General features: G+C 70.9%; 51 protein-coding genes and 3 tRNA genes (2 of these 54 cut by a window edge). 19 read left to right on the top strand and 35 right to left on the bottom strand.

The window, feature by feature from the left end:
• From ABZ840_RS05160 to pdhA, 5 genes are all read right to left on the bottom strand, one after another.
• Nucleotides 1–1,178: the 5' portion of a molybdopterin-binding protein gene (locus tag ABZ840_RS05160; protein ID WP_361553486.1), read on the bottom strand. 910 nt of this gene lie to the left of the window's left edge; the window shows 1,178 of its 2,088 coding nt (coding positions 1–1,178); its start codon is at nt 1,176–1,178; its stop codon lies beyond the left edge, outside the window.
• The gene (locus ABZ840_RS05155; RefSeq protein ID WP_361553483.1) at nt 1,178–2,035 is read right to left on the bottom strand and encodes a DUF6457 domain-containing protein; all 858 of its coding nucleotides are present in this window, start codon (nt 2,033–2,035) and stop codon (nt 1,178–1,180) included. Before ABZ840_RS05155 ends, ABZ840_RS05160 begins: the two co-directional genes overlap by 1 nt.
• Nucleotides 2,036–2,106: 71 nt before the next feature.
• A complete protein-coding gene (locus ABZ840_RS05150) occupies nt 2,107–3,564 on the bottom strand; it encodes a dihydrolipoamide acetyltransferase family protein (protein ID WP_361553480.1) in 1,458 nt (485 codons plus the stop codon).
• Entirely contained in the window at nt 3,564–4,646 is a 1,083-nt protein-coding gene (locus ABZ840_RS05145) for an alpha-ketoacid dehydrogenase subunit beta (protein WP_361553477.1), read from the bottom strand. The genes ABZ840_RS05150 and ABZ840_RS05145 overlap by 1 nt, the downstream gene beginning before the upstream one ends.
• Nucleotides 4,646–5,800, bottom strand: a complete 1,155-nt coding sequence (gene pdhA / locus ABZ840_RS05140; protein WP_361553474.1) for a pyruvate dehydrogenase (acetyl-transferring) E1 component subunit alpha — start codon at nt 5,798–5,800, stop codon at nt 4,646–4,648. The genes ABZ840_RS05145 and pdhA overlap by 1 nt, the downstream gene beginning before the upstream one ends.
• Before the next feature lie 231 nt (nt 5,801–6,031).
• On the opposite strand from pdhA, the gene ABZ840_RS05135 reads away from it, so the two are divergent.
• A complete protein-coding gene (locus ABZ840_RS05135) occupies nt 6,032–6,520 on the top strand; it encodes an Lrp/AsnC family transcriptional regulator (protein WP_361553471.1) in 489 nt (162 codons plus the stop codon).
• A 42-nt stretch (nt 6,521–6,562) separates the two neighbouring features.
• On the opposite strand, the gene ABZ840_RS05130 is transcribed toward ABZ840_RS05135, so the two are convergent.
• Complete coding sequence (locus ABZ840_RS05130) at nt 6,563–7,156, bottom strand: TetR/AcrR family transcriptional regulator (RefSeq protein WP_361553468.1); 594 nt, start codon at nt 7,154–7,156, stop codon at nt 6,563–6,565.
• 231 nt (nt 7,157–7,387) lie between these two features.
• On the opposite strand from ABZ840_RS05130, the gene paaN reads away from it, so the two are divergent.
• Nucleotides 7,388–9,085 carry a phenylacetic acid degradation protein PaaN gene (gene paaN, locus ABZ840_RS05125; RefSeq protein ID WP_361553465.1) on the top strand — a complete coding sequence of 566 codons (1,698 nt, stop codon included), beginning with the start codon at nt 7,388–7,390 and terminating at the stop codon, nt 9,083–9,085.
• A gap of 10 nt (nt 9,086–9,095) precedes the next feature.
• Here the strand turns inward: paaN and ABZ840_RS05120 are convergent, their stop codons facing one another.
• The 3 genes from ABZ840_RS05120 to ABZ840_RS05110 all read right to left on the bottom strand — a co-directional run bounded on the left by ABZ840_RS05120 (nt 9,096) and on the right by ABZ840_RS05110 (nt 11,868).
• Complete coding sequence (locus tag ABZ840_RS05120; RefSeq protein WP_361553924.1) at nt 9,096–9,767, bottom strand: TrmH family RNA methyltransferase; 672 nt, start codon at nt 9,765–9,767, stop codon at nt 9,096–9,098.
• 89 nt (nt 9,768–9,856) lie between these two features.
• Nucleotides 9,857–11,116, bottom strand: coding sequence for an HTTM domain-containing protein (locus ABZ840_RS05115; protein WP_361553921.1), 1,260 nt, complete (start codon nt 11,114–11,116; stop codon nt 9,857–9,859).
• 62 nt (nt 11,117–11,178) lie between these two features.
• Nucleotides 11,179–11,868: a DUF5819 family protein gene (locus ABZ840_RS05110; protein WP_361553462.1), complete on the bottom strand. Its 690-nt coding sequence runs from the start codon at nt 11,866–11,868 to the stop codon at nt 11,179–11,181.
• Nucleotides 11,869–12,099: 231 nt separating this feature from the next.
• Here ABZ840_RS05110 and ABZ840_RS05105 point away from each other — a divergent pair, with 231 nt between their 5' ends.
• Nucleotides 12,100–13,233 (top strand): acyl-CoA dehydrogenase family protein, encoded by a 1,134-nt coding sequence (locus ABZ840_RS05105; protein ID WP_361553459.1) that lies wholly within the window; start codon nt 12,100–12,102, stop codon nt 13,231–13,233.
• Between the two features lie 99 nt (nt 13,234–13,332).
• Here the strand turns inward: ABZ840_RS05105 and ABZ840_RS05100 are convergent, their stop codons facing one another.
• From ABZ840_RS05100 to ABZ840_RS05090, 3 genes are read right to left on the bottom strand one after another with little or no spacing between them, the layout of a single operon-like run.
• Entirely contained in the window at nt 13,333–13,677 is a 345-nt protein-coding gene (locus tag ABZ840_RS05100; RefSeq protein WP_361553456.1) for a rhodanese-like domain-containing protein, read from the bottom strand.
• Nucleotides 13,678–13,718: 41 nt separating this feature from the next.
• Nucleotides 13,719–14,588 carry a hypothetical protein gene (locus ABZ840_RS05095; RefSeq protein ID WP_361553453.1) on the bottom strand — a complete coding sequence of 290 codons (870 nt, stop codon included), beginning with the start codon at nt 14,586–14,588 and terminating at the stop codon, nt 13,719–13,721.
• A gap of 21 nt (nt 14,589–14,609) precedes the next feature.
• Nucleotides 14,610–16,091 carry a DUF2252 domain-containing protein gene (locus ABZ840_RS05090; RefSeq protein WP_361553450.1) on the bottom strand — a complete coding sequence of 494 codons (1,482 nt, stop codon included), beginning with the start codon at nt 16,089–16,091 and terminating at the stop codon, nt 14,610–14,612.
• Between the two features lie 547 nt (nt 16,092–16,638).
• On the opposite strand from ABZ840_RS05090, the gene ABZ840_RS05085 reads away from it, so the two are divergent.
• Complete coding sequence (locus ABZ840_RS05085) at nt 16,639–17,073, top strand: MarR family winged helix-turn-helix transcriptional regulator (RefSeq protein WP_361553447.1); 435 nt, start codon at nt 16,639–16,641, stop codon at nt 17,071–17,073.
• Nucleotides 17,074–17,100: 27 nt separating this feature from the next.
• On the opposite strand, the gene ABZ840_RS05080 is transcribed toward ABZ840_RS05085, so the two are convergent.
• Complete coding sequence (locus ABZ840_RS05080) at nt 17,101–17,463, bottom strand: helix-turn-helix domain-containing protein (RefSeq protein ID WP_361553444.1); 363 nt, start codon at nt 17,461–17,463, stop codon at nt 17,101–17,103.
• Between the two features lie 152 nt (nt 17,464–17,615).
• On the opposite strand from ABZ840_RS05080, the gene ABZ840_RS05075 reads away from it, so the two are divergent.
• Entirely contained in the window at nt 17,616–18,266 is a 651-nt protein-coding gene (locus ABZ840_RS05075) for an NAD(P)H-dependent oxidoreductase (RefSeq protein WP_361553441.1), read from the top strand.
• 237 nt (nt 18,267–18,503) lie between these two features.
• Here ABZ840_RS05075 and ABZ840_RS05070 read toward each other — a convergent pair.
• Nucleotides 18,504–18,587: transfer RNA gene (locus tag ABZ840_RS05070), tRNA-Leu, on the bottom strand.
• Between the two features lie 555 nt (nt 18,588–19,142).
• On the opposite strand from ABZ840_RS05070, the gene ABZ840_RS05065 reads away from it, so the two are divergent.
• The 6 genes from ABZ840_RS05065 (at nt 19,143) to pknB (ending at nt 27,152) form a co-directional block, all read left to right on the top strand.
• Nucleotides 19,143–19,955, top strand: coding sequence for a DUF3662 and FHA domain-containing protein (locus ABZ840_RS05065; RefSeq protein WP_361553437.1), 813 nt, complete (start codon nt 19,143–19,145; stop codon nt 19,953–19,955).
• 10 nt (nt 19,956–19,965) lie between these two features.
• A complete protein-coding gene (locus ABZ840_RS05060; protein WP_361553434.1) occupies nt 19,966–20,499 on the top strand; it encodes an FHA domain-containing protein in 534 nt (177 codons plus the stop codon).
• Nucleotides 20,500–20,628: 129 nt separating this feature from the next.
• The gene (locus tag ABZ840_RS05055; protein ID WP_361553431.1) at nt 20,629–22,140 is read left to right on the top strand and encodes a PP2C family serine/threonine-protein phosphatase; all 1,512 of its coding nucleotides are present in this window, start codon (nt 20,629–20,631) and stop codon (nt 22,138–22,140) included.
• A gap of 23 nt (nt 22,141–22,163) precedes the next feature.
• Nucleotides 22,164–23,561, top strand: a complete 1,398-nt coding sequence (locus ABZ840_RS05050) for an FtsW/RodA/SpoVE family cell cycle protein (protein ID WP_361553428.1) — start codon at nt 22,164–22,166, stop codon at nt 23,559–23,561.
• Nucleotides 23,558–25,024, top strand: a complete 1,467-nt coding sequence (locus tag ABZ840_RS05045) for a penicillin-binding transpeptidase domain-containing protein (protein ID WP_361553425.1) — start codon at nt 23,558–23,560, stop codon at nt 25,022–25,024. The genes ABZ840_RS05050 and ABZ840_RS05045 overlap by 4 nt, the downstream gene beginning before the upstream one ends.
• Before the next feature lie 145 nt (nt 25,025–25,169).
• Nucleotides 25,170–27,152 (top strand): Stk1 family PASTA domain-containing Ser/Thr kinase, encoded by a 1,983-nt coding sequence (gene pknB, locus ABZ840_RS05040; protein WP_361553422.1) that lies wholly within the window; start codon nt 25,170–25,172, stop codon nt 27,150–27,152.
• Nucleotides 27,153–27,266: 114 nt separating this feature from the next.
• On the opposite strand, the gene ABZ840_RS05035 is transcribed toward pknB, so the two are convergent.
• The 6 genes from ABZ840_RS05035 to ABZ840_RS05010 all read right to left on the bottom strand — a co-directional run bounded on the left by ABZ840_RS05035 (nt 27,267) and on the right by ABZ840_RS05010 (nt 31,991).
• Nucleotides 27,267–27,950 carry a class E sortase gene (locus tag ABZ840_RS05035; RefSeq protein WP_361553918.1) on the bottom strand — a complete coding sequence of 228 codons (684 nt, stop codon included), beginning with the start codon at nt 27,948–27,950 and terminating at the stop codon, nt 27,267–27,269.
• Nucleotides 27,951–28,099: 149 nt separating this feature from the next.
• Complete coding sequence (locus tag ABZ840_RS05030; RefSeq protein ID WP_361553419.1) at nt 28,100–29,521, bottom strand: class E sortase; 1,422 nt, start codon at nt 29,519–29,521, stop codon at nt 28,100–28,102.
• Nucleotides 29,518–30,156: an aminodeoxychorismate/anthranilate synthase component II gene (locus ABZ840_RS05025; RefSeq protein ID WP_361553416.1), complete on the bottom strand. Its 639-nt coding sequence runs from the start codon at nt 30,154–30,156 to the stop codon at nt 29,518–29,520. Before ABZ840_RS05025 ends, ABZ840_RS05030 begins: the two co-directional genes overlap by 4 nt.
• Nucleotides 30,153–30,329, bottom strand: a complete 177-nt coding sequence (locus tag ABZ840_RS05020; RefSeq protein WP_361553413.1) for a hypothetical protein — start codon at nt 30,327–30,329, stop codon at nt 30,153–30,155. The genes ABZ840_RS05025 and ABZ840_RS05020 overlap by 4 nt, the downstream gene beginning before the upstream one ends.
• 71 nt (nt 30,330–30,400) lie before the next feature.
• Nucleotides 30,401–31,141 carry a class E sortase gene (locus ABZ840_RS05015; RefSeq protein WP_361553410.1) on the bottom strand — a complete coding sequence of 247 codons (741 nt, stop codon included), beginning with the start codon at nt 31,139–31,141 and terminating at the stop codon, nt 30,401–30,403.
• A gap of 79 nt (nt 31,142–31,220) precedes the next feature.
• A complete protein-coding gene (locus ABZ840_RS05010; RefSeq protein WP_361553407.1) occupies nt 31,221–31,991 on the bottom strand; it encodes a DUF881 domain-containing protein in 771 nt (256 codons plus the stop codon).
• Between the two features lie 141 nt (nt 31,992–32,132).
• Between ABZ840_RS05010 and crgA the strand changes: the two genes are divergently transcribed.
• On the top strand, nt 32,133–32,390 hold the full coding sequence (gene crgA, locus ABZ840_RS05005) for a cell division protein CrgA (protein ID WP_030615198.1): 258 nt from the start codon (nt 32,133–32,135) through the stop codon (nt 32,388–32,390).
• Between the two features lie 657 nt (nt 32,391–33,047).
• On the opposite strand, the gene ABZ840_RS05000 is transcribed toward crgA, so the two are convergent.
• Together ABZ840_RS05000 and ABZ840_RS04995 are read right to left on the bottom strand one after the other, a co-directional pair.
• Entirely contained in the window at nt 33,048–33,977 is a 930-nt protein-coding gene (locus ABZ840_RS05000) for a rhomboid family intramembrane serine protease (RefSeq protein WP_361553404.1), read from the bottom strand.
• A 186-nt stretch (nt 33,978–34,163) separates the two neighbouring features.
• Nucleotides 34,164–34,691: a peptidylprolyl isomerase gene (locus ABZ840_RS04995; RefSeq protein ID WP_361553401.1), complete on the bottom strand. Its 528-nt coding sequence runs from the start codon at nt 34,689–34,691 to the stop codon at nt 34,164–34,166.
• Nucleotides 34,692–35,138: 447 nt separating this feature from the next.
• Between ABZ840_RS04995 and ABZ840_RS04990 the strand changes: the two genes are divergently transcribed.
• Nucleotides 35,139–35,852 carry a DUF5324 family protein gene (locus ABZ840_RS04990; RefSeq protein WP_361553398.1) on the top strand — a complete coding sequence of 238 codons (714 nt, stop codon included), beginning with the start codon at nt 35,139–35,141 and terminating at the stop codon, nt 35,850–35,852.
• A gap of 78 nt (nt 35,853–35,930) precedes the next feature.
• Here the strand turns inward: ABZ840_RS04990 and ABZ840_RS04985 are convergent.
• Nucleotides 35,931–36,003, bottom strand: a tRNA-Ala gene (locus ABZ840_RS04985).
• A 117-nt stretch (nt 36,004–36,120) separates the two neighbouring features.
• On the opposite strand from ABZ840_RS04985, the gene ABZ840_RS04980 reads away from it, so the two are divergent.
• The gene (locus ABZ840_RS04980) at nt 36,121–36,666 is read left to right on the top strand and encodes a DNA-binding protein (RefSeq protein ID WP_361553396.1); all 546 of its coding nucleotides are present in this window, start codon (nt 36,121–36,123) and stop codon (nt 36,664–36,666) included.
• Between the two features lie 33 nt (nt 36,667–36,699).
• Nucleotides 36,700–38,067, top strand: coding sequence for a serine/threonine-protein kinase (locus tag ABZ840_RS04975; protein WP_361553394.1), 1,368 nt, complete (start codon nt 36,700–36,702; stop codon nt 38,065–38,067).
• A gap of 64 nt (nt 38,068–38,131) precedes the next feature.
• Here the strand turns inward: ABZ840_RS04975 and ABZ840_RS04970 are convergent, their stop codons facing one another.
• The 12 genes from ABZ840_RS04970 to dnaA form a co-directional block, all read right to left on the bottom strand.
• Nucleotides 38,132–39,565, bottom strand: a complete 1,434-nt coding sequence (locus tag ABZ840_RS04970; RefSeq protein ID WP_361553391.1) for a hypothetical protein — start codon at nt 39,563–39,565, stop codon at nt 38,132–38,134.
• Nucleotides 39,559–41,436, bottom strand: coding sequence for a VWA domain-containing protein (locus ABZ840_RS04965; protein ID WP_361553388.1), 1,878 nt, complete (start codon nt 41,434–41,436; stop codon nt 39,559–39,561). Before ABZ840_RS04965 ends, ABZ840_RS04970 begins: the two co-directional genes overlap by 7 nt.
• 167 nt (nt 41,437–41,603) lie before the next feature.
• Nucleotides 41,604–41,738, bottom strand: a complete 135-nt coding sequence (locus tag ABZ840_RS04960) for a DLW-39 family protein (protein ID WP_003958712.1) — start codon at nt 41,736–41,738, stop codon at nt 41,604–41,606.
• Nucleotides 41,739–41,895: 157 nt separating this feature from the next.
• Nucleotides 41,896–41,969, bottom strand: a tRNA-Ile gene (locus ABZ840_RS04955).
• A 113-nt stretch (nt 41,970–42,082) separates the two neighbouring features.
• The gene (locus ABZ840_RS04950; protein ID WP_361553385.1) at nt 42,083–42,757 is read right to left on the bottom strand and encodes a DUF3566 domain-containing protein; all 675 of its coding nucleotides are present in this window, start codon (nt 42,755–42,757) and stop codon (nt 42,083–42,085) included.
• A gap of 15 nt (nt 42,758–42,772) precedes the next feature.
• Nucleotides 42,773–45,397 carry a DNA gyrase subunit A gene (gene gyrA / locus ABZ840_RS04945; RefSeq protein ID WP_361553382.1) on the bottom strand — a complete coding sequence of 875 codons (2,625 nt, stop codon included), beginning with the start codon at nt 45,395–45,397 and terminating at the stop codon, nt 42,773–42,775.
• 49 nt (nt 45,398–45,446) lie between these two features.
• Nucleotides 45,447–47,480, bottom strand: coding sequence for a DNA topoisomerase (ATP-hydrolyzing) subunit B (gene gyrB, locus ABZ840_RS04940; protein WP_361553379.1), 2,034 nt, complete (start codon nt 47,478–47,480; stop codon nt 45,447–45,449).
• A gap of 388 nt (nt 47,481–47,868) precedes the next feature.
• Complete coding sequence (locus ABZ840_RS04935) at nt 47,869–48,426, bottom strand: DciA family protein (protein ID WP_361553377.1); 558 nt, start codon at nt 48,424–48,426, stop codon at nt 47,869–47,871.
• Nucleotides 48,427–49,560 carry a DNA replication/repair protein RecF gene (recF, locus tag ABZ840_RS04930; protein WP_361553374.1) on the bottom strand — a complete coding sequence of 378 codons (1,134 nt, stop codon included), beginning with the start codon at nt 49,558–49,560 and terminating at the stop codon, nt 48,427–48,429.
• Nucleotides 49,561–49,634: 74 nt separating this feature from the next.
• Entirely contained in the window at nt 49,635–50,513 is an 879-nt protein-coding gene (gnd, locus tag ABZ840_RS04925; RefSeq protein ID WP_361553371.1) for a phosphogluconate dehydrogenase (NAD(+)-dependent, decarboxylating), read from the bottom strand.
• Between the two features lie 187 nt (nt 50,514–50,700).
• Nucleotides 50,701–51,831, bottom strand: coding sequence for a DNA polymerase III subunit beta (dnaN, locus tag ABZ840_RS04920; RefSeq protein WP_361553368.1), 1,131 nt, complete (start codon nt 51,829–51,831; stop codon nt 50,701–50,703).
• A 986-nt stretch (nt 51,832–52,817) separates the two neighbouring features.
• A complete protein-coding gene (gene dnaA, locus ABZ840_RS04915) occupies nt 52,818–54,824 on the bottom strand; it encodes a chromosomal replication initiator protein DnaA (RefSeq protein ID WP_361553365.1) in 2,007 nt (668 codons plus the stop codon).
• Nucleotides 54,825–55,182: 358 nt separating this feature from the next.
• Here dnaA and rpmH point away from each other — a divergent pair, with 358 nt between their 5' ends.
• The 4 genes in view from rpmH to yidC are tightly spaced (at most 24 nt apart) and all read left to right on the top strand, a layout consistent with a single transcriptional unit that may run on beyond the window.
• Nucleotides 55,183–55,320, top strand: a complete 138-nt coding sequence (gene rpmH / locus ABZ840_RS04910; protein ID WP_003949374.1) for a 50S ribosomal protein L34 — start codon at nt 55,183–55,185, stop codon at nt 55,318–55,320.
• A gap of 24 nt (nt 55,321–55,344) precedes the next feature.
• Nucleotides 55,345–55,737, top strand: a complete 393-nt coding sequence (rnpA, locus tag ABZ840_RS04905) for a ribonuclease P protein component (protein WP_361553362.1) — start codon at nt 55,345–55,347, stop codon at nt 55,735–55,737.
• Nucleotides 55,734–56,054, top strand: coding sequence for a membrane protein insertion efficiency factor YidD (gene yidD / locus ABZ840_RS04900; RefSeq protein ID WP_361553359.1), 321 nt, complete (start codon nt 55,734–55,736; stop codon nt 56,052–56,054). Before rnpA ends, yidD begins: the two co-directional genes overlap by 4 nt.
• 3 nt (nt 56,055–56,057) lie before the next feature.
• Nucleotides 56,058–56,948, top strand: the 5' portion of a protein-coding gene (yidC, locus tag ABZ840_RS04895; protein ID WP_361553356.1) for a membrane protein insertase YidC. Its footprint extends 300 nt past the window's final position; the window shows 891 of its 1,191 coding nt (coding positions 1–891); the start codon lies at nt 56,058–56,060; its stop codon lies off the right edge, out of view.

Here is a 56,948-nt window from a genome sequence, read left to right as displayed (position 1 = left end):
TACGTCCACAGCTCGTCGTAGCCCGCGGCGGCGGCCAGACCGAGCACGGCCGGGGTGACCGGGGTGCCGGGCGGCAGGAGCGGGTCGCCGTTACGGCACTCCTGGCCGCGCGGCCGGATGTCCTGGCCCGGCGGCGCACCGCGGGGCGCGCTCAACAGCAGGCTGCCGTCGGGCTGTTCCGCGGTCTCGCCGTGCTCGGAGCGGAGCACGGCCGAGGCGCCCGGTGGTATCCGCGCCCCGGTGGCGATCGGTACCGCGTGCCCGTCGGGCAGCGGCCGGGCGGGGCCTTGACCGGCGAGGATGCCGGCGGACGCGGCGGGGGCGACGGTACGGGGAGCGGTGAGGCGCCAGGGGCCGGGGCCGGAGACGGCCCAGCCGTCCATCGCCGAGGTGTCGAACGAGGGCAGGTCCGTGAGCGCGGTGAGCGCCCCGGCGAGCGCTCGCCCCAGCGCCTCGGGCCCGAGCGGCACGCCCCCGGGCGCCAGCGGCTCGCCCACGGCATCCGCGGCGACAGCGCGCGCAACGGACCAGGGGGAGTGGGGGCGGGGGTGGCTGTGGGAGCGGGAGTGGGCCGCCTCGGGGCGAGGAGTGCCGGAGGCGGGGGCGCCCGGCCGGGAAGCCCGCGCGGGGGAGGGCTCGGTGGGCGCGATGGGCTCGCCGGCCCCGGTGGGTTCCGTGGGCTCGGAGCCGTTCGGGAAGTGGTCGGAGCCGTTCGGGGAGTGGGCGGAGGCGGTCGGCGCGGTCCAGGATTCGGGGAGGAGCGGCCGCGGTTCGGAGCCGGCGGGCTGCGTCGCGGGGTCGGACGGCTGCGATCCGGGGGTCGCCGCTCCGGCTTCAGGTCGGGGCTCGTGGCGGCTGTTGCCCCACGGGGCGTGCCACGGGTCGAACCAGGGACGTTCGGGGGGCCGCTCGTCGGCCTGCTCACCCGAGTACGGCTCGGCGCCACGCGACCCGGCACCACGCGACTCCGTGTCGCGGGTTGCCGCGCTGCGGGACGCCGCACCGCGGGACGCCGCGCCCTCTTGCGCGGCGTCCGTCTTCCGGGGCTCGGCGCCCCGTTCTCGGCCGGGCCCCGCGCCCGAGGAACGGGCTGCCGGGTCCGCCGACCTCGCCCGCCCCGCGTTGGCGATGGCGAGCGCGTCGTCGAATTCGCCGGGGTCTCCGGTCGGACCCGGCATCATTCCCCCGCTTCCGCGGCCCAACGATTCGCCAGCGCCGCCGCGCGCCTGCTGACCTCCGCCACGTCCAGACCCTGCTGGGCGGCGGCGTACCCGACGAGGAAGGTCGTCAGCGGGGCGGCCGGCCGGGCCACGCCGTGTGCCGCGTCCCGCGCCAGGTCGAGAAGGACGGCCGTGTCGACATCGAGTTCGATGCCCAGTTCGGCCTTGACTGCGGTGATCCATTCGTCCAACACGTGTCCATGCTCCCTGATGCGGGCGCGCGCCGCGCTGAGGGCCTCCCAGGTGTCGCAGTCGTACGAGGCCGTGGCCGTGTCGTCCCGTACCCGGCGCACCGTCAGTTCCGCGAGCAACGCCCGCAGCGGCAACCCGGCGAGCCCGCCGTGCGCGGTCCGCAGCGTCTCCAGGGCCCGGCGCAGCGCCCCGGCCCGGTACGCCGCCACGAGCGGCTGGTCCCGCCCGTCCGCGTCGACCAGCAGGGCACCGTCGGCCCCGGCCGGCCCGCCCTGTGAGCCCTCCGTGTCCGCCACCGCCGCCAGCAGGGCGTCCACCGTCGTGGTGGTGAGGAAGGGCAGGTCGGCGGAGAGGACCAGCACCGTGCCGGCCGTGGTGTGCCGCAGGCCCGCGTCGAGCGCCGCGACCGGCCCGGCGCCCGGCGGGTCCTCCCGAGTCGTCACCACGGGGCGAATGGTCGGCCGCTCCGGCCCGACCACCACGGTGCGCGCCGCGCCGGGGCAGGCGGCGAGCACCCTGTCCAGCAGGGACCGGCCGCCGACCGCGAGGGCGGGCTTGTCGGCGCCGCCGAGCCGGCGCGCCGCGCCCCCGGCCGGGACGATGGTGTCGTAGTCGGTCGTCACCCTCCGAGTATCACCGGGCCCCGGCGATCAACACCCCACCCGTACCCCGGGTTCGTCCCTGCGGCCGCCCGTCACAGCCCCCGCAGCAGCACCGCCGGCTGTTCCACGCAGTCCGCCACGAAGCGCAGGAAGCCGCCCGCGACGCCGCCGTCGCACACCCGGTGGTCGAAGGTGAGCGAGAGCTGTACGACGCTTCGTACGGCCAACTCCCCTTCGTGCACCCACGGCTTGGCGGCTATGCGCCCGACGCCCAGCATCGCGGCCTCGGGGTGGTTGATGATCGGCGTGGAGCCGTCGACCCCGAAGACGCCGTAGTTGTTCAGGGTGAACGTGCCGTGCATCAGCTCCGAGGGCGCGAGCCGGCCCGCCCGCGCGGTCTCGGTGAGCCGGGCCATCTCCGCGGAGAGTCCCTCCGCCGTGCGGACGTGCGCGTCCCGTACGACCGGCACGACCAGGCCGCGGTCGGTCTGCGCCGCGAAGCCCAGGTGCACCTCGCGGAGCCGGACGATCTCCTGGGTCGCGGTGTCGACGGTGGAGTTCAGCTCCGGGAAGCGCGCGAGGGCGGCCGTGCAGATCCGGGCCAGCAGCGCGAGCAGCGAGACCTTCGGGCCGCCGGCCGCGTTCATGGCGCGGCGCACGGCCAGCAGCTCCGTGGCGTCCGCGTCCACCCAGCAGGTCGCGTCCGGTATCTCCCGCCGGCTGCGGCTGAACTTCTCGGCCGCGGCACCGCGCATCCCCTTCAGGGGCAGCCGCTCGTCGCCCTCCGTCGCGATCGGACCGGGACCTGCGGCAACGGCGCCCATGGCCTCGGCCTGCTCCGGTACGCGCAGCTCACGCTCCACGTCGGACCGCAGGATCAGCCCTTCGGGGCCGCTCCCCCGCACCGTGCGCAGGTCCACACCGTGCTCCCGCGCCAGCCGCCGCACCAGCGGCGATATCACCGGCACGGGCCCGGCCGCACCGGACTCACCGGACTGACCGGCCACCGCCCGGGACGAGCCGGCCTCCGCGGCCTCCTCACGCGCCCCGTCGGCCCCACCGGGCCCAAAGACCCCAGTGCCCCTACCGGCACCCGCCCCACGATCACCGCTCACCGACGCCCCGGCCTCCCGGACCCCCGTACCGGCCGTCGGCCGTACCCGTCGCCGCCGCCCGGCCGGGGCGCTCGTCCCGTATCCCACCAGGACGTTCCCCGAGCCTTCGGACTTCTCGGAGGTGTCGGACGACTCGGCGGCCTTCCGCTGCGGCTCGGCCACGGCGGGTCCGCCGCCGCCGCTCTCCGACGCGCCCACCGCGACCGTCACCAGGGGCGCGCCCACGGGCAGTTCGTCGCCCTCCGTGCCCATGCGGGCCGTGACGACGCCGCCGTACGGGCACGGCACCTCGACCATCGCCTTGGCCGTCTCGACCTCCACCACCGGCTGGTCGACGGCGACCACCTCGCCCACCTCGACCAGCCAGCGCACGATCGTCGCCTCGGTCAGCCCCTCGCCCAGGTCGGGCAGCGGGAACTCGCGCACCTCGGCCATCACGCACCACTCCCCTCGGGGCCACCGGCGCCGCGCCCGGTGCTGTCCCCGGTCCAGTCGGACTCCCACTGCAGGCGCGCCACGGCGTCCAGGACGCGGTCGACGCCGGGCAGGTGGTGCCGCTCCAGCATCGGCGGCGGATACGGGATGTCGAAGCCGGCGACCCGCAGGACGGGCGCCTCCAGGTGGTGGAAGCAGCGCTCGGTGATCCGGGCGGCGATCTCCCCTCCGGGACCGCCGAAGCCTGTGGACTCGTGGACGACGACGGCACGCCCCGTGCGCCGCACGGACGCGCACACCGTCTCGTCGTCGAACGGCACGAGGGAGCGCAGGTCCAGCACCTCCAGGTCCCAGCCCTCCTCGCGCGCCGCCTCGGCCGCCTCCAGGCAGACCGGCAGCGAGGGCCCGTACGTGATCAGCGTGGCGCTGCTCCCCGTACGGCGGATCTCCGCGCGGCCTATGGGCGCGACGGGCGTGGGCTCCTCGGGGGACCAGTCGGCCTTGGACCAGTACAGCCGCTTCGGCTCCAGGAAGACCACCGGGTCGTCGGAGGCGATCGCGGCCCGCAGCATGCCGTACGCGTCGGCGACGGTCGCCGGGGCCAGCACCTGGAGGCCGGGCGTGGCCATGTAGTACGCCTCGGAGGAGTCGCTGTGGTGCTCGACGCCGCCGATGCCGCCGCCGTACGGGATGCGGATGGTCAGCGGCATCGGCACCGTGCCCCGCGTGCGGTTGCGCATCCGCGCCACATGGCTGACCAGCTGCTCGAAGGCGGGGTAGGCGAACGCGTCGAACTGCATCTCGACGACGGGCCGCAGGCCGTACATCGCCATGCCGACCGCCGTGCCGAGGATGCCGGCCTCGGCGAGCGCGGTGTCGCTGCAGCGGTCCTCGCCGAATTCGGCGGCGAGGCCGTCGGTGATCCGGAAGACGCCGCCGAGCTGCCCGACGTCCTCCCCCATGATGTGCACGGCCGGGTCCTCGGCCATGGCGTCCCGCAGCGCTCTCGTGAGGGCCTGCGCCATCGTGGCGGGCCTGCGCTCCGTCGCGGTCGTGCCCCCGGCGGCGACTGCCGTGCTCATCAGTGCTCCCCTTCCGCTTCGATCTCGGCCCGCAGCTGGTCCGACTGCTCGCGCAGCTGGCCGGTCGGCGCCGCGTACACATGGGCGAAGAGATCCATCGGGTCCAGCGCCGGGTCGGCGTTCATCCGGGCGCGCAGCGCGCCGGCCATCTCCTCCGCCGCGTCCTTCGTCTCGCTCACGTAGCCGGGCGTCAGCAGGTCGCGCGCGGCCAGCTCGCGCTCCACCAGGGCGATCGGGTCGTGGCCGCGCCACTCCTCGACCTCGGCGTCGCTGCGGTAGCGGGTGGCGTCGTCGGCGTTGGTGTGCGCCTCCATGCGGTACGTCACCGCCTCCACGAGAGTGGGGCCGCCGCCGCGGCGGGCGCGTTCGACGGCCTCACCGAGCACCTCGTGCACCGCGGGCGCGTCGTTGCCGTCCACCAGGCGGCCCGGCATGCCGTACCCCACCGCCTTGTGGGCGAGGGAGGGGGCCGCGGTCTGCTTGGCGAGCGGCACGGAGATCGCGAAGCCGTTGTTCTGCACCAGGAAGACGACCGGCGCCTGCCATACGGCCGCGAAGTTCAGCGCCTCGTGGAAGTCGCCCTCGCTGGTCCCGCCGTCGCCGACCATGGCGAGCGCGACGACGTCGTCGCCCTTGAGGCGGGCGGCGTGCGCGAGGCCCACCGCGTGCGGCAGCTGGGTCGCCAGCGGGGTGCACAGCGGCGCCACGCGGTGCTCGTGCGGGTCGTACCCCGTGTGCCAGTCGCCGCGCAGCAGGGTGAGCGCCTGCACGGGGTCCAGGCCGCGGGCGACGGCGGCGAGGGTGTCGCGGTAGCTGGGGAAGAGCCAGTCCCGCTCTTCCAGGACCAGCGCCGCGGCCACCTCGCAGGCCTCCTGGCCGGTGGAGGAGGGGTAGACGGCGAGCCGGCCCTGGCGGGTGAGGGCGGTGGCCTGGGTGTTGTACCGGCGGCCGCTGACCAGCTGCTCGTACAGCCGCTTCAAAAGGGCGGTGTCCACCTTGCCGGCGGCGTCCGTGCCCAGGACCCGGTAGGGCTCCTCGTCGGGCAGGAGGGGCCCGGGGTCGACGCGGGGGCGCCAGGCGGGCGGCGGGGCAGGGCGGTCGCCGGTCGCGGTGCTGCCGTGCCTGCTGCTGCCGGGCTGCTCGAGGACCGTCATGGGGCACCTCCTCGGTTCGAAGGGGTGGCGCTGTGCGCCTCGTACGGGGTGGGGACGGGCGGCTGAAGGGAAAACTGCGATGCAGGGGCACCGGCCGGTGGGCCGGATCCCTCCCTACCGATTGTTCGGTTGCCGACACATTTTGGCTACAGGCGGGGGAAGCCTGTGGACAATCGGTTCTGCACAGCCTGGAATGGAGTCAGGACGTCCAAGAAGGGGAGACGGGACGGCATGCCGGACGAACAGATGGTCAATCCCGCCGGGCGGCAGCCCGTCCGCGCGCTGGACGCCGTGGACCGCGACATCCTGCGCATGCTCCAGACCGACGGCCGGGCGTCGATACGGTCCGTGGCCGATCGCGTGCACATCTCCCGCGCCAATGCGTACGCGCGGATAAACCGGCTCCTGGACGACGGCGTGATCCGCGGTTTCAGCGCCCGGGTGGATCAGGAGCGGGCGGGTCAGGGCGCCTCGGCGTACATCACGCTGAAGATCGTGCAGAACTCCTGGCGTACGGTCCGAGAAGCGCTCCAGGCGCTGCCGGGCGCCGCCCACATCGCGCTGGTCAGCGGGGATTTCGACGTCCTGCTGCTGGTCCACACGCAGGACAACCGGGCGCTGCGGGAGCTGGTCCTCACCCGCATCCAGTCAATACCGGAAGTGCTCTCCACCCGCACCCTGCTGGTCTTCGAGGAGACCGACCTCGAACCGGAGGGCTGACCCGCCGGGCGGGGCGCCCGGCGGGGCGGGAGCCGTGCGGGGTCAGGCCTCGTTGCGCAGGCCGGCGAAGGCGGTGCGGACCACGGCGTCGGCGACTTCTTCGCTGCTCGCCGAGCCACCGCGGCCCGGCCGGTACCACTCGACGATCGAGTTGATCATGCCGAAGAGCAGCCGCGTCGCCAGCCGGATGTCGGCGTCCGGCCGCAGGTCCCCCTCGGCGGCCGCCGCCTTCAACAGCTCGGCGACCTCGTTGTCGAAGTCGCGGCGGCGCTCCATCGCCCACCGCTCCGTGTCGGTGTTGCCCCGTACCCGCAGCAGCAGCGTCACGTACGGCAGCTCCGCGATCAGCACCTCGACCTCGCGCCGGGTCACGTACTCCAGCCGCTCGATCGCCCGCCCCTGCGTCGCGCCCGACTCCTGGAGCACACCGAAGAGGCCGTCCAGCGCCCGGCTTATGGCCCGCCGCAGCAGCTCTTCCTTGCTGCGCACGTGGTGGTAGATGGAGGACTTGGAGATGCCGGCGGCCCGGGAGAGGTGCTCCATGGACGTGCCGTCGTACCCGCGCTCGTTGAACACCTCGACGGCGACCGCGAGCAGCGAATCGGGCGTGTAGGTGTCGCGCTTGGCCATGGTCATGATTACAGCAGCTTTCCGGACGGGGCCGCGCAGCGGACCGGGGAGCGGGACGGAACGGCGGCCGGCGGGGGAGCGGCGGGGCCCCGGGGCCGCGACACCGTCACGGTGACCGGCGCGTCAGCGGAGTTTTCCACAGGCTTTCCAAGCCCCCTTGCCCCGACCGATCGTTCGGTTACTCTAGCTCCGTTGCCTGTCCGCTCCCAGCCTGATCGACGAGGAGTTGGTTCCCCGATGGCCGCCGACCCGACCACCACGCAGCTGATCGAGAAGCACCGCCCCACGCTCGACAAGGCGCTGGAGACCATCCGCAGCCGCGCGTACTGGTCCCCGCACCCGGAGCACCCCAAGGCGTACGGCGAGAATGCCGCGCCCGAGGGCCAGGCCGCCTTCGACGCCCTCCGCGGCACCCGCTTCGAGCTGGACCAGCCCGGCACCGACGGCTGGACCGGCCAGGAGATCTCGCCGTACGGCATCGAGCTGGGCATCTCCTACCCGCATCCCGACCCCGACGTCCTGCTGCCCGCCATGCGCGCGGCGATGGGGGCCTGGCGGGACGCCGGGCCCGAGGCCCGCGCCGCGGTGTGCCTGGAGATCCTCGCCCGCATCAGCGCCCGCACCCACGAGTTCGCGCACGCGGTGATGCACACCAGTGGCCAGGCGTTCATGATGGCGTTCCAGGCCGGCGGGCCGCACGCCCAGGACCGCGGCCTGGAGGCGGTGGCGTACGCCTACGCCGAGCAGACCCGCACCCCCGGCGAGGCCCCGTGGTCCAAGCCGCAGGGCAAGCGCGACCCGCTGGAGCTCAACAAGACCTTCCAGGCCGTCCCGCGCGGCGTCGCCCTGCTGATCGGCTGCAACACCTTCCCCACGTGGAACGGCTACCCGGGCCTCTTCGCCTCCCTGGCCACCGGCAATCCGGTGCTGGTCAAGCCGCATCCGCGGGCCGTCCTGCCGCTCGCCCTCACCGTCCGCGCAGCCCGCGAGGTGCTCGCCGAGGCCGGCTTCGACCCGAATCTCGTCGCGCTCGCCGTGGACCGCCCCGACGAGGGCCTGGCCAAGGTCCTCGCGCTGCGCCCCGAGGTCCGCGTCATCGACTACACCGGCTCCACCGCGTTCGGCGACTGGCTGGAGGAGAACGCCCGCCAGGCCCAGGTGTTCACGGAGAAGGCCGGCGTCAACACCGTCGTCATCGACTCCACGGACGACTACAAGGGCATGCTCGGCAACCTGGCGTTCTCGCTGTCCCTCTACAGCGGCCAGATGTGCACCACCCCGCAGAACCTCCTCATCCCCCGGGACGGCATCACCACCGACGCCGGGCGCAAGTCGTACGACGAGGTCGTCGAGGACCTGGCGGGCGCCGTGCAGAAGCTGCTCGGCGACGACGCCCGGGCCAACGCCCTGCTCGGCGCCATCGTGAACCCCCAGGTCGCGGCGCGCATCACGGCCGCCCCGGAGCTCGGCGAGGTCGCGCTGCCCTCCCGCGAGGTGACGCACCCCGACTTCCCCGGCGCCACGGTCCGCACGCCCGTCGTGGTCAAGGCGGACGGCGAGCGGAAGCAGTGGGAGAGCGCGGACGCCGAGCCGCCCTTCCTGTCCGAGTGCTTCGGCCCGGTCTCCTTCGCCGTGGCGGTCGACTCCACGCCGGAGGGCGTGGAGCTGCTGCGCCGTACGCTGCGCGACAAGGGCGCCATGACCGTCGGCGCGTACACCACCTCTTCCGAGGTGGAGCGGCTGGTCGAGGAGGCCTGCCTGGAGGAGTGCGCGCAGCTGTCGCTGAACCTCACGGGCGGGGTGTACGTCAACCAGACCGCGGCGTTCTCCGACTTCCACGGCTCCGGCGGCAACCCGGCGGCGAACGCCGCGCTGTGCGACGCGGCGTTCGTGGCCAACCGGTTCCGGACGGTGGAGGTGCGCCGGCAGGCCTGACCGGCGGCCCCTACGCGGGGCCTTCGATGCGGGCGTGGCGGCCGATCCAGGCGTGCATGGCGATGGCGGCCGCCGCCCCCGCGTTGATCGAGCGGGTCGAACCGAACTGCGCGATCGAGCAGACCATCGCGGCGTGCGCCCGGGCGTCCTCCGTGAGGCCCGGCCCTTCCTGCCCGAAGAGAAGTACGCAGCGCCGCGGCAGCTCCGTGGTCTCCAGCGGGACGGCGCCGGGGAGGTTGTCGATCCCGATGATCGGCAGGTCCTCGGCGGCCGCCCAGGCGGTGAGGTCGGTGGTGTCGGGGTGGTGACGTACGTGCTGGTAGCGGTCGGTCACCATCGCGCCCCGCCGGTTCCAGCGCCGTCGGCCGACGATGTGGATCTCCTTGGCCAGGAAGGCGTTGGCGGTCCGCACGACCGAGCCGATGTTGAAGTCGTGGCCCCAGTTCTCCACCGCCACATGGAAGTCGTGGCGGCGGGTGTCCAGGTCGGCGACGATCGCCTCGCGGGTCCAGTAACGGTACTGGTCGACGACGTTGCGCCGGTCTCCGTGCGCGAGCAGCTCCGGGTCGTACCGCTCGTCCCGCGGCCAGGGCTCCGGGTGCGGCCCGACGCCGACGACCGTCGCGAACCCCTCGTCGTACTGCACGGGCTCGGCGGTCCGCGCGGACTCGTCGGGGAGGATCGTCGCCGGGCCGGTGGTGCGCGGGCCGGAGGTCTCCCGGCCGCTGCCGGTGGTGTCCTGACCGCTGCCGGGGGCGGTGTTCTCGCTGCTCACCCCACGAGCGTATGGCCACCGCCGGACTCCCGCGTACGAGCCCCCGGCCCGCCGGCCGGCTCCGGCCCGGCCTCCGGCGCCGTGGGCGCGGACCGCGGGGCGCTGCCCGGGAGCACCCGATCGCGGAGGGCCGAAGCGCGCGCCCCCAGCCACCGCAGGAAGTTCGTCGGCAGGAAGACCGCGTCCGCCGCCACCATCGCGAGGGAGAAGAACGGCAGCCCGAGGAGCACCGCGATCGACAGGTGCTCCAGGATCATCGCCACCAGCAGGACGTTCTTCAGGCGCCGGTTGAAGAGCGTGAAGGGGAACGCGACCTGCACGATCACCGTGCCGTAGGTGATCAGCATGATGAGCAGTCCGCTGCCCGCGAGCACCGCGGACAGCTCGGGCCACGGCGAGAAGTAGTCCAGGTGCATCGGGTAGAAGACCGCGGTGCCGTCCTGCCAGCGGCCGCCCTGGATCTTGTACCAGCCGGCCGTGGCGTAGATCAGGCAGACCTCGACCACGATGACCAGCAGCGCGCCGTTGTGCGCGAGGTCGGCGACGGTGTTCAGCACCGCACGCGGCTCCCCCGGCGCGTAGCGCCGCACCCACCACCACGCGCCGTGCGCCAGCCAGAGCGCCCACAGCGTCAGGCCCCAGCCCACGTGCGGGAACGGCCCGTCACCCGTCCACTCCAGCCCGTACAGTCCCGCCAGCTGGGCGAGCGCGAGGACCAGTCCGAGGACCGACCACAGCACGATGCCGGTCACGTCGCGGCCGGGCACGTCCCCGGTGCCCGCCGCTGCCGCCCGCCGCGCGCGCCGCGCGTCCAGCGACCAGACCTGCCCGCACCGGGTCAGGACCAGGTACATCGACATCAGGTGGATGACGTTGTCGCCGCCGTCCCCGAGGAAGATGCTGCGGTTCTGCAGCGACAGCACGCCGATCATGAACAGGACCGACATGGTGCGGGTGCGCCAGCCGATCATCAGCAGCGCGCTGGAGAGCATTGCCAGCGCGTACACCAGCTCGAACCAGCCGCGCCCGTCGGACCAGACCAGCACCGAGAACGCCCCGTTGCTGTCGAGCAGCCGGCGGGCCATGTCCAGGCTGAACGCTCCGTCCGGCCCGTAGAGCTCCTGACGGTTCGGCCACTCGCGCAGCAGGAACAGCAGCCAGGTCATGGCGAAGCCGATACGGATCACCGCGGACTGGTACGGGGCGAACGCGCCGGCCGTGACCCGGGCGAACCCGCGGCCGATCACGCGCTCTATCCAGGTGTCGCGTACGACGTAGTCCTGCTCGTCGGCGCTCCCGCGCTCCGTGGCATGGGTCGTCACTGGTTGCTCGCCCCCTCGGGCAGGTCGTCGACGGTGACCGGCCACCAGGGCAGCACGCGGTACACGGGCTTGGTGCTGATCTTCTCCGCGCTCCACGGCGGCGGGCTCACCGGCGTCGTCACCGACCGGAACTCCACCCGGCCGACCGTGCCACCGGCCGCCGTCCACTGCTCGCCGAGGCGGCCCAGCGCGATCCGCCGCAGATAGCGTTCGGAGAGCTCACCGCGGAGGCCGGTGGCACGGTTCTGTTCGTCGTGCGAGCCGACGAAGGACTCCCAGGCGCGGCGCAGCTGATTCTGCTGCGTATGGCTGGGGAAGAGGTTGTGGTGAATGGCCCGGCCGTCGCGCGCCGACAGGTCGGTCCAGCCCGTCGTGCGGGCGCTGCCGCCGTCCCCGGGGCGTATCTCCGCGCGGACCTGTACGGAGACGTTCTGCTGCAGCGGGTTGGGCGCGAACAGCTTCCAGTTCTGCTCGTACTCCGGGTAGACGTAATCGCCGACCGCCGCGCCGTGCGCCTTGGTGAGCGTGTTCGACGGGGCGACGTGCAGGAACATCATCGCGATGTGGACCAGCGCGGCGACCGCGATCCCGCCCGCGACGGTCGCCAGCACGATCCGCGAGGGCAGTGAGAGCGCGGACGCCGGTGGTGTCTCTGGTGGTCGCGATTCCTCCGCGTATGACTGCATTCCTGCCCCGTTTCCCGGTCCTGTGCGGGCCGTCCCGCCACGGAACCGTACCCAGGAGGCGTGCGCGGCGACAGTGATCCCCCGGTTGTGCACAGGCTCGGCACGTCCCCGTGGAGCCCGGGTGCCCGTACGGATGGCACCGGCCGCACCGCACCCACCCGTCGCCCTTCCGCATTCCTGCAACCTGTTCTACCTTGCAGCCCCCAACGGTGCGTGCGGAAGGACAGACCCGTGGACTTCACCTTCACCGAGGAACAGCAGGCGGCCGCGGAAGCGGCCGAGGCCGTCTTCTCCGGGGTCACCCCCGACGCCGTCCCCTCACCCGCCCTCACCGCCGGCGCCGTCGCCGACGACATCGACCGCGGCCTCTGGCGCACCCTGGCCGACGCCGACCTGCTCTCCCTCTGCCTCGACCCCGCGTACGGCGGCACCGGACTCGACCCCGTCGCCCTCTGCCTCGTCCTGCGCGAAGCCGGCAGGGCCCTCGCCCGCGTGCCGCTGCTGGAGACCACCGCCGCCGCCCTCGCCCTGCAGACGTACGCCACCCCCGCCCTCCGCGAGGAGACACTGCCCCGCGTCGGCCGCGGCGAACTGATCCTCACCGCCGCCGGCGCCGGCCGCACGGGCCACGAGCCCGCCGAACTGGCCGTCACCGCACACCGCGAAGGCGCCCACTGGACCCTGGACGGCACGCACACCGCCGTGCCCTGGGCCCACAGCGCCGACCACCTCCTGCTCCCCGCCCACACCCACGACGGCGGCGCCGTACTCGCCCTCGTCCCCCGCGACCACCCCGCCGTCACCCTCACCGAGCAGACCTCCACCAACGGAGAGCGGTACGCCGAGGTACGCCTGGACGCCGCACGGCTCACCGACCACGAGATGGTCACCGACCCGGACGCCTGGGAACGGCTGCGGCAGCTCCTCACCGTCGGCACCTGCGCCCAGGCCCTCGGGCTGGGCGAGCGCGTCCTCGCCATGACCGCCGCGTACACCGGCACCCGCGAACAGTTCGGCCACCCCGTCGCCACGTTCCAAGCCGTCGCCGTACAGGCCGCCGACCGGTACATCGACCTGCGGGCCATGGAAGCCACCCTCTGGCAGGCCGCCTGGCGCCTCGGCTCCGGCGCACCCGGCGCCCTGCCGCCGGCGGGCGACGTCGCCGTCGCCAAGATCTGGGCCGCGGAGGGCGTACGCCGCGTCGTACAGACCGCGCAACACCTGCACGGCGGCTTCGGCGCCGACACCGACTACCCGCTGCACCGTTACCACGCCTGGGCCAAGCAACTGGAGCTTGCGCTCGGCTCCGCCCCCGCCCACGAGGAAGCCCTGGGAGACCTGCTGGCCGCCCACCCGCTGGGGTGAACCGCCGCCTCCGGCAAGCAGACCCGACAAACACGGCGGCGCCCCGTTCCACGTTTCACGTGAAACAGAGCGCCGCCGCCAACAACCCTCGGCCGGGCGTCAGATGACCACGCCGGTCCCGCCCTCGTCGGTGACCACCGGACGACCGGCGGCCTCCCACGCCTGCATGCCCCCGTCGACGTTCACCGCGTCGAGGCCCTGCTGCACCAGGTACTGCGTCACCTGCGCCGAACGGCCGCCCACCCGGCACAGCACGTACACCTTGCCGTCCTCGGGCGCCTTCTCCGTCAGCTCGCCGTAACGCGAGACGAAGTCACTCATCGGGATGTGCAGGGCACCCTCGGCGTGCCCGGCCTTCCACTCGTCGTCCTCCCGCACGTCCAGCAGGAAATCCGCAGGCGCGAGCGCATCGACACCAACCGTGGGCACAGAACCGAAATGCATGGACCCGACGCTACCCGACCGGCGTCCCCGCACGCGCCGCGCTATCCGACCAGCTGCGCCAGCCGCTGCTTGCGCTCCGCGACATCCGCCAGCAGCTTCTCCGCGATCTCCTCCAGCAGCGCGTCCGGATCCGCCGGCGCCATCTTCAGCATCTGACCGATCGCGCTGTCCTCCAGCTCCGCCGCGAGCGCCGTCAGCAGCTCCTTGCGCTCGGCCAGCCACTCCAGCCGCGCATACAGCTCCTCGCTCTCGCTCAGCAGCCGCTCCTGCGGCACCGGCCCGGCCTCCCACTCCGCCGACAGCTCCCGCAGCGCCCCCTCGTCACCCGCGGCGTACGCGGCATTGACCCGCACGATGAACGCGTCCCGGCGCTCCCGCTCCCGCTCGTCCTGCGCCAGGTCCGGATGCGCCTTCCGCACCAGCTCCCGGTACACCTTGCGGGCCTCCTCGCTGGGCCGCACCTTCTGCGGCGGACGCACCGGCTGGTCCGTGAGCATCGCCTGCGCCTCCGGCCACAGCCCCTCCCCGCCCATCCAGCCGTGGAACAGCTCCTCCACACCCGGCATCGGCAGCACGGCGGCACGGAGCTCCTGCGCCCTGCGCGCGTCCTCCGGATCGCCCGACCGCGCGGCGACGGCCTCCGCGATCTGCGCGTCCAGCTCGTCCAGCCGCGAGTACATCGGCCCGAGCCGCTGGTGGTGCAGGCGCGAGAAGTTCTCGACCTCCACCCGGAAGGTCTCCACCGCGATCTCGAACTCGATCAGTGCCTGCTCGGCCGCCCGCACGGCCTGCGCCAGCCGTGCGGTCCCCGCGTCACTTCCCTCGGGGCCGCCCGCCGCCGGACCCTGCGGGCCTCCGCCACCGCCGGCTGCCTGGCCGTCCTGCCCGTTCTCCGCTTGCGAGTTCGTCACCCGGCCACCCTACGGCCCGGCTCACACTCCCGGCTCCGCGGCCATCCGGCCGTTGCGCACCGCCGTCACCAGCTCCTCGTGGTCCGCCTCCGCACGGTCCGCGTACGCCACCGCGAACGCGGCCACCGCCTCGTCCAGCGCCTCGTTCTTCCCGCAGTACCCGGCGATCAGCCGCGGATCGGCACTGTGCGCATGCGCCCTGGCCAGCAGCGCCCCGGTCATCCGCGCGTAATCGTCCAGCTCGTCCGCCCGCAGCGCCGCCGGATCCACGCTCCCCTTGCGATTGCGGAACTGCCGCACCTGGAACGGCAGCCCCTCCCGGCGCCCGCCCGCGCCCTCCGCGCCGTACACCGTCGTCCAGCCCAGCAGCATGTCGCTCACCACCTGCATCCGCTTCTGGCCCAGCACCACCCGACGCGCCTCGTGCTCCACCGGCGCCATCTCGAACCCCGCCTTCTGCACGTACGGCGCCAGCGCCGACCCACGGACCTCCTTCACCTGCAGGATCAGCGGCTCACCCCGCGGATCCACCAGCAGCACGACGTACGACCGCAGGCCCACGCTGCCCGTGCCGACCACGCGGAACGCCACGTCGTGCACCGCGTACCGGGACAGCAGCGGCAACCGGTCGTCGGGCAGCGTCCGCAGGTACCCGCCGAGCGACGAGACCACCGCCGCGGCCTCCGCGTCCGGCACCCGCCGCAGCACGGGCGGCGCATCCACGAACCGCCGCAGCCCACTCCCACGACGGCCATCGGCCCCCCTCGCCCCGCCGTCGCCGGGGCGGGCCCCGTCATCCGGCACCGCCTCGGTCGCCTTCGCCGCGAACCGCGCGCTGGTGTTCTTGCGCGCCTTGTCCATGACGCGCTGCAGGGTGCCCACCAGATCCCGGGCATCGGCGTGCGAGACCAGGTCCTCGTCCACGATGGCGTTCCACGCGTCGAGCGCCGGCATCCGTGCCAGCAGCCGCATCGTGCGGCGGTACGCGCCCGCGGCGTCCCGCGCCGCGTCCCGGCAGGTGTCCTCGCCGCCCCCCGCCTCACGGCCCGCCAGGACGAACGAGGTGGCCAGCCGCTTCAGGTCCCACTCCCACGGCCCCCGGAGGGTCTCGTCGAAGTCGTTCAGATCGATCACCAGCCGCCCGCGCGCATCGGCGTACAGACCGAAGTTCGCGGCATGCGCGTCGCCACAGATCTGCGCCGCGATGCCCGTGACGGGCGTGGTCATCAGGTCGTACGCCATCAGCCCGGCCGAACCGCGCAGGAAGGCGAACGGCGAGGCCGCCATCCGGCCGACCCGTATCGGAATCAGCTCCGGAATGCGCCCGGCGTTGGACTCCTCCACGGCAGCCACGGCGTCAGGCCGGCCCGCCCCGAGAGCCGGCTCACCGTGCGCGGACCGCGGAACCGTCTCCCGCAGCCCCTTACCGACCGCCTTCGGCCCGGGCCCCTCATCACCGCGCCGCGCAAAACCACTGACGTAGGGGAGACGAAGCGATTCCATGCCGGGTCCTTTGGGATCGGGGGCGGGGGCGGGGGGTGCGGAGAGAGTGGGCCACTGGGGCCGGGCGGGGTGAGCTGAGTGGGGAGTGACGGGGGTGGCCGGAGAGGGCGCGGGTCGGGCGGAGCAGAGGCGAGCGCGGGACGGAATAGGGCCCAGGAGGGGCAGGGGCGGGGAGGGGCGACCGGTGAACGGGGCGGGGGGTGCGGGTTGGGGGGGGCGTGGGTGGGGGCCGGTGGAAGAAGCCTCGCCGAACCGTTTCCCCTCTCCCCCCGGGGGCCCCGCCCCCACCCCTCCCCAACCCCCTCACCACCCGCCCCATCAGGCCATCCATCCCCGTCTTTTCGGTCGGATGCCGTGTGCGGAATGTTGATGGAGATGACGCTACAGACAGGCCGCGTCGGGCGGCAGGGCCTGTGGATAACTTGCGGGAGAGGGTGCGGAACAGACTGCTCACCCGACTCGGACGGCTGCCCACGCGCCACACGTCGGCTTACACAACCCGCACAATAGGTTGTAAGATGCAACAAAATCAGGAAAGGCAAAGACAGTGGCAAAGCGAGACGACTCCGTCGGGATCATTCAGCAGGAGCTGACCGCGTTCGCGCGTCGCGCCCGCGCCACCGCGGCCCGGATGCACCCAGAACTCTCGCTCGTCTCGTACACCCTCCTCGCCCACCTGGACGACCAGAAGGGCTGCCGCGCCACCGACCTCGCCGCGCATTACCTGCTGGACAAATCCACGGTGAGCCGGCAGATCTCCGCGCTGGAGCGGCTGGGCTTCGTCGAGCGCCGCGTCGACCCCGACGACCATCGCGTCCAGGTGCTGCACCCCACCGAACTGGGCGCCCAGGTGCTCGCCAGCGCGGGCGCGCAGCGTCGCCAGGCCTTCACCGAGCGGCTGACCGAATGGGACGACGCGGATCTGGAGCGATTCGCCTCGTACCTGCTGCGCTACAACGAGGCACAGCAGCGGCTGGGCTGAGCCCACCGCCTGACGAAGCTCGCCCCGTCAGTCCCGAAACCGCTCCGGGCACTGACCGCCGTCCGCCAGATACGTCTCGGCCCAGCGTGCGAGCTCCTTGAGCGCCGGCTCCAGGGCGAGGCCGGCGGTGGAGAGCCGGTACGCGACGCGCAGCGGCGGCCCGGCGTCGACCTCGCGGACCACCAGGCCCGCCGAGCCCAGTTCCACAAGCCGGTCGGAGAGCATGCGCTCGCTGATGCCCGGGATCGCCCGCCGGAGATCGGCGAAGTGCACCGGGCCGGACATCAAGGTGGCCACGATGAGCCCCGTCCACCGCTTTCCGAGCAGTCCGAAGACACGCGTCATACCGCTGTCGACCTGCTTGCATGCCTCTCCGCCGCGCTCAGCCATGAGACCAGGGTACTGCTTTCCCGTTGGGGACTGCAGAAAAGTAAGCTACTGTGCTATTCATAGGTACATACGGTTTTCCATCCACTGCCGAGGAAGGGGACGCCGGCCATCGGCCCCGGCCCCTACCGGCCTCCAGCCACCAGGAGCCCACCATGGCCACGCTGCTGCTCATCGACTCGTCCGTCTCCCCCGAGGGCGTCTCCGCCTCGCGCGCGGTGACCACCGCATTCCGTAAGACCTGGGAGGAGCAGCACCCCGGCGGCACGGTGATCCACCGCGATCTGGCCGTCGACCCGCTGCCGCACCTCGACGGCGTCGCCGCCTCGGCCGGTTTCAGCGACCCCGCCACCCACACTCCGGAGCAGCAGTCGGCGTTCGCGGTGCGGACGACGCTCGCCGAGGAGATCGAGCAGGCGGACGCGATCGTCATCGGCGCCCCGATGTACAACTTCACGATTCCGTCGACCCTGAAGGCATGGCTGGACCAGACGATCATCATGGGCCGCACCGCCGGTGAGACCCCGTCCGCCAAGGGCACCCCGGTCGTCGTCGTGGCGAGCCGTGGCGGCAGCTACGCCCCGGGCACCCCGCGCGAGAGCTTCGAGTACGTGCAGAACTACCTGGAGTCCGTGCTGACCGGCGCCTTCGGCTTCGAGGTGCACTTCATCGTGCCCGAGCTCACCATGGCGCCGTCGAACCCGGCGATGGCCGAGCTGATCCCGCTCTTCGAGGCCTCCCGCGAGAAGGTCCAGCAGGAGGCGGTCACCAAGGCCAAGGAGCTCGCGGAGCGCGTCGCCGCCTGAGCCGGACCGGCAACGGCATCACCCGGACCGACTCCGGCAGCCGCCGGACCGGCCCAGCGGAGAGGGGATGTGAGGTACGCCTCACATCCCCTTCTCTGTCGCCGCTCTCCGCCACCCTCGAACCGCTCCGCCGCAGCCGTCCACGGCCGCCGTCCCGGGCCCCGAGCGCCGCCGCCACACCGCTCCGAACAACGAAAAACCCCCGGTCCGGATCTCTCCGGGACCGGGGGTCCTCTGTGCGCGAGGGGGGAGTTGAACCCCCACGCCCTTTCGGGCACTGGAACCTGAATCCAGCGCGTCTGCCTATTCCGCCACCCGCGCATGGGTGTTGCCGTTCGATTCTCTCACCGGTGATCCGGGCCGTTGGTCCGGGTCTTCGGCGGGAGCGCCTTTCGACATGGAAAACATTAGCACGCTGCGAGGGGTGCCTTCACACTCGTTCCCCGCGGGCCATCTCCCGGCCGCACCTGGGGCGTCTTCCCGACGGCTTCATGGCCGGTCCCGGGCGCCGCTCTCGAACGCTGCGCGCTCCGGCTCGTGCGGACTGCTCGTGCGCCGGTCACCCGCCCGGCCCCGCTGCGGGCATCCAATCCTCCCCGTCGCGTCAGTACGGCGCCCGCCACAGAGGTCCATCCGGGCCCCGCGCACCTCCTCAACGGCCCCGCCCGCCCGGGGAGCCCGGCAGTTGCGGGACACTGTCGTCCGGCCGCATCTACGATCGCAGTCAGCATGGGACGGCGAGCGTGGGCAACCTTGTGAGAGGCGACACTCGTCCTCTAGGCGGGAAAGGGGAACCAGCTGTTTTCCCGACGCGTGGATACGATCAGTAAGCAGTACAGGGGCGACCCTGAAGAAGACTGAGGAAGGAGGTGCCCCGTGGGAGTACTGAAACGCTTCGAGCAGCGTCTCGAGGGCCTCGTCAACGGCACCTTCGCCAAGGTGTTCAAGTCCGAGGTGCAGCCCGTGGAGATCGCGGGCGCGCTCCAGCGTGAGTGCGACAACAACGCCACGATCTGGAACCGCGACCGGACCGTCGTCCCCAATGACTTCATCGTGGAGCTGAGCACGCCGGACTACGAGCGCCTCAGCCCCTACAGCGGTCAGCTCGGCGACGAGCTGTCCAGCATGGTGCGGGACTACGCCAAGCAGCAGCGCTACACGTTCATGGGCGCGATCAAGGTCCACCTCGAAAAGGCGGAGGACCTCGACACCGGCCTGTACCGCGTGCGCAGCCGCACTCTCGCCGCCAGTTCGTCACAGCAGGGAGGCGCCGCCCCGCAGGGGGCAGGCGCGGCCCGGGCCGGCCGGCCCGGCGGCGGACACGTGGGCCCGCCCCCCATGCCCTCGTCTCCTCCGCCCGGTGCGCCGCAGGCCGCGCGCACCGGCGCCGGACCGCAGCCGCAGGCCCAGACCCGGCGCTGGATCGAGATCAACGGCACCCGCCATCAGATCTCCCGTCCGACGCTGGTGCTCGGCCGCAGCACCGACGCCGATGTACGCATCGACGATCCGGGGGTCTCGCGCCGCCACTGCGAGATCCGCACCGGATCGCCGTCCTCGATCCAGGATCTCGGGTCGACGAACGGCATCGTGGTGGACGGGCAGCACACCACCCGCGCTACGCTCCGCGACGGCTCGCGGATCGTCGTGGGCAGCACCACCATCGTTTACCGGCAAGCCGAAGGGTGAAGCGGGGGCAATGTCAGAGCTGACCCTCACGGTCATGCGGTTGGGTTTCCTCGCCGTACTGTGGCTGTTCGTCATCGTGGCCGTACAGGTCATCCGCAGCGATCTGTTCGGCACGCGCGTCACGCAGCGCGGTGCCGCTCGTCGCGGGGGCCAGGAGCCGCGGGGCGCACAGCGGCAGGCGGCGGCACCGCAGCAGGCGCAGCGTCGTCAGGAGAGCGGGCGCGGCGGCAACAACCGCCAGCGCCGCGGCGCACCCACCAAGCTGGTGGTCTCCGAAGGGACCCTCACGGGCACGACGGTCGCCCTGCAGGGCCAGACCATCACGCTGGGGCGGGCGCACGATTCCACGATCGTGCTGGACGACGACTACGCCTCCAGCCGGCATGCCAGGATCTACCCGGACCGTGACGGGCAGTGGATCGTCGAGGACCTCGGGTCCACGAACGGCACGTATCTCGACCGGACCCGGCTGACGACTCCGACGCCGATTCCGCTGGGAGCGCCGATCCGCATCGGCAAGACCGTCATCGAGCTGCGGAAGTAGTACGACAATGAGCGAGCGGAGCGAGCGAGCCGCGGCGGTCCACTCGGCCGGCCCGTGCGCGCTCCCGACCGGAGGGTGGGCAGTGTGGCGCGAGACCGGCTGTACCCCGAGCCGACGGGCGAGGTGCGCATGAGTCTGTCACTGCGCTTTGCCGCGGGGTCCCACAAGGGCATGATCCGGGAGGGCAACGAGGACTCCGGGTACGCCGGCCCGCGCCTGCTCGCCATTGCCGACGGCATGGGCGGCCAGGCCGCCGGTGAGGTCGCCTCGTCCGAGGTGATCTCCACCCTCGTCCAGCTCGACGACGATGTGCCGGGTTCCGACATCCTCACCTCGCTCGGCACCGCCGTGCAGCGCGCCAACGACCAGTTGCGCGTCATGGTCGAGGAGGACCCGCAGCTGGAGGGCATGGGGACGACCCTGACCGCCCTGCTGTGGACCGGGCAGCGGCTCGGCCTCGTGCACGTCGGCGACTCCCGCGCGTATCTGCTGCGCGACGGGGTGCTGACCCAGATCACGCAGGACCACACGTGGGTGCAGCGGCTGGTCGACGAGGGCCGGATCACCGAGGAAGAGGCCACGACGCACCCGCAGCGGTCGCTGCTGATGCGGGCGCTGGGCAGCGGTGACCATGTCGAGCCGGACCTCTCCATCAGAGAGGTGCGCGCCGGGGACCGGTACCTGATCTGTTCGGACGGTCTGTCGGGGGTGGTGAGCCACCAGACGCTGGAGGACACCCTCGCCAGCTACCAGGGCCCGCACGAGACGGTGCAGGAGCTGATCCAGCTCGCGCTGCGCGGCGGCGGCCCGGACAACATCACCTGCATCGTGGCCGACGTGCTGAACGTCGACGACACCGACACCCTCGCGGGCCAGCTGAACGACACCCCGGTGATCGTGGGCGCGGTCGCGGAGAACCAGCACCAGTTCGGTGACGGTGCCATGCAGACTCCGGCGGGCCGCGCGGCCGAGCTGGGGCGGGGCGGCCGCGGTGACGTGCCGCAGCAGCCGTCCGGCGGCTTCGGCCCGCCCGGGAGCGGCGCCGAGGCGGTTCCGCCGCAGGGCGCGTACGGCGCGTTCGTCGACGAGGACTACGCGCAGCCGCGGCGGCGCGGCCGGTGGATCAAGCCGACGCTGATCGTCGCGCTGTGCCTGGCGGTGGTCGGCGGTGGTCTGTACGCGGGGTACCGCTGGACGCAGTCGCAGTACTTCGTGGGTGCCAAGAGCGGGCATGTGGCCCTGTATCAGGGCATCAGCCAGGACCTGGCGTGGTTCAGCATGAACAAGATCGACCAGGACCACCCCGAGATCGAACTCAAGTACCTGCCCGCCTACCAGCGCAAGCAGGTCGAGGAGACGATCGCGGTCGACAGCCGGACGCAGGCGCTGGCCAAGGTCGGCGAGCTCGGCAAGCAGGCCGGCGCGTGCAAGTCCATGCAGCAGCGGGAGGCCGCCGAGCGCGAGGCGGCCCGCAAGAAGAGCGAGGGCCGGGCCGGCGGGACCGCCGGTACCAAGCCGGACGCGACCTCCGGGCCGGGCAGTTCGACGAGCAGCGCGAGCCCCACTCCCACGCCGTCCACCAGCAACTCCCCCTCCGCGGAGCAGCAGCGGCTGGAAAAGAATTGCAGCACCCAGCAGTGAGGGCGTAGGGGGCAGTTGATCTCATGAGCAGTACCAGCAACACCACCACCATCGGGACGATCGGAGCCCCGAGCCGCCGGAACACCGAACTGGCGCTGCTCGTGTTCGCCGTGGTCATCCCGGTGTTCGCCTACATCAATGTCGGGCTCGCCAAGGAGGACACGGTCCCGGCCGGCGTGCTCGGCTACGCGCTGGGCCTCGGCCTGCTGGCGGGCGTCGCGCACCTGGTCGTGCGGAAGTGGGCGCCGTACGCGGACCCGCTGATGCTGCCGATCGCGACGCTGCTGAACGGCCTGGGCCTGGTGTTCATCTGGCGTCTGGACCAGGAGCCGCAGATCACCACGCCGCAGCTGGGCGGGGCGATGGCGCCGGGTCAGCTGATGTGGTCGACGCTGGGTGTGGCGCTGTTCCTGGGCGTACTGATCTTCCTGAAGGACCACCGTGTCCTGCAGCGCTACACCTACATCTCGATGGTGGTGGCGCTGGTCCTGCTGATCCTGCCGGTGTTCTTCCCGGCCCGCTTCGGTGCCCGCATCTGGATCACGATCCCGGGCGTGGGTTCGCTGCAGCCGGGTGAGTTCGCGAAGATCATCATCGCGATCTTCTTCGCCGGTTACCTGATGGTGAAGCGGGACGCGCTGGCACTGGCCAGCCGCCGCTTCATGGGGCTGTACCTGCCGCGCGGCCGCGACCTCGGCCCGATCCTGGTCATCTGGGCGCTCAGCCTGATGATCCTGGTCTTCGAGACCGACCTCGGTACGTCGCTGCTGTTCTTCGGCCTCTTCGTGATCATGCTGTACGTCGCGACGGAGCGGACCAGCTGGATCGTCTTCGGTCTGCTGCTCAGCGGCGCCGGCGCGGTCGCCGTGGCCTCCTTCGAGTCCCACGTGAAGACCCGTGTGCACAACTGGCTCAACCCCTTGGAGCTGCTGAACGGCGGCGTCACCGAGACCGCGCAGGCGATGTACTCCTTCGGCTCCGGCGGCATTCTCGGTACGGGCCTGGGGCAGGGCTACTCGCGCCTCATCGGCGGTATCGCGCCGAAGAGCGACTACATCCTCGCCACCGTCGGCGAGGAGATCGGCCTGGCCGGTCTGATGGCGATCCTGCTGCTGTACGGCCTGCTCATCGAGCGCGGCATCCGTACGGCGCTGGCCGCCCGCGATCCGTTCGGCAAGCTGCTGGCCGTCGGCCTGTCCGGCGCGTTCGCGCTGCAGGTCTTCGTCGTCGCCGGCGGTGTCACCGGGCTGATCCCGCTGACCGGTATGACGATGCCGTTCCTGGCCCAGGGTGGTTCGTCCGTCATCGCCAACTGGGCGCTGGTGGCGATCCTGCTCCGGATCAGCGACACCGCGCGCCGGCCGGCCCCGGCCCCCGCCCCCTCGACCGACGCCGAGATGACCCAGGTGGTCCGACCGTGAACAAGCCCCTGCGCCGGGTCGCGATCTTCTGCGGCCTTCTCGTCCTCGCTCTGCTCATCCGCGTCAACTGGGTGCAGTTCGTCCAGGCCGACGAACTCAAGAACGATTCCCACAACCGCCGGGTGGCCATCGAGCGGTACAGCATCCCGCGCGGCAACATCATCGTCGGCGACAAGGCCGTGACCGGCTCGACCACCACGGACAGCGGCGACTTCAAGTACAAGCGCACGTACAAGGACGGCCCCATGTGGGCGCCGGTCACCGGGTACGCCTCCCAGGCGTTCGACGCCAACCAGCTGGAGAAGCTGTACGACCCGATCCTGACCGGCACCGACGACAAGCTCTTCTTCAGCCGCACGGTGGACATGTTCACCGGCGAGAAGCAGCAGGGCGGCGACGTCGTCACCACGCTGGACGCCAAGGCGCAGAAGGCCGCGTACGAGGGCCTGAAGGGCAAGAAGGGCGCGGTCGCGGCCATCAACCCGGAGACCGGCGCGATCCTCGCCCTGTCCTCCGCACCGTCCTACGACCCGTCCAGCTTCGCCGGCATGAGCGACGACGACGCCAAGGCGTACACCGGGCTGCTGAAGAAGAGCAATCCCGACGAGCCGATGCTGAACCGGGCGCTGCGCCAGACCTACCCGCCGGGCTCGACCTTCAAGGTCGTCACCGCGGCCGCGGCGCTGGAGAACGGCCTGTACACGGACATCGACGCGAAGACGAACTCGCCGCTGCCCTACTACCTGCCGGACACCGCGCACCAGCCGCTGAACAACGAGGGCAACCTCCCGTGCAAGGACGCCAGCCTCCGTGAGGCGCTCCGCGTGTCCTGCAACAGCGTCTTCGGCAAGATCAGTGCCGACCTCGGCAACGAGAAGATGATCAAGGAGGCCGACGAGTTCGGCTTCAACAAGGAGCACTTCACGCCGGTCCGCGCGGACGCCAGCGTCTACCCCAAGGACAACCGGCCGCAGAACGCCATGGCCGGCATCGGCCAGGCCTCCAACCGCGCCACGCCGCTCCAGATGGCCATGGTCGCCTCGGCGGTCGCCAACGGCGGCACGCTGATGAAGCCGTACATGGTCGACAAGCTGGTCGCGCCGAACCTGAACGTGCTGCAGCAGACCCAGCCGGAGAAGCTCAGCGAGCCGCTGAAGCCGGAGAACGCGCAGAAGCTGCAGGACATGATGGAGACGGTCGTCAAGACCGGTACCGGTACCACCGCCCAGATCCCGGGCGTGACGGTCGGCGGCAAGACGGGCACCGCGCAGCACGGCGAGGACAACAAGGACAACCCGTACGCCTGGTTCATCTCCTACGCCAAGACCGACAAGGGCACCCCGGTGGCCGTCGCCGTGGTCATCGAGGGATCCGACACCCTGCGTGGCGACATCGCCGGTGGCAAGCTGGCGGCGCCCGTCGCCAAGGCGGTCATGGAGGCGGTACTCGACGGCAACAAGTGACCTCGGTCACGACCGTACCGGTCGCATATCAGGTGGCGGCCGCGGCCGGGCCGCGTCAGGCGTGCCGGGTACGGTATGCCCGAACAGCACACCGCCGGACCACACACAGGTGCGGTCGGGATCGACGGAGAGGGCTGGAGTAGCTATGGAAGAGCCGCGTCGCCTCGGCGGCCGGTACGAGCTGGGCTCGGTGCTCGGCCGCGGCGGCATGGCCGAGGTCTACCTCGCCCATGACACCCGCCTCGGGCGCACCGTCGCTGTGAAGACGCTGCGGGTCGACCTGGCCCGCGATCCGTCTTTCCAGGCCCGGTTCCGCCGTGAGGCCCAGTCGGCAGCCTCGCTGAACCATCCGTCCATCGTCGCGGTGTACGACACCGGCGAGGACTATGTCGACGGCGTCTCGATCCCGTACATCGTGATGGAGTACGTCGACGGTTCCACGCTGCGTGAGCTGCTGCACTCCGGTCGCAAGCTGCTGCCCGAGCGGTCTCTGGAGATGACCATCGGCGTGCTGCAGGCGCTGGAGTACTCGCACCGGGCGGGCATCGTCCACCGCGACATCAAGCCCGCGAACGTCATGCTGACCCGCACCGGTCAGGTGAAGGTCATGGACTTCGGCATCGCCCGTGCGATGGGTGACGCCGGCATGACGATGACGCAGACCGCAGCGGTGATCGGCACGGCGCAGTACCTCTCCCCGGAGCAGGCCAAGGGCGAGACCGTCGACGCGCGGTCCGACCTGTACTCCACCGGCTGCCTGCTGTACGAGCTGCTGACCGTGCGGCCGCCGTTCGTCGGCGACTCCCCGGTCGCGGTCGCGTACCAGCACGTGCGGGAAGAGCCGCAGCCGCCGAGCAACTTCGACCCCGAGATCACGCCCGAGATGGACGCGATCGTCCTCAAGGCCCTGGTCAAGGACCCGGACTACCGCTACCAGTCGGCGGACGAGATGCGCGCCGACATCGAGGCCGCGCTGGACGGGCAGCCGGTCGCGGCCACCGCTGCGCTCGGCGCCGTCGGCTACGACCAGGACCAGCCCACCGCGACGCTGCGGCCGCAGGACCCGGCGGGCGCCACCTCCATGCTGCCGCCGACCAATCCGGACGACGGCGGTTACGGCTACGACGAGCGGCCCGACCGGCGCCGGGGCCAGAAGAAGAACCGCACCTCCACGATCCTGCTGATCCTGGCGGCGATCCTGGTGCTGATCGGTGCGATCTTCATCGGCAAGGCGATGTTCAGCGGCGGCAAGACGGAGGGCAGCTTCCCGGCCCCCAGCCTGGTCGGCAAGACCCTGGACGAGGCGCGGCAGGCCGGCCGCAACGGCGACTTCAAGGTCGTCAAGGGCGGCAGCAAGACCTGCGACAACGTGAAGAAGGGGCAGGTCACCAAGCAGAACCCGACGGCCGGCTCCGACATCGAGAAGGACGACACGGTCACGGTGACGATGTGCACCGGCGTCGCCAAGGTCACCGTGCCGGATGTGAAGGGCTACACCTTCGACAAGGCGAAGTCCATCCTGGAGGGCAAGGGCTTCACCGACATCCAGCAGACCAGCGAGGCCTCCGACCAGACCCCGGGCTCGGTCATCAAGCAGAACCCCGAGAGCCAGACCGAGGCGGCCAAGGACAAGACGATCACCCTGACCGTCGCGGCCGAGAAGCCGAAGACCTCGGTGCCCGACGTCACCAACAAGCCCTTCGACCAGGCGCAGAAGCAGCTGACCGACCTGGGCTTCAAGGTGTCCCGGACCGATCAGGAGTCCGACCAGCCGGCCGACACCGTGCTGTCTCAGGACCCGGCCGGCGGCAGCCAGGCCGAGAACGGCTCCCAGATCGCCCTGACGGTCGCCAAGGCGGCCGAGAAGGTCCAGGTGCCCGACCTGGCGAACCAGAAGCTCAAGGACGCCAAGAAGACCCTCACCGACATGGGTCTCGCGGTCGGCAACATCACCGGTCCGCAGGACGACAACTCCACCGTTGTGGTCTCCGACCCGATCGCCGGCACGGAGGTCGCCAAGGGCACCTCCGTGAACGTCACGACGATGCCCGGCAACGGGAACGACGACGGCGGGGACGAAGGCGGCTGGTGGGGCGGCGTGGGCAACTGGGGCCGCGACAAGAACTGACGCCGAGGCACAACCGGCGGCAGCAGCCAGCACATGAGAGGGCCCGGGGCGATCACTCGCCCCGGGCCCTCTCGCATGCACGACGGACGTCGGGTCACTCGCCCCGCTCGCCGCTTACCGCGGTGGCGGCTGGCGCAGTTCCTTCGGCGGGGTGCGGTCGGCGTCGACCTTTTCGGTTCGGACCAGCTCGCCCCAGACGATGTAGCGGTAGTTCGAGGTGTAGACCGGCGTACAGGTCGTCAGGGTGATGTAGCGGCCCGGCTTGCGCTTGCCGGACTCCTTGGGGACCTTGTTCAGCACGTCGACGTTGAACTTGGTCGTCTCCGGCAGGGTCGCGAAGACCTTGTAGACGTACCAGCGGTGCTGCGACTCGTAGACGATCGGGTCGCCGTCCTTGAGCTTGTCGATGTTGTGGAACTTGGCGCCGTGTCCGTCCCGGTGCGCGGCGAGCGTGAAGTTGCCGGTCTTGTCCTGCGGCAGCGCGGACTTCACCGGCTCGGTGTAGTAGCCGGCGACCCCGTCGTTGAGGATCTTGCTGCTGGTGCCCTTCTTGACCAGCACCTCACCGTTCTTCATCGCGGGGACGTGCAGGAAGCCGATGCCGTCCTTGGTGTCCAGCTCCTTCTGCTCCTCCGGCCCCGACGAATCGGCCCAGTGCTGCCGGATCCGGTCGCCCTGGTGGTGTGCCTCGCGGTCGGCGAGGACGTTGGTCCACCACAGCGAGTAGGCGACGAAGAGGCCCATCACCACACCGGCCGTGATCAGCAATTCGCCGATGAAGCTGACGACCGCGGCTATCCGGCGCCGTGCCTTCCGCGGCGCGGGCCGGGACGCCGCGCCGGACGTCCCGGACGTCCGTGACGCCCCGGTGTCATCGGTTCCCTCGACGCCCTCGACGTCCGCGTCCTGTCCGGTGGCAGTCACCGCGTGGTACCCCCTGATGGTGCTCAGCTGACGAGCGCATCCGGCTTGCCCTTGCTCCGCGGTCGCTCCTCGACCATCTTGCCCCACACGATCATCCGGTAGGTACTGGTGAACTCCGGGGTGCACGTGGTCAACGTGAGATACCGGCCGGGCCCGGTGAAACCGGAGCCGGGCGGGACCGGGCCGATGACACCGACGTTGGAGGGCAGGGTCTGCGGGAGGATGTTCGCCATCTCGTACGTGTAGAAGCGGGTGCGGGTCTCGACGACGATCTTGTCGCCCTTCACCAGCCGGTTGATGTAGCGGAACGGCTCACCGTGGGTGTTGCGGTGGCCCGCCACCGCGAAGTTGCCGGTCTTGTCCCAGGGCATCGCCGTCTTCAGCTTGCCCTCGCCGTAATGGCCGACCATGCCGCGGTCCAGGACCTCGTGCTTGCTGATGCCCTCGGCGATCGGGACCTTCACGTCCAGCTTCGGGATGTACATGATCGCGAAGCCCTCGCCGGGCGAGAACGCGCCCGCCGCGCGCTTGTCGCCCTCGCCGTCGTTGTCCCACTGCTGCTGGAGGTTGTTGGCCGCGCCGCCCGCCTCGTTGTGCGCCAGGACGTTGGTCCACCACAGCTGATACGCGACGAACAGCAGCATCAGCACGCCGAGGGTGATGAACGCCTCGCCGGTGATCCGGCTGGCGACGACGCCGACGCTCTCCTTGCGGGCACGCGCGGCCTGGCGCGCGGCGACCCGCGACGTCGGAGCGGGCTCGGGAGGGGCCTCTGCGGCCGGGGTGGCGTGGCGGCCGCGTCTGCCGCCCCGTTTGGCGGCCGCCTGCGCCGCTCTGCGCCGCTCGGCGCGGCCACCGGTCGTCGGAGGCGTTGTTTCACGTGAAACAGCGTCCTCGGGCCGTTTCACGGCCTTCGGGTCCGCCTGTCGCAGCGCCATCGTTTCGTCATCGGCGGGCAGGGACGGAACGGCAGGCGCGATGACGGTGTCCGCAGCGGCGAGCGCCGCTGCGCTGTAGGCACCGGCCGGACCTTGTTCGTACGCCGAAGGCTGGTCGTACGCCGAAGCCCGACCCGGTGCCGAAGGCTGGTCGTGTGCCGGGATCCGGTCGAAGAGGGCGGTCGGCTCGTAGCCAGCGGGCTGCTGGTAATCGGCGGTCTGCTGATAGCCGGCAGCCGACGGGAAGTCGGAGGACTGCTGGAATCCGGCAGCCGGCTGGAAGTCGGAAGGCTGATCGTACGGGCGGGCCGCCCGGTCGTACGCGGAGGCAGCCCGCTGGTTCTGGGCCGGCTCCGCCCCCCGGCCGCCGTCGTCCTGGCCGGGCAGCGGGTCCGTGAGGGGATCGCCGAGCTGCCCGACGGCCGCCTCGAACGCGGCAGGGTCGCCGTACTGATCGTAAGGACCGTACGACGACGTGCCTTCGCGCTCGGGGCGGAGCGCGGTCACGCGCCGGCCTTGCCGACCACCGGGGCAAGCCCCGTCGAACGCTCCACAGCTCCCTCGTCACCGCACTCGACCAGCCAGTTGGCGAGCATTCCGTGGCCCCACTCGGTCAGCACCGATTCCGGGTGGAACTGCACGCCCTCGACCTGCAGTTCGCGGTGGCGTACGCCCATGACCAGGCCGGTCTCCGTCCAGGCGGTGACCTCCAGCTCGGCCGGCAGGGTGTCCCGCTCGACCGACAGGGAGTGGTACCGGGTGGCCGTGAACGGCGAGGGCAGGCCCTGGAAAACGCCCTTGTGCTCGTGCGTCACCAGGGACGTCTTGCCGTGCAGCAGCTCGGGGGCACGGCCGACGACGCCGCCGTACGCCACCGCCATGGACTGCATGCCCAGGCACACGCCGAAGACCGGTACGCCGGTGTCCGCGCAGTGCCGCACCATGTCGATGCAGACACCGGCCTGTTCGGGCGCGCCGGGACCGGGCGACAGCAGGACGCCGTCGAAACCGTCCTGCGCGTGCCCCGGCTCCACCTCGTCGTTGCGCCGCACCTCGCACTCGGCACCGAGCTGGTAGAGGTACTGGACGAGGTTGAAGACGAAGCTGTCGTAGTTGTCGACGACGAGGATCTTCGCGCTCATCGGACGGCCCCCATTCCCTGGTCCACCGTGACGTCGCCGAAGGGGAGCAGCGGCTCCGCCCATGGAAAGACGTACTGGAAGAGCAGGAAGACGATCGCCAGCGCGAGCACGAGCGAAATCAGTGCCTTCACCCATGCGTTGCCCGGCAGATGCCGCCAGATCCAGCCGTACATGCTGTCCCTACTTGCCGATGCCAATGGTCATTTGCCCCACCAGAGTAAGGGGCGAGTCCCGGCGGTGTGGCTCAGCTGCGCAATGCGGACGGACGTCCCCCGGCCACGGGCTCGGTCGCGTCCAGGTGCGCCCAGGCGATCAGCCGGTGACTGTGCCCCCACTCTGGCTCGCAGGTCGTAAGGGTGAGGTAACGGCCGGGGCCTTCGTAGCCGGATTTGCGCGGTACGGGGTCGATGACCCCGATGTCGCCGGGGAGGGTGCGGTAGGGGCGCTTGTCGATGCGGTACGTGAACCACGTCGTGCCGTCGCTGATCACGACCGCGTCGCCGGGCCGCAGCCGCGGGAAGTCCTTGAAGGGGTCGCCGTAGGTGCGGCGGTGGCCGGCGACGGCGAAGTTGCCGGTGGCGCCGGGCCGGGCGGTGCGGGCGTAGTGACCGAGGCCCTTCTTCAGGGTGCCGGTGGCGGTGCCCTCGAGGACGGGCTTGGCCCAGTCGCGGCCGAATCGCGGGATGTACATGACGGCGAAGGGCTCGCCGTCCCGGTACGCGGGCTGCGGCGGCGGTCCGTCGTCCGACGGGCCACCCTCGCTCGGAGACGCGGTGCCGTCCTGGGACGGGCCGCCGGGCGCGGGCGAGGGGTTGGCGACCGGCCCCGTGGACCAGCGTTCCTGCAGCCTGCCGAGCTCGCCGTCCATCGCGCTGTCGGCCCGTACGCCGGTCCAGAAGAGCACGTAGACCACGAAGAGGACGATCAGGCTGCCGACGGTGAGGCACAGCTCACTGAAGGTCCTGACGACCCACCGCACCGACATGCCGCCCTCCCGTCACCCGGCCACGGCCCCTCAAGGAGCTTCGCGCCCCTGCCTCCCCGCTCCGGCGCGCTGACGCGCGCTACGGCTGCACGGGCTGTGCGTAGTGGAGATCCACTGTGCCGGAGTAACCGGGCAGAGTCATCGTTCCGCGCGGCTCGACTTTCCAGCCGAGTCCGTAGGCGTCGACGTACTGCAGGTAGTTCTGGATGGCGGGTGAGGCGTTGAGCGCGTCGGACAGCGCCTGGCGGTCGCCCACGGCGGTGACGGTGTAGGGCGGGGAGTAGACGCGGCCCTGGAGGATCAGGGTGTTGCCGACGCAGCGGACCGCGCTGGTGGAGATCAGCCGCTGGTCCATCACCTTGATGCCCTTGGCGCCGCCCTTCCACAGGGCGTTGACGACGGCCTGCAGGTCCTGCTGGTGGATGACCAGGTCATTGGGCTGCGGCTCGGGCACGCCGGGGATCTTGGCGGTGGCGTTGGGCGGGGCGTCGGTGAGGGTGACGGAGAGGCCCTGGCCGGACACCTTCTTCGTGCCCGCGTACTTCTCCAGCGCCTGCACCCGGGCCTTGTCGGCGTCGGTGCTGCCGCTGTCCTCGTCGGCGAGCCGGTCGACGTCGGAGCGGAGGGAGGCGTTGCGCTCGTCCTGGATCTTGTTCTTCTGGCTGTGGTCCTGGATGAGGTCCGACAGCCGCAGCATCGAATCGTCCGAGCGCAGGTTGGTGCCGCGTGCGGTGTCGAAGCTGATCCAGAAGAGCAGTCCGGCGAGCGCGAAGACCGCCAGCGTCAACAGCCGTACGGGGCGCAGCCGCGGACGCGGACGGCGGCCGGGGGAGTCAGCGGAATTGCTCAACGTACCCTTACTCCTTACGACGCCGCGGAAGCACTACGCTAACGGACGCCCGGGGGGAGCACCCGATCCCCGACGCCCCCCGACCGGCGCCAGCCTTGTACATCCGCGCGGTTACGCAGCGCATCGACAGGAGAGTTCCTCGTGCCGAAGTCACGGATCCGCAAGAAGGACGACTTCACGCCGCCGCCGGCGAAGCAGACCAGTTCGATCAAGCTGAACTCAGGGCGGGGCTGGGTGGCGCCGCTGATGCTGGCGATGTTCATGATCGGCCTGGCCTGGATCGTGTGCTTCTACGTGACCGAGGGCGATCTGCCGATCAAGTCGATGGGAAACTGGAACATCGTCGCCGGCTTCGGCTTCATCGCGGTGGGCTTCGGCGTCTCCACGCAGTGGAAGTAGCCCGGCCCAGCTCCGCACGGCGGAAGTAGCCCCGGCCTTCCGCTCTGCCTGGTCACCGGGCAGGTGCGACTTGATCACCGGGCCGGCGCGACGCGTACCGGCCCGGCTGAGCCGCCGTTCCCTGGAGCGGTGCGCCCCCGCATGCCGTAGACCGGCGTGACTGCGCGCCTTGGAACGGGCCCGGAAAGCACGCTGAACGCAAGCTGTGCCCAAGACCATCCACACGGTTATCCACAGCCGGGGAAAACTTCAGAAGATCTGTGGATAACCCCCGTGGGGTTGACGCCGGTCACACCGGAGGCGGGTGGCGCGAAGGGCCCGGGACCACCGGGTTGTACTGGGAAAACGTCCCTGCAGCGGCCCCCCTTGCCGGGATTCTGCACGGTGCGCACAGGGGCCGACACGAGCTGTGGACAAGTGAACGGCCGGTCACTCCCCACGGGGGGCCTGTGGGTATACCGGTGTTCCTGTGGGGGATGCGGGTCGGCCGTTTCCTGTGGGAAAACAAGCCGACGTTCACGGCCCGAGCCGACGTTTCCGGTGAGGGCGGGCCTCCCCTGGCGCGGCCTCCCCAGGTGGGGCCGAGCCGCCTGCCCCTGCGGAACCGAGCCGATCGCCCCCGCGGCGCCCGAGCCACCCGCCCCACAGGGCGGCCCCTCACCCCGTCAGTTGTGCCGTGCGTACCCAGACCACCGCGACGATCACCAGGAGTGCCAGTACGCAGGCGCCGGCCTGTACGAGGTTCCGGCGGCCGCGGGGGGCGTGCACCATCGCGTACGTCACCGCGGCGCCCACCACCAGGCCGCCCACGTGGGCCTGCCAGGCGATGTTCGGCCACAGGAACGTGAAGGCGAGGTTGAGGCCGAGCAGGATCAGTACCGGCTTCATGTCGTAGTTCAGCCGGCGCAGCAGCACCGCCGTGGCGCCCAGCAGCCCGAAGATCGCGCCGGACGCGCCCAGCGACGGCTGGTTCTGCGCGGCGAGCAGGTACGACAGGGCGCTGCCGCCCAGTCCGGCGAGGAAGTACAGCGCGAGGAACCTGACCCGGCCGAGCGCCGCCTCCAGCGGCGGCCCCAGCCACCACAGCGAGAGCATGTTGAACGCGAAGTGCATGACCTGCTCGTGCAGGAACATCGCGGTGATCAGGCGGTACCACTCGCCGTGCGCGACGCCGACGACGTGCAGCTCGCCGGGGTCGAAGGCCCAGCCGACCAGGTCCAGCGCGTTGACGAACGGATCCTTCAGCACCAGGGCCGCGACGAGGACCGCGGTGTTGACGCCGATGAGGATCTTGGTGAGCAGCCGCGGGTCGGCGGTCAGGGCGCCGCCGGCGACCGTACGCGGCCGGTTCGCCCCCGGCGCGTGCCCCGTGCCGCTGCCGCCGCGTACGCACTCCGGGCAGTGGAAGCCGACGGAGGCGCTGACCATGCATTCCGGACAGATCGGCCGGTCACAGCGGGTGCAGGTGATGCCGGTGGCCCGGTCGGGGTGGCGGTAGCAGCCGCGCGCGTCGTTCCGGTCCTCCGGCGAACCGTTTCCGCCCTGGGCGTCCCGCGGTTCCTGCGGATTACCTGGCGCCTGCTCCATCGCTACCCCTCGTCGTCAGTGGCCCGCGGCACCGACACGCTGCGCGCCCCGCCTGGTCTACGACCGGGCGGGGCGTCATGGTTCCACGCCGCCCGCGGACGGGCGCGGGCAGGGGTGACCGGCCGGTGCCGGCGCGTCCTCGCCGAGGCGGACGGGTGCCGACGGCCTGCCCGACGACGCCGCCGTTCAGCGGGTCTCGACGACGACCTGCTCGATGACGACGTCGTTCACCGGGCGGTCGGTGCGGGGGTTCGTCTGGGTGGTCGCGATGGCGTCCACGACCTTCTTGCTCTCCTCGTTGGAGACCTCACCGAAGATGGTGTGCTTGCCGGTCAGCCACGCGGTCGGCGACACGGTGATGAAGAACTGCGAGCCGTTGGTGCCCGGGCCGGCGTTGGCCATGGCCAGCAGGTACGGCTTGTCGAACACCAGGTCGGGGTGGAACTCGTCGGCGAACTCGTAGCCCGGGCCACCGGTGCCGTTGCCCAGCGGGTCGCCGCCCTGCAGCATGAAGCCGCTGATCACGCGGTGGAAGACAGTGCCGTCGTACAGCTTGTCCGTGGACTTCTGACCGGTCGCCGGGTTCGTCCACTCACGCTCGCCCTTGGCGAGCTCGACGAAGTTCTTGACCGTCTTCGGGGCGTGGTTCGGCAGGAGCCGAAGTTCAATGTCGCCCTGGTTGGTCTTCAGGGTGGCGTAGAGCTGCTCAGCCACGATCTACCTTCCATAAGTCTTCACTGACGGTTCCCGATCCTCGCACGAACGGCCGCGCCCGTCCCCCGCACGCCACCTCACGACCGGTGTTCGCACTGATTTCCCCCCACCCCGACGTTTCCCGCGCCCGTCAGCGGGGACCCGTACATTCCGGTCGGGAAGCGGTCATCGACCGGTACCGGCCGGACGACAGGAAACGCAGACAGGGGGCGAGAAACCGCCGAATCGCGATACCGCGGCCGGAAGCCGCCTAAGCGGCGCACGCCGCGCCGAACCGTGGCATTGTCATCACAAGGCGCCCGAAGTCCGCATTGACCCGGATGCCCGCCAGCACGTGCCGTACGTCCGCTGCGCAGGCATGATCTGCAAGCGGGCGGAGAGGCGAGAGACAGCAGACGTGGGCAAGCGCCCCCGAGCCCGGACACGCCACCCGATGAGGAGGATCCCGTGACCCGCAAGGACAGCGTGCGCGCCGCGACCGGCACGGCCAAGGAGAGCGTGCGGCACGCCGCGGAGGTGGTGGCTCCGTATGCCGGCACGGCCAAGGAGACCGCCGTGCACCTCACCCATGAGGCGCGTACGAAACTGGCCCCGAAGGTGACCGAGGCCGCGCATCAGGCCCGTCACCAGTACGACGCGCGGCTGCAGCCCCGCCTGGAGCACGCCCGCGGCGCGCTGCCCCCGAAGGTGGACGCCGCCGCGACCAAGGCCGCGGCCCGTACCCGCAAGGCCGCCCGGCAGGCCACCGACTACACCGCGCCGCGCGTGGAGAAGGCCGTACGCAACGCCCGTGCGGCGGCCGAGCCCGCCCGCGAGGAGGCCGTGCTGCGCGGGTCCGCCGCGCTGGCGGCGCTGCGCGGAAATGTCACCGCCGCCGAGATCGAGAAGCTCGCCAAGAAGCACCGCCGCCGGGCGCGTACCGGCAAGGCCCTCAAGCGGGTCACCCTGCTCGGCATCCTCGCCGGCGGCGCCTACGCAGCGTGGAAGTGGTGGGACAAGCAGGCCAATCCCGACTGGCTGGTCGAGCCGCCCGCCGCGACCGAGGTCGGCGAGCGCACCCCGCTGAGCGCCGTGGACGGCAGCCCCGGCGCGGTCCTGGACCCCGAGGTCCAGGCGAAGCAGGCGGAATCCGAGGCGGACGAGCGCCACGGACAGCCGTAAGGCGGGCGGGATCGCGGTCCCGCCACCGCAGCAGAAAGCCCTCCGAACGCGTTTTCGCAGTTCGGAGGGCTTCTTCTGTGGAGCCTAGGGGAGTCGAACCCCTGACATCTGCCATGCAAAGACAGCGCTCTACCAACTGAGCTAAGGCCCCGTCGCGCACCAGAATACCCGGTACCCGCCCGCTTTCCCGACCGGGTATCGCTCCGGACGGTCGCTCTCCGTAGGATGCTTCGCGAGATTCGCGGCAGCGAAGCGAAGGGGAGACGCCATGGACGCAGCACAGCAGGAAGCCACCGCGCGCGCTCGGGAGCTGCAGCGCAGTTGGTACGGAGAGCCTCTGGGGGCGCTCTTCCGGCGTCTCATCGACGATCTCGGCCTCAATCAGGCCCGTCTCGCCGCCGTGCTCGGGCTTTCCGCTCCCATGCTGTCGCAGCTGATGAGCGGCCAGCGCGCGAAGATCGGCAACCCCGCGGTGGTCCAGCGTGTGCAGGCGCTCCAGGAGCTGTCGAGCCAGGTCGCCGACGGCAGTGTCAGCGCGGCCGAGGCCACCGAGCGGATGGACGAGATCAAGAAGACGGCGGGCGGATCCGTCCTGAACAACACCACGCAGACCTCCACCACGGGCGCCACCACCGTGCGTCGTGTCGTGCGGGAGATCCAGTCGCTGCTGCGGTCGGTCGCGGCGGCCGGCGACATCATCGACGCGGCGGACTCTCTCGCCGCCACCCACCCCGAACTGGCAGAGTTCCTGCGGGTCTACGGGGCGGGGCGGACCGCGGACGCGGTGGCCCACTACGAAGCGCACCAGAACTAGTCACGCATGCTGTGAGGGAGCGGACGCGGCGCCATGGGTGAGGTCTTCGCCGGCAGGTACGAGCTGATCGACCCGATCGGGCGGGGCGGGGTGGGCGCCGTGTGGCGCGCCTGGGACCAGCGGCGCCGCCGGTACGTCGCGGCCAAGGTGCTGCAGCAGAGCGACGCGCACACGCTGCTGCGCTTCGTGCGGGAGCAGGCGCTGCGCATCGATCACCCGCATGTGCTCGCGCCGGCCAGCTGGGCCGCCGACGACGACAAGGTCCTCTTCACGATGGACCTGGTCAACGGCGGTTCGCTGGCGCACCTGGTGGGTGACTACGGTCCGCTGCCGCCGCGCTATGCGTGCCTGCTGCTGGACCAGGTGCTCTCGGGGCTGGCCGCGGTGCACGAAGAGGGCGTGGTCCACCGGGACATCAAGCCGGCCAACATCCTTCTGGAGGCCACCGGTACGGGGCGGCCGCACGTGCGCGTCTCCGACTTCGGCATTTCGATGCGCAAGGGGGAGCCGCGGCTCACCGACACCAACTACGTGGTCGGTACGCCCGGTTACTTCGCTCCGGAGCAACTGCTCGGCTCCGAGCCGGACTTCCCCGCCGATCTCTTCGCGGTCGGCCTGCTCGGCCTGTTCCTGCTGACCGGCAACAAGCCGGACTCCCAGGCGCTGGTGGAGCTCTTCGTGCAGCACGGGGTGCCCGGGGCGCCCGAGGACGTCCCCGAGCCGCTGTGGCAGGTCCTGGCCGGTCTGCTGCACCCGGATCCCGACGCGCGTTTCCGGACGGCGAACGGGGCCCGCAAAGCGCTCCTGTCGGCCGTCGAGCTGCTGCCCGAGGAGACGGTCGAGGACGAGATCGTGGAGGTCTTCGACCACATCGGGCCGCTGCCCTCCGGGTACGGGCCCGAGGGGCCGGCGGGCGGGGGTGCACGAGGCGGCGACCTGAGCGTGCCTTCGGTGTCGGCGTCCGGCAGCTTCCCCTTGGCGCCACCGCTCCCGCAGGGGCCGCCCACGCCGTCCACTCCGGCGCCGCTCCCGGCGCACGGCCCCGACCCGTCCCTGTCCGGCTCCGGTCCCGGCTTCCCGGTGGCGGGCCCCGAAGCGTCCCCTTCGGGGCCCGGGGTCCCGCTCGCACCGGGGCCCGCCCATCCGCCGCCCGGTACGCCGTCCGCGCCGCCCCTGCGGCACTACGAGCCGACCGCGCCGGTACGGGGGGATATGCCGCTCACCCGGCCGTACACCGTGGGGCAGCCGCGAGTGCCCGGCCAGGCTCCGGCACCCGCCGAGCCCGGCCGGCACGGCGCGAAGCCCGTACGGACCGGGCCGCCCGCGAAGGTCGCCGTGCCGGTACTGGTCGTCGCGCTGCTGTGCATCGCGGTGGGCATCTGGGCGCTGACCGCCGGCTGACGCGCGCGTACCGGCCGGAGAGGCCCGTGCGAGGCCGCTGACGGGCCTGTGCGGCGTCCTGAGCTCACCGGCTCCGCGGGGGCTGCCCGAATCCCTGTCCGGCGTCCTGAGGCCCGCTCCGGCCGTTGTACGGCTGCTGCCCGGGCACCGGGGCTCCCGGGCCGCCCGGCGCGCCCGCGGCCGGTCCCGTGACCGCCGTGGCGCCCGCCGCGGCCTTGCGCCGGGCCGCGACCGTCCACACCCCGAGGCCGACGAGCAGCACCGCGCCGACACCGAGGCCGGTGAACCCGACCGTCTGAAGGTGCCCGTGGCGCTCCGCCTCGGACGCCGTACGGCCCGTATCGGCCAGCTCCCGGTCCTCGGACGAGACGGAGAAGTCCGCTGCGGGACGCGCGTACCGGGGCCCGGCCTGCGCCGCTCCCTCGAGGTCCACCCGCAGGGTGACGTCCGCGCCCTTCTTGAAGAACTTCGCCGCGTCCGGGTTGAGGGAGACCTCCAGGTAGTACCAGCCCGCGACGCTCATCGCCCGGACGGACTCGTCGTCGCCGAAGCGGTTGCCGTAGTGCACCGGCGCGGTGAACAGCCGCGCCTCCTTCTGCCGGCCCTCGTACGCGGCGAAGGCCTCGTCGCTCACCACGCCGCGCGCCGGGTTGTACGCGGTCAGGCCGAACGCGTCCGGGGTGAACGTCGAGGCGCCCACCCCCGGTTGCTGCGGGGCGCTGGGCAGCTCGGCGCTGACGTTCAGCCGCTGTCCCCAGTCCACCGGCACCCGGTAGAAGCGGGTCTCGCCGGGCCGGATGCGGTCGCTCCACCGGCCCTTCCCCACCGAGGCGGCGTCGTTGAAGCCGGTGCCTCCCGTGACGCGCTTCTCCGCGCCCCCCGAGGGTGCGGCGGGCGTGGCGCTGCTCCAGCTGCCTTCCCCGGGCTCCTGCGGGGCCGGGCCGCTCAGCTGTGGCTCCGTCATGTAGCGCAGCTCCAGGGGCCAGCGGTCGGGGCCCGAGGTGGCGTCTCCGGAGCGCTTCACCACCACGTAGTACCGGCCGGCCTGCTTGCACTCCGAGAAGTCGCTGCCGACGCGGCGGGTGGCGTAGGCGGCGAGGGGGTAGGCCGTCTTCCCGCCCCGGTACCGCACGTCGCCGTCCGTGCCGCAGGTCGTGCCGCTGTTGTCCTGGAGGGACACCGTCAGCCCGTCGGTGTAGTCCTCGACCTTGCTCCCGGGCGCGGGCGAGGCCACCGCCGAGACGTACGCGGTGGTCTTCGTGTCCAGGTCGAGGGCGTAGCGCCGCTCCTCGCCGCGCCCGATGGAGTCGGTGTACGTGCCGGGGCGGACGGTCGGGGCGTCCGCCGTGCTCGCCCGGCCCTCGACGGGCGTGGCGTCCTGCGCGGGCGCGTACGTGGGCAGTTTCGTGTCCGCCGTGGCCACCCCGGGGAGCAGCGCCAGGACACCGAGCGCCACCGGGCCGGCCAGCCCCCTCCTGATCGTGCGCCGCCTCACCACGTGCCTGCCCCTCCCGAGCCCGTTCCGGTCGTGCGCTGCCTGCCCCGGCCCCTGAGGTACGCCACCGCGAGGCCGGCGAGGAGCAGGACTCCCGCACCGATGCCGACGGCGGCGATCACCGGACGCGCCGCCCATCCTCCACCGCCGGCCGTGCCGCTGTCCGCGGCGGAGGCGGAATCCTTCGCCGCGGCCGCGTGCGCCCGGGGCCCGCTCTTCGCGTCGCCGAGCACGGCCACCCGCAGGACCACACCGATCCGCGGATTATCCGCGATCTCCGCAGCCTTGGCACCGAGGGTGACGGCCAGGTAGAAGTCGCCGGCGCGGTGCACGGGGACGACGTTGGGGTCGGTCTCGTAGCGGTTGGTCCAGCTGACCGGGACGGTTCCCATGCGCAGCGCGGTCTGCCGCCCGTTGTAGGGCGTCTGCGGGGTGAACTCCCCGGTGCCGCTGCCGACGGGCTGCCGGGCCGGGGTGTAGACCTGCGTGGCGCCGTACGAGGTCTGCGCGCTGTGGCCCTCCACGGTGGGCTCGTTGGCGAACTCCACGTCGTAGCGCAGCTGCTGGCCCCAGCCGACCGGGACCTTGTACCAGAGCGTCTGCGAGGGCAGGACCTTGTCGCGCCAGGCGCCTTCGCCGATCTTCCTGGCGTCGTTGAAGCCGGTGCCGCCGGTGACGTCCTTCGGGGTGCCGGAGGGCACGACCGCGTCCTTGCCGCCGGCGCCGTACTCGGGCTCCGACCGGGCCGGCGTGACGCCCTTCTCGAGGGGGCGTTCGCTGCGGTAGGTCAGCTCCAGGGGCCAGCGGGCGGCGTCGGAGCCGTCCGCGGCCTCGCGTTCGACGACGAACCAGTAGCGGCCGGCCTTGTCGCAGCTGCCGTGGCCGTCCTCCGACGGCACCCGGCTGACGCCCGAAGTCAGCGGTGTGGCGCCCTCGTTCTGGCCGAAGAGTTCGGTGCGGGTCTCACAGGCGCTGTCGGTGCCGTACGCGAGCTGGGTGCGCAGCACGGTGGTGGTGTCGACGGCGGCGCCCGGGTGCGGGACGGCGGTGGCGGCGAAGTCGGCGGTGGCGCTGTCGTCGAGGTGCACCTCGTAGAAGCGCCGTTCACCGGGGCCGATGGTGTCCCGGTACTGGCCCGGCGCGATGGCGGGCGCACCGGAGCGTGCGGGTGTGCCGCGCACCTGCTTCCCCCGGAAGCGGTAGCCGTCGGCGGAGAGCTTGCTCGCGCGCTGCATCTGGCGGGCCAGGGCATCGGCGTCCGGGGCGTCGTAGTAGCGGCCGTTGCCCGCCTCCGCGACGCACTCCAGCTGCTCCCGGGCCTTGCCGCGTACCTGGAAGCCGATGGTGTCGATCCGCAGGTCGACGCCCGACCTGCCGAGTTCCCGGGCGACCTCGCAGGGCGGCGGGGACTGGCAGGTGTCCTCGCCGTCGGAGATGAGCACGATGGTGCGGCGGCCGTCGCTGCCTCGTGGGAGGTCTGCGGCGGCTTTCTTGAGCGAGAGGCCGATCGGGGTGTCGCCCTTGGGCTCGACGTCCGCCACGGCCTTCTTCAGGCCGGCCCGGTCCAGCGGCCGTACCGGCTGGACGAGGCGGGTGTCGTCACAGCCGCGGTGCTTGTCCGCGCCGTAGACGCGCAGTCCGGTGGGGAATCCGTCGGGGAGGGCGTCCGCGACGGTGCCGACCGCTTTGCGGGCCGCGGCGATCCGGGTGTGCCCGGAGCCGTCCGGCTCCGCCATCGAGCCGGAGGAGTCCAGCACCAGCACCATGCCGGCGCTGGTGAAGGACGGTTCGGCGGACGCCTGCGGCACAACCGGGATGGTGAGGAGCAACCCCCCGGTCAGCGTGGCCGCCGTCCTCCGGCGTCGTCGTGCCATGTCGCCCTTCCCCCTCCGCTCACCCATCGCGTTTGCCATCGCAACCTAATAGTGTGCTTTAGCAAACTCAACCCATCGGGTGTCACAGTCCCGCAACGGCGCCGGACAGACGAAACCCCGGCCTCCGCCTGGCGGGGACCGGGGTCACGTACGTACGGAACTGGGGCTCACACGCCCGAACCTGCGGGCACGGAGTCGGTCGCCTCCGTCCACAGATCCTGCTCGGCGCGATCCGCCTGGATCTGGCGGTACACGAGGAGCCCGCCGATGGCGGCCAGTGCGACCAGGAGAAGCTTCTTCACCGCGCGACCTCGTCTTTCGTTGACGTAGGGGACCTTCGGGGGCCGATGATACACACCGGTCGATATCAATCGGTGACCTAGTCCGACCCCAACTCCGGAGAAGCACAAAGAGATCGGCCCGGGCGGAGAATTCTCCGTCCGGGCCGATCCTTGCCGGTGGGGCTAACAGGACTTGAACCTGTGGCCTCTTCCTTATCAGGGAAGCGCTCTAACCGTCTGAGCTATAGCCCCTGGCTTGTTGCCGCCTCGCTGGCTGCACCGAAAGATTAGCGCACTTCAGAGCCATGACCCAAATCGATGACCGGGCCGGCCGCGAAAGCCCCTCCGCGGCGGCCCGCACCAGGTCATTCGTCCTCGGCCAGGGTCAGCTCCACGCCGCCCACGAAGCCCGCCGAGAGGTTGTAGATGAAGGCGCCGAGCGTGGCCAGCGCCGTCGCCAGCACCACGTCGATCGCCGCGATGACGCCGGTGAACATCAGCACCCGCGGCAGCGACAGGAACGTCTCCAGATCGAAGCCCGAGCCGCCGTCGGAGCTGGTGGCCTCGCTGATCGTGCCGCCGACCGTGGAGAAGACGCCCATCGCGTCCATCACCATCCACAGCACCGACACCGCGACCAGCGTGCACAGCCCCAGCGCGATGGAGAGCAGGAAGCTCACCTTCATCACCGACCACGGGTCGGCACGGGACACGCGCAGCCTGGCCTTGCGCGTACGCGGGGTCGTACGGACGCCCGGGCGGGGCACCCGCAGCCCCGGCTTGCCGCCCCCCGCGGGGTACGCGGACGGCGGGACGTACGGCTGGCTCTCGCTGCTCTGCGGACGGGGCTCGGGCTGCGGCTGTGCCTCCGGCTGCGGCTGCCTGGTGTCGGTCACGGTTCCCCCCTCGGCGGAGGCCTCCTTGTGGGGGCCGCCGCCAGTATCGGAGCCACGGGCCTCGCCCGTCACGGTCGCGGGCCCGGAAGAGGACTTCGTGCCCTCGTCCGATCCGCCCGCCTGTGCACCCGTGGCTCCACTCACGACCTACTCCTCGTGCTACTCCGCCGCGGGCTCCTCGCCCTCGGCCGCCGGGGCCTGGTCCTGCGCCGCGTCGTCGGCCGGCTCGCCGTCCGCCGGCGCCTCGACCTCTTCGGCCTCGCGACCGGCCTCGGCGTTCCAGGCGATACCGACGACGGCATCGCGCTTGCCCAGGTTGATCAGTTGGACGCCCATGGTGTCACGGCCCGTCTCCCTGACCTCGTCGACCCGCGTGCGGATCACCCCACCGCCGAGGGTGATGGCGAGGATCTCGTCGCTCGCCTCGACCACCAGGGCGCCGACCAGCTCTCCTCGATCCTCCACGATCTTTGCGGCCTTGATACCGAGGCCGCCGCGACCCTGGACGCGGTACTCGTCGACGTTGGTGCGCTTGGCGTACCCGCCGTCGGTGGCGGTGAAGACGTAGGTGTTCGCCCGCACCACGTTCATCGACAGGAGCTCGTCGCCCTCGCGGAAGCTCATCCCCTTGACGCCGGAGGTGGCCCGGCCCATCGGGCGCAGCGACTCGTCCGTCGCGGTGAACCGGATCGACTGTGCCTTCTTGGAGATCAGCAGCAGGTCGTCGTCGCTGGAGACCATCTGGGCGCCGATCAGCTCGTCGTCCGAACCGTCCTCCTGCTCGCGCAGGTTGATGGCGATGACACCGCCGGAGCGCGGCGAGTCGTAGTCCTTCAGCGGGGTCTTCTTCACCAGGCCGGCCTTGGTCGCGAGGACCAGGTACGGCGCCGCCTCGTAGTCCCGGATCGCCATGACCTGGGCGATCTGCTCGTCCGGCTGGAAGGCGAGGAGGTTCGCGACGTGCTGGCCGCGCGCGTCCCGGCCCGCGTCGGGCAGCTCGTAGGCCTTGGCGCGGTAGACCCGGCCCTTGTTCGTGAAGAACAGCAGCCAGTGGTGGGTGGTGGACACGAAGAAGTGGTCGACGATGTCGTCTTCCTTGAGCTTCGTGCCGCGGACGCCCTTGCCGCCGCGCTTCTGCGAACGGTAGTCGTCGGTCTTGGTGCGCTTGACGTAGCCGCCACGGGTGATCGTGACGACGATGTCCTCCTCGGCGATCAGGTCCTCGATGGACATGTCGCCCTCGAAGGGCACCAGCTTGGAGCGCCGGTCGTCGCCGTACTTGTCGACGATCGCGGTCAGCTCCTCGCTGACGATCTGCCGCTGGCGCTCCGGGGAGGCCAGGATCGCGTTGTACTCGCGGATCTTGGCCAGCAGCTCGTCGTGCTCGGCGGTGATCTTCTGCCGCTCCAGGGCCGCCAGGCGCCGCAGCTGCATCTCCAGGATCGCGTTCGCCTGGATCTCGTCGATGTCCAGCAGGCCCATCAGGCCCTCGCGCGCCACGTCGACCGTGTCGCTGCGCCGGATCAGCGCGATGACCTCGTCGATGGCGTCCAGGGCCTTGAGCAGGCCGCGCAGGATGTGCGCCCGCTCCTCGGCCTTGCGCAGCCGGAACTTCGTCCGGCGGACGATGACCTCGATCTGGTGCGTCACCCAGTGGCGGATGAACGCGTCCAGCGAGAGCGTGCGCGGCACGCCGTCGACCAGCGCGAGCATGTTGGCGCCGAAGTTCGTCTGCAGGTCGGTGTGCTTGTACAGGTTGTTCAGCACGACCTTGGCGACGGCGTCCCGCTTCAGCACGATGACCAGGCGCTGGCCGGTGCGCGAGGAGGTCTCGTCGCGGACGTCGGCGATGCCGCCGATCCTGCCGTCCTTCACCAGGTCGGCGATCTTCTGCGCGAGGTTGTCGGGGTTGACCTGGTACGGAAGCTCCGTGACCACCAGGCACTGGCGGTTCTGGATCTCCTCGACCTCGACCACCGCGCGCATCGTGATGGAGCCACGCCCGGTGCGGTACGCCTCCTCGATGCCCTTGCGGCCCACGACCAGCGCGCCGGTCGGGAAGTCCGGGCCCTTGATCCGCTCGATCAGGGCGTCCAGGAGCTCCTCGTGGGAGGCCTCCGGGTGCTCCAGGTGCCACTGGGCGCCGGCCGCGACCTCGCGCAGGTTGTGCGGCGGGATGTTGGTCGCCATGCCGACCGCGATGCCGGCCGAGCCGTTGATCAGCAGGTTCGGGAAGCGCGACGGCAGGACCGTCGGCTCCTGGCTGCGGCCGTCGTAGTTGTCCTGGAAGTCGACGGTCTCCTCGTCGATGTCCCGGACCATCTCCATGGACAGCGGGGCCATCTTGCACTCGGTGTACCGCATGGCCGCGGCCGGGTCGTTGCCCGGGGAACCGAAGTTGCCGTTGGAGTCCACCAGCGGCATCCGCATCGACCACGGCTGCGCCAGGCGGACCAGCGCGTCGTAGATCGAGGAGTCGCCGTGCGGGTGGTAGTTACCCATGACGTCACCGACGACACGGGCGCACTTGTAGAAGCCCTTCTCGGGGCGGTAGCCACCGTCGTACATCGCGTACAGCACGCGGCGGTGCACCGGCTTGAGGCCGTCCCGGACGTCGGGCAGGGCACGCGAGACGATGACGGACATCGCGTAGTCGAGGTAGGAGCGCTGCATCTCCGTCTCGAGCCCGACGGGCTCGACGCGCATGCCCACGCCTTCGATGGCGGCGGGCGCGCCCTCGGCGGTCACGCCGTCCGGGGTCACAGGGGGGTTCTCGTCGGCCATTGCTGTTCAAAGTCCTTTCGAGCTGCGGCTGCGTTACGGGCCGACGGGCTCAGATGTCGAGGAAGCGGACGTCCTTGGCGTTGCGCTGGATGAACGAGCGTCGTGCCTCGACGTCCTCGCCCATGAGCACGGAGAACAGGTCGTCGGCGCGGGCCGCGTCGTCCAGCGAGACCTGGCCGAGCACGCGGTGCTCGGTGTCCATGGTGGTCACGCGCAGCTCTTCGGCGTTCATCTCGCCCAGACCCTTGAAGCGCTGGACCGAGTCGTCCTTGATGCGCTTGCCGGCCTGCTTGCCCATCTCGATGAGGGCGTCGCGCTCGCGGTCGGAGTAGGCGTACTCGAAGTCGTCCCGGCCCCACTTGATCTTGTACAGCGGGGGGCGGGAGAGGTAGACGTGCCCGGCCTCGACCAGCGGCCGCATGAAGCGGAACAGGAAGGTGAGCAGCAGGGTGTTGATGTGCTGACCGTCGACGTCGGCGTCCGCCATCAGGATGATCTTGTGATAGCGGAGCTTCTCGATGTCGAAGTCCTCGTGCACGCCCGTGCCGAAGGCCGAGATCAGCGCCTGGACTTCCTGGTTCTGCAGGATCTTGTCGACCCTGGCCTTCTCGACGTTCAGGATCTTGCCGCGGATCGGGAGGATCGCCTGGTACTCGGGGTTACGGCCGGACTTGGCCGAGCCGCCCGCGGAGTCACCCTCGACGATGAAGATCTCGCACTTGGTCGGGTCGTTGGACTGGCAGTCGCTCAGCTTGCCCGGCAGCGACGCGGTCTCCAGCAGGCCCTTGCGGCGGGTGAGGTCGCGCGCCTTGCGGGCGGCGACGCGGGCCGTCGCGGCCTGGATGCCCTTGCGGATGATGTCCGCGGCCTCGTTCGGATTCCGGTCCAGCCAGTCCGTGAGGTGCTCGTGCACGACCTTCTGCACGAAGGTCTTGGCCTCGGTGTTGCCCAGCTTGGTCTTGGTCTGACCCTCGAACTGGGGCTCGCCGAGCTTGACGGAGATGATCGCCGTCAGGCCCTCGCGGATGTCCTCACCGGTGAGGTTGTCGTCCTTCTCGCGCAGCAGCTTGCGGTCGCGCGCGTACCGGTTGATCAGGCCGGTCAGCGCGGCGCGGAAGCCCTCTTCGTGCGTACCGCCCTCGTGGGTGTGGATGGTGTTCGCGAAGCTGTAGACACCCTCGGTGTACTGGGTGTTCCACTGCATCGCGATCTCCACCGAGAGCATCCGCTCCTTGTCCTCGGCCTCGACGTCGATGACCGTGGGGTGGACCGTCTCGCCCTTGCGGGAGTTCAGGTACTTCACGAAGTCGACGATGCCGCCCTCGTAGTGGTACCTGACGGAGAGCGCCTTGCCCTCCTCGTCGACGTGCGCCTCGCGCTCGTCGGTGAGCTGGATGGTGAGGCCCTTGTTGAGGAAGGCCATCTCCTGGAAGCGCCGGGACAGCGTCTCGAAGCTGTACTCGGTCGTCTCGAAGATCTCGCCGTCGGCCCAGAACGTCACCGACGTCCCGGTCTCGTCGGTGGCCTCGTTACGGGCCAGCGGGGCGGTCGGCACACCCTGCTTGTAGTCCTGCGTCCAGCGGTAGCCGTCGGTCTTGACCTCGACGGAGACCCGCTGCGACAGGGCGTTCACCACGGAGACGCCCACGCCGTGCAGACCACCGGAGACCGCGTAGCCGCCGCCGCCGAACTTGCCGCCCGCGTGCAGGACGGTGAGCACGACCTCGACGGCCGGCTTCCCCTCCGAGGGGATGATGCCCACCGGGATACCGCGGCCGTTGTCCACCACGCGCACCCCGCCGTCGGGCAGGATCGTCACGTCGATGGTGTCCGCGTGGCCCGCCAGCGCCTCGTCGACGGAGTTGTCGACGACCTCGTACACGAGGTGGTGCAGACCGCGCTCGCCGGTGGAGCCGATGTACATACCCGGTCGCTTGCGAACCGCGTCCAGGCCCTCAAGGACAGTGATCGCACTGGCGTCGTACGACTTCTCTTCCGAGGAGCCGCCACTGGCGCCGGCAGAAGAAACCCCCTCTTCGGTAGAAGCCGTGATGTTCTCGTTGAGGTCGCCGGAGTCGGCCACGAAGCGCCCTTTCTGGCACAGGCACGAGCCTTCTCCTGCCGCCGGCGGGGAGGCCCCGTGCCGGTCAGGAGCGGCTGCGTCGTTCGACATGTTCCGCGAGTGGGCGGGATTGCCACCAGTCTACCGGTAGCGCCGACACTCATGGGGGTTTGCGGGCGCCTGAGTCCTCACGTGCCGCCCTGAACTGACATCCGCCGACTCCCCATATCTGAGGAGGGCCCCCAGGACGCTCACACCGGCACTCAGCGCTTCGGGCTGTCAACCTCCGACTACGGTGAGCGGAGTCTCTTGCGTCACACTGGAACATCCCGGACATCTCGCCCGTACAGGCACCCTCTCGGGCCCCGGTTTCACGTGAAACGGTGGACTTCGGCCCCGCATGTACGGATCAGCCGTACGTGTCGCCCGGCCCCTTGCTCCCCGGAGCCCGCAGCGAGCCGTACCGCCGCGGCGGGCCGCCCGGCCCCAGCACCTTGATGATCTTTACCGAGCCATGGCCCAGGTCTTCGTTCAGACGTGCCACGAGCGTCGGAGCGAGCAGCCGCAGCTGCGTCGCCCATGCGGTCGAGTCGCACTGCACCGTCAGCACCCGCGCGTCCTCGTCGTACTTCTGCGGTTCGCAGTGCTGCGCCACCTCGGCACCCACGAGCTGAGGCCAGCGCCCCATCACCCCGCCGACCGCGGCCGGCGTCTCCCAGCCCCGCTCGGTGATCAGACGGTTGATCGCCGCGCCCAGCGGCAGCGGGTCGCGCCCGTCCGCGCGTGCTCCCGATCGCAGCCCGCCCCCGCGTCTGGCCTGCTTCTTCTGCTGCGCGGCCGCGCCCCGTGCCCGCGCCTGTTCCTTGGCGGCCACCAGCGCCTGCCGCGCCAGATCGATGCCGGAGAGCTCCGGCGGCTTGGGCTGCTCGGGCCCCGGAGGGTCCTGTGGACCGGACTGCTCACTCACTTACGACACCTTCTCCGCCGCGCCCTCGGAGACCGCGAACCGCGCCCCCGCCAGCACGCCCGGCACATCGTCGTCCACCGCCGCCGTCACCAGCACCTGCTCGCCCGGCGCCACCAGCTCCGCCAGCCGCTCCCGCCGGCGGGAGTCCAGCTCGGCGAAGACGTCGTCCAGGACGAGAACCGGCTCGTTGCCCTCGCCGCTCAGCAGCTCGTACGAGGCCAGCCGCAGCGCCAGCGCGTACGACCAGGACTCGCCGTGGCTCGCGTACCCCTTGGCCGGCAGCCGCCCCAGCTTCAGCAGCAGGTCGTCGCGGTGCGGACCGACCAGGGTCACGCCCCGCTCGATCTCGTTCTTGCGGGCCTCGCCCAGCGCCTCCATGAGCAGCCCGTACAGCTCCTCACGGTTCGACGCCTCGGCGAGTCGCTCGCCCACCGAACCGCGGTACTCCAGGGCGACCGGACCGCCGCCCGGCGCCAGCTGCTCGTACGCCTTGTCCGCCAGCGGCTGCAGCGTCGCGATCAGGTCCAGCCGCTGCGCGAGCAGCTCCGCGCCGGCCCGCGCCAGATGCTGGTCCCACACGTCCAGCGTGGAGAGGTCCATCTTCCGGCCGCCGTGCCGGCGCGCCAGGGCCGCGCTCTTGAGCAGGGTGTTGCGCTGCTTCAGCACGCGGTCGTAGTCCGAGCGCACGCCCGCCATCCGCGGCGAGCGCGCCGTGATCAGCTCGTCCAGGAAGCGCCGCCGCTCGCCCGGGTCGCCCTTGACGAGGGCCAGGTCCTCCGGCGCAAACAGGACCGTCCGTACGATGCCGAGCACGTCACGCGGCCTGACCTGCGAGGATCTATTGATCCTGGCCCGGTTCGCCTTGCCCGGGTTCAGCTCCAGCTCGACCAGTTGCTGCCGGTCGCCCTGCACGATCTGCGCCCGGACGATCGCCCGCTCCGCGCCCATGCGGACCAGCGGGGCGTCGGAGGAGACGCGGTGGCTGCCGAGGGTGGCGAGATAGCCGACCGCCTCGACGAGGTTGGTCTTGCCCTGGCCGTTGGGCCCGACGAAGGCCGTGACGCCCGGTTCGAGGGGGACCTCGACCCGGGAGTAGGAGCGGAAGTCGGCGAGCGACAGATGCGCGACATGCATATAGGGCGCCGACCTCCCCCGGCGTGGTACTGCTGCGCGGGCTTCCGGGACGTCTGCCCGGAAGCCCGGCCTGCTTACTTCGTGTTCTCGACCGCGTGGCCGCCGAACTGGTTCCGCAGCGCGGCGATCATCTTCATCTGCGGCGAGTCGTCCTGACGCGAGGCGAACCGCGCGAACAGCGACGCGGTGATCGCCGGCAGCGGCACCGCGTTGTCGATCGCGGCCTCCACCGTCCAGCGGCCCTCACCGGAGTCGGCCGCGAAACCGCGCAGCTTCTCCAGGTGCTCGTCGTCGTCCAGCGCGTTGACCGCCAGGTCCAGCAGCCAGGAGCGGATGACCGTGCCCTCCTGCCAGGAGCGGAAGACCTCGCGCACGTCCGTGACGGAGTCGACCTTCTCCAGCAGCTCCCAGCCCTCGGCGTAGGCCTGCATCATCGCGTACTCGATGCCGTTGTGGACCATCTTCGCGAAGTGGCCCGCGCCGACCTTGCCGGCGTGCACGGAACCGAAGTCGCCCTCCGGCTTGAGCGCGTCGAAGATCGGCTGGACCTTCGCCACGTCCTCGGCGGCACCGCCGTACATCAGCGCGTAACCGTTCTCCAGGCCCCACACACCACCGGAGACGCCGCAGTCGACGAAGCCGATGCCCTTGGCGCGCAGCTCCTCGGCGTGCTTCTCGTCGTCCGTCCAGCGGCTGTTGCCGCCGTCCACGACGATGTCGCCCTCGGACAGCAGCTCACCCAGCTCATCGATCGTCGCCTGGGTGGCGGCGCCGGCCGGCACCATGACCCACACGACCCGCGGACCCTGCAGGCCGTCCACCAGCTCCTTGAGGCTGGAGACATCCGCGAGGTCGGGATTGCGGTCGTAACCGATGACCGTGTGGCCGGCGCGGCGGATGCGCTCGCGCATGTTGCCGCCCATCTTGCCGAGACCGACGAGACCGAGCTCCATCAGAGACCCTCTTTGCACATAGTCGTTGCCCTTGTACCTGACCTACGTCGAGCCTACGCCCGAAGGCCCGTGCACAGCTGTGGGCTCAGCCGCTCATAAGCCGCAGGTCAGCCCCGTCATTCGGGCGGCCGTACGGAGCGGATCCGTACGGCCGCGGCGCGTGGCGGAGGGGCACCGGAAGCCGGACTCAGCCCGACAGGCGCACCGGCATGATCAGGTACTTGTATGCGTCGTCCGCCTCGGCGTCGGCGGCGGGCTTGCCGCTCAGCAGCGCCGGCTTGGTCGAGGTCGTGAAGGACAGCTGGGCCACCGGGGAGTCGATCGCCGACAGGCCCTCCAGCAGGAAGCCGGGGTTGAAGGCGATCGAGATGTCGTCGCCGTCCAGCTGCGCGTCCACCCGCTCCACAGCCTGTGCATCGTCGCTGGAGCCGGCCTCCAGGATCAGCACACCCTGCTCGAAGCTGAGCCGCACCGGGGTGTTCCGCTCGGCCACCAGCGCCACACGCTTGACGGCCTCGACGAACGGAGCGGTCTCGATCACCGCGACGGAGTTGAACTCGGTCGGGAAGAGCGTGCGGTACTTCGGCAGGTCGCCTTCCAGGAGGCGGGTCGTCGTACGGCGGCCCGCGCCCTCGAAACCGATCAGACCCTCGCCGGCACCGGAGCCCGAGAGCGCCAGGGTGACCGTGTCACCGCTGCTCAGCGACTTGGCGGTGTCCAGCAGCGTCTTGGCGGGGACCAGCGCGACGGCGGAGGCGTCGGGGCTCTCCGGCTTCCACAGGAACTCGCGGACCGCGAAGCGGTAGCGGTCGGTGGAGGCGAGGGTGACGGTGTCGCCCTCGATCTCGATGCGGACACCGGTGAGCACCGGGAGGGTGTCGTCACGGCCGGCCGCGATGGCGACCTGGGCGGCAGCGGAGGCGAAGACCTCACCGGGGACGGTGCCGGTGGCGGTGGGCATCTGCGGCAGCGCCGGGTACTCCTCCACAGGCAGTGTGTGGAGGGTGAAGCGGGAGGAGCCGCAGACCACGGTCACTCGTACACCGTCTGTGGAGATCTCCACCGGACGGTTCGGCAGCGAGCGGCAGATGTCGGCGAGCAGCCGGCCGGAGACGAGGACCGTGCCCTCCTCCTCGGTCTCCGCGTCCACCGAGACCCGCGCCGAGACCTCGTAGTCGAAGCCGGAGAGGCTCAGGGAGCCGTCCTCCGCCTTCAGGAGCAGGCCCGCGAGGACGGGCACCGGCGGACGGGCCGGGAGGCTCTTGGCCGCCCAGGCCACTGCCTCCGCGAGTACATCGCGCTCCACCCGGATCTTCACCGGAAACCGCCTCCTGCTGTTGCTGGCTCTCGCCCTGCTGGCCTTCGTCGTCGGCTGGGTTGCCGGAGACCAGTCTGACGCACGCCACCGACAGCCGGTGCGGCTCGGGGTCAAGTCGGGAGGAGAGCTCGGAGAGGGTCGGTCCCCAAGTTGTGCACAGCACCCGATTCGAAACGAGTTCCCCGCTAGATAACCGTGGTCGTAGTAGTAGGGGCTGTGGAAACCGTGGACAACTGCTTTTGCGCAGGTCAGAGCCCAAATTTTGTCCACCGGTGACTGTGGGCGCAGCCGTGGACAACCGGCCGATGCTGTGGACCGCCGCCGGTTGTGCACACCCGATGCACAGGGCAGGCCGGTTTCTCCCCAGTGCCATCCCCAGCTTTACCCAGGTTCCCCACAGCCCAACCCGGCACTTTGGTGTGACCGCTTTCACTCGCGCCAGTGAGAGGGGGTGTTGCCTTGCCGAACAGTGGACAGCGATGTGGACGGGGTGTGCACAACACCGCTTCTCCTGTGGGCGGCCGGTGGACAGTCGCGCGCACAGCCTGTGGAAGATTTCTTCGTCCACACCCTGTGGACAACAGTTGTCCGCAAATCCACACCCCGCTGACCTGGGGTGATCCACTCACGGGCGGAGCGCTTGTGGACGCCATCGGGATAACTTCCCAGTCCCCAGGGTGTGGAAGGAAGATTCTCGCCCAATCTGTGGAGAGAAGCCGTGTCCTCGTCAGAAATCGAACAGCGGCGGGGAGTTCGGAGGCGGCCGGCGCGCGGCTTCCACAGCGTGGGGACGCCTCCCGAGGGCTCCGGACCGCGCTGTGCGGCCTCCTGACGGCCCTTCGGTGAACGGATCCGAGCGGTTCTCCGCGCAGTGAGGGGACCTCCGAGTGCTGAGGGGTTCTCCATCAGGGCTCTCAATGACGAAGGGCGCCCCGGGAGTTCGTCCCGGAGCGCCCTGGGCGCGCCTGCGGCCTTCGCCGCGCGCGTCAGCCGTTCTTGATGCGGTTCGTCAGCTCGGTCACCTGGTTGTAGATGGAGCGCCGCTCCGCCATCAGCGCGCGGATCTTCCGGTCCGCGTGCATGACGGTGGTGTGGTCGCGGCCGCCGAAGTGTCCGCCGATCTTCGGCAGCGACAGGTCGGTCAGCTCACGGCACAGGTACATCGCGATCTGCCGCGCGGTCACCAGCACCCGGCTGCGCGAGGAGCCGCACAGGTCGTCCACCGAGAGCCCGAAGTAGTCGGCGGTGGCCGCCATGATCGCCGTGGCGGTGATCTCCGGCGCCGCGTCCTCGCCGCCGGGGATCAGGTCCTTCAGCACGATCTCGGTGAGGCCGAGGTCCACGGGCTGCCGGTTCAGCGAGGCGAAGGCCGTGACCCGGATCAGCGCGCCCTCCAGCTCACGGATGTTCCGCGAGATCCGGGAGGCGATGAACTCCAGTACCTCCGGCGGCGCGTTCAGCTGCTCCTGCACCGCCTTCTTGCGGAGGATCGCGATACGCGTCTCCAGCTCGGGCGGCTGGACGTCCGTGATCAGGCCCCACTCGAAGCGGTTGCGCAGCCGGTCCTCCAGGGTCACCAGCTGCTTGGGCGGCCGGTCACTGGAGAGCACGATCTGCTTGTTCGCGTTGTGCAGCGTATTGAAGGTGTGGAAGAACTCCTCCTGCGTCGACTCCTTGCTCGCCAGGAACTGGATGTCGTCGACCAGCAGGATGTCCATGTCGCGGTAGCGCTTGCGGAACGCGTCCGCCTTGCCGTCGCGGATGGAGTTGATGAACTCGTTGGTGAACTCCTCGGAGCTCACGTATCTGACCCTCGTGCCCGGGTACAGGCTCCGCGCGTAGTGGCCGATCGCGTGCAGCAGGTGCGTCTTGCCGAGCCCGGACTCGCCGTAGATGAACAGCGGGTTGTACGCCTTGGCCGGGGCCTCGGCGACGGCGACCGCGGCGGCGTGCGCGAAGCGGTTCGAAGCGCCGATCACGAAGGTGTCGAAGAGGTACTTCGGGTTCAGCCGCGCGGTGGGCTCACCGGGGCCGGTCGCCGGCGCGGGCTGCGCCGCGAGCGGGCCGGGGGCGCCGCTGGGCGCCGGAAGGTTGCTGCCGTGGCCGCCCGGTGCCGCGTGCCGGCCGTGGCCGCCGGGCTGGTGGCCGTCGGAGTCGCGGTGCTGCGGGGACTCGTACGGAGAGCGCGGCGCTTCGGAGTGCGGACGGTCGCTGCCCTGCCGGCGGTAGTCGTCACCACTCTGCGAGCGGTAGTCGTCACCCTGTGACCGGTAGTCGTCGTTCTGCGACCGATAGTCGCCGTGGGCCGGGCGGCCGTGCTGCTGAAGATGCGAGGGCGGCGAGGCATACGGGTCGCGCTCGGGGAAGCCGCCGAGCCGCTGCTGCTGCCAGCCGTAGTCGTCGTGTCGCCCGGAGTCGTCACCCATGCCGGAGCGGCGGTCGTCCGAGTGCTGCGGCCAGGCGCCGGGCGCCGGGCGCGGCTGCGGGTGCTGCTGCTGGTACTCGGGGTAGGCGGGGCGCACGCTGGGCAGCTCGTCGTTCTGATGGCCGCCGTGTCCACCCTGGGGTACGCCCTGCGGACCGTTTTCGTGGCCGCCCTGGTGCCCGTTCTGCCGACCGTAACCCTGGCGGCTGTCGTAACTGTCGTACGCGTCGTGCGAGAGCTGCGGCTGCTGCGAGGGGAGGTGCTGCTGCGGAGGCGCGGGGGGCTGGGGCGCCTCGGAAGTGTCGTCGACGGTGATCGCGATACGGATCGGGCGGCCGCACTCGTGGCTCAGCGCCTCGCCGATCAGGGGGGCGAGCCGGCCTTCCAGCACGCCCTTCGCGAACTCATTGGGAACAGCGAGCAGCGCGGTGTCGGCGACCAGGGCGAGCGGCTGGGTCCGCTTGAGCCAGTCCTGGTCCTTGGGCTTGAGGCTGTCGCTCTCCGCCCGGAGCAGGTGGTCGAGTACCCGCGGCCACACTGCGGCAAGATCTGCAGGGACGTCAGCCACAGAGCACGCTCTCTCAGCAGGTCCCACGAATGTGTGATTCTCAGGACGGGCGGGAAGGAATCGGAGTTCAGCCACGGTAGTCAGCTGACCCGCGCGTGTTCAAGTTGTTGTCCACAGCCTGTGTACAGCGTGTCCTGTCATGGAGCCGGTTTGACCGGATGATGCGGCCGCGCGTACCGTAACCAGGTCGAGTTGTCGATGGCTGCTGCCGCCTGCCTCCGATGGGCAAAGATCGCGCCCAGCGATCGTGTAGCGGTGCACTCGGGCGTATGCGAGCTACTCGTGGGCGCACGGTGACAGCCAGTCGACGCCCCACACCTGTCTCGCAAGAGGCAACAATCTTTCCTGGAGCCCCCGAGTGAGCAAGCGCACCTTCCAGCCGAACAACCGTCGCCGCGCCAAGACCCACGGCTTCCGCCTGCGCATGCGTACGCGTGCCGGCCGCGCGATCCTCGCGTCCCGCCGTGGCAAGGGTCGCGCCCGTCTGTCGGCCTGACAGCCCGGCCTCTAGGTCCATGTCGTGCTGCCTACCGAGCATCGGCTGAGGCGGCGCGAGGACTTCGCGGCCGCGGTACGCCGAGGACGCAGGGCCGGGCGCCCGCTCCTCGTCGTCCATCTACGCAGCGGTGCAACGGACCCGCACGCAGCGGGGGAAATGGTTCCCCCGGCGCGTGCGGGTTTCGTCGTGAGCAAGGCCATTGGCAATGCCGTGGTCCGCAACAAGGTCCAGCGCCGGCTCCGCCACCTCGTGCGCGACCGGCTGGACCGGCTGCCCGCCGGTAGCCTGGTTGTCGTACGAGCGCTGCCCGGCGCGGGCGATGCGGAGTACGAAGCGCTCGCGAACGATCTCGACGCCGCGCTGCAGCGCCTGCTGAGGACCCCCGGGCGGGACCCAGGAGGGGGCGCTTCGTGAAGTACCCGCTGCTGCTGTTGATCAAGTTGTACCAGTGGACCATCAGCCCCTTGCTGGGCCCGGTCTGCAAGTACTACCCGTCGTGCTCCCACTATGGCTACACGGCCATCGACAGGCACGGCGCGGTAAAAGGGACAGCGCTGACCGCCTGGCGCATCCTGCGTTGCAATCCGTGGTCGCTCGGTGGTGTCGACCATGTACCGCCCCGGAAGCATCCGGTCTGGCACCAGCGGCTGAGGAGCCGCCTGGGAGGCGGGCCCGCCGCCAATGAGCCCGCCGCACAGCCCGAGACTCAGCCCAACGCCCAAGGAGCTTGATTCGTGGACACGATCCTGAATCCTCTCTATTACGCCGTTTCCTGGATCATCGTCCAGTTCCACTCGCTCTACAGCCTGGTGTTCGACAAGGACAGCGGTGCGGCGTGGGGTCTGTCGATCGTTTCGCTCGTGGTGCTGATCCGCATCTGCCTGATCCCGCTCTTCGTGAAGCAGATCAAGTCGACGCGGAACATGCAGGCGCTCCAGCCGAAGATGAAGGCGATCCAGGAGCGCTACAAGAGCGACAAGCAGCGCCAGTCCGAAGAGATGATGAAGCTCTACAAGGAGACGGGTACCAACCCGCTCTCGAGCTGTCTCCCGATCCTGGCCCAGTCGCCGTTCTTCATCTCGCTGTACCAGGTCCTGAACCACATCGCGAACAACCAGGTCGTCGGCGTCATCGACAAGCCGCTGCTGGCGAGCGCGCAGCAGGCGCACATCTTTGGTGCCCCGCTGTCCGTGAAGTTCATGGACTCGGCGTCGAAGGTCGAGGCGCTCGGTGCCTCCCTGACCGACGTCCGGGTCGTCACGGTCATCATGATCGTTCTGATGTCGGCGTCGCAGTTCTTCACCCAGCGCCAGCTGATGACGAAGAACGTCGACCTCACGGTGAAGACGCCGTTCATGCAGCAGCAGAAGATGCTGATGTACGTCTTCCCGGTCATGTTCGCCGTCTTCGGTATCAACTTCCCCGTCGGTGTCCTCGTGTACTGGCTGACCACCAACGTGTGGACCATGGGCCAGCAGATGTTCGTCATCCGTCGTAACCCCACTCCCGGCAGCAAGGCCTTCGAGGAGCGCCAGGCGCGTCTGAAGGCCAAGGGCAAGCTGAAGGAGGACCCGGCGGAGCTCGAGGCGAAGCAGGCCGCCGAGGAGGCGCGCCAGCACCGCCAG

Source organism: Streptomyces sp. NPDC047117, from assembly GCF_040643545.1.
In the GTDB taxonomy this organism is placed as follows: domain Bacteria; phylum Actinomycetota; class Actinomycetes; order Streptomycetales; family Streptomycetaceae; genus Streptomyces.
This window is presented reverse-complemented; position numbering and strand designations above follow the sequence as displayed.

What these genes read in the sequence shown, in the direction of transcription:
- ABZ840_RS05150 (WP_361553480.1), bottom strand. Translation starts at nt 3,564, where the DNA reads ATGGCCGAGGTGCGCGAGTTCCCGCTGCCCGACCTGGGCGAGGGGCTG.
- ABZ840_RS05145 (WP_361553477.1), bottom strand. Translation starts at nt 4,646, where the DNA reads ATGAGCACGGCAGTCGCCGCCGGGGGCACGACCGCGACGGAGCGCAGG.
- pdhA (WP_361553474.1), bottom strand. Translation starts at nt 5,800, where the DNA reads ATGACGGTCCTCGAGCAGCCCGGCAGCAGCAGGCACGGCAGCACCGCG.
- ABZ840_RS05135 (WP_361553471.1), top strand. Translation starts at nt 6,032, where the DNA reads ATGCCGGACGAACAGATGGTCAATCCCGCCGGGCGGCAGCCCGTCCGC.
- ABZ840_RS05130 (WP_361553468.1), bottom strand. Translation starts at nt 7,156, where the DNA reads ATGACCATGGCCAAGCGCGACACCTACACGCCCGATTCGCTGCTCGCG.
- paaN (WP_361553465.1), top strand. Translation starts at nt 7,388, where the DNA reads ATGGCCGCCGACCCGACCACCACGCAGCTGATCGAGAAGCACCGCCCC.
- ABZ840_RS05110 (WP_361553462.1), bottom strand. Translation starts at nt 11,868, where the DNA reads ATGCAGTCATACGCGGAGGAATCGCGACCACCAGAGACACCACCGGCG.
- ABZ840_RS05100 (WP_361553456.1), bottom strand. Translation starts at nt 13,677, where the DNA reads ATGCATTTCGGTTCTGTGCCCACGGTTGGTGTCGATGCGCTCGCGCCT.
- ABZ840_RS05090 (WP_361553450.1), bottom strand. Translation starts at nt 16,091, where the DNA reads ATGGAATCGCTTCGTCTCCCCTACGTCAGTGGTTTTGCGCGGCGCGGT.
- ABZ840_RS05080 (WP_361553444.1), bottom strand. Translation starts at nt 17,463, where the DNA reads ATGGCTGAGCGCGGCGGAGAGGCATGCAAGCAGGTCGACAGCGGTATG.
- ABZ840_RS05075 (WP_361553441.1), top strand. Translation starts at nt 17,616, where the DNA reads ATGGCCACGCTGCTGCTCATCGACTCGTCCGTCTCCCCCGAGGGCGTC.
- ABZ840_RS05060 (WP_361553434.1), top strand. Translation starts at nt 19,966, where the DNA reads ATGTCAGAGCTGACCCTCACGGTCATGCGGTTGGGTTTCCTCGCCGTA.
- ABZ840_RS05055 (WP_361553431.1), top strand. Translation starts at nt 20,629, where the DNA reads ATGAGTCTGTCACTGCGCTTTGCCGCGGGGTCCCACAAGGGCATGATC.
- ABZ840_RS05050 (WP_361553428.1), top strand. Translation starts at nt 22,164, where the DNA reads ATGAGCAGTACCAGCAACACCACCACCATCGGGACGATCGGAGCCCCG.
- pknB (WP_361553422.1), top strand. Translation starts at nt 25,170, where the DNA reads ATGGAAGAGCCGCGTCGCCTCGGCGGCCGGTACGAGCTGGGCTCGGTG.
- ABZ840_RS05025 (WP_361553416.1), bottom strand. Translation starts at nt 30,156, where the DNA reads ATGAGCGCGAAGATCCTCGTCGTCGACAACTACGACAGCTTCGTCTTC.
- ABZ840_RS05020 (WP_361553413.1), bottom strand. Translation starts at nt 30,329, where the DNA reads ATGTACGGCTGGATCTGGCGGCATCTGCCGGGCAACGCATGGGTGAAG.
- ABZ840_RS05015 (WP_361553410.1), bottom strand. Translation starts at nt 31,141, where the DNA reads ATGTCGGTGCGGTGGGTCGTCAGGACCTTCAGTGAGCTGTGCCTCACC.
- ABZ840_RS05000 (WP_361553404.1), bottom strand. Translation starts at nt 33,977, where the DNA reads ATGGAGCAGGCGCCAGGTAATCCGCAGGAACCGCGGGACGCCCAGGGC.
- ABZ840_RS04980 (WP_361553396.1), top strand. Translation starts at nt 36,121, where the DNA reads ATGGACGCAGCACAGCAGGAAGCCACCGCGCGCGCTCGGGAGCTGCAG.
- ABZ840_RS04975 (WP_361553394.1), top strand. Translation starts at nt 36,700, where the DNA reads ATGGGTGAGGTCTTCGCCGGCAGGTACGAGCTGATCGACCCGATCGGG.
- ABZ840_RS04965 (WP_361553388.1), bottom strand. Translation starts at nt 41,436, where the DNA reads ATGGCACGACGACGCCGGAGGACGGCGGCCACGCTGACCGGGGGGTTG.
- gyrA (WP_361553382.1), bottom strand. Translation starts at nt 45,397, where the DNA reads ATGGCCGACGAGAACCCCCCTGTGACCCCGGACGGCGTGACCGCCGAG.
- recF (WP_361553374.1), bottom strand. Translation starts at nt 49,560, where the DNA reads ATGCATGTCGCGCATCTGTCGCTCGCCGACTTCCGCTCCTACTCCCGG.
- gnd (WP_361553371.1), bottom strand. Translation starts at nt 50,513, where the DNA reads ATGGAGCTCGGTCTCGTCGGTCTCGGCAAGATGGGCGGCAACATGCGC.